Source organism: Paenibacillus sp. NPDC057967 (assembly GCF_042887015.1).
GTDB lineage: Bacteria > Bacillota > Bacilli > Paenibacillales > Paenibacillaceae > Pristimantibacillus.
Window position 1 is genome coordinate 573,243 of sequence record NZ_JBHVQB010000004.1, and the last position, 51,196, is coordinate 624,438.

Here is a 51,196-nt window from a genome sequence, read left to right on the forward strand (position 1 = left end):
GCTGCACCTAACACAATAAAAAAAATCATGGAGCTCAATGATAAAAAGGAGAAGGCTCTCCCCGTGACAAGCAGATGCTTCATTTTTGTGTGATCACCCATTTGATTCAGCCACTCTGGTTTGCGATTCATCATTTTGTGTACCTCCTATTATCCGCTGACGCGATAGTTATGCCGCTCTAATCTACTATCAATCTATGAGACAAGCAGGATTCATAGAACCAATAGATTTCTATGCTGCTAGTTCATAGAATCTTCACAGGAGATTCCGCCTTATAATTCCAGCATAAAAAAACGAAGCGGATGCTTCATTCGCATCCGCTTCGCTCCGACAACCCTAATATCACACCTGGACGAACAACGTTAATGGGTGTATGCAGCTACATTATCCGTATCCACAGCATCATGCAGCGATGCGTTAAGTCCGCTTGCAATAATGTTGGCGATATCCTCGATGAATTGATCCACTTCCTTCGGCGTGACCAGCAGATCGTGACCGATCGGGCTCAGCACCTCCCGAACAAGCTGAAGCCGCTCGTGCTCGTCCATCTGGTTCATGAGACCAAAAATTTGATTCGTATCGCCCTTCTGATTCTCCAGATGCGACTTCATCATTTCGAACGTATTGTTTACAATCGTTGAAGCATAGACGACAGTCGGCACCCCGATTGCGATGACAGGCACGCCTAATATGTCACGGGTGAGCCCTTTACGCTTGTTCCCGATGCCCGAGCCGGGATGAATGCCGGTGTCGGCAATCTGGATGGTCGTATTGACGCGTTCAATGGCTTTCGAGGCCAGCGCGTCAATCGCAATGATCAGATCAGGCTTTGATCGGTCGACAATGCCCTGCACAATCTCGCTTGACTCTATGCCAGTAATGCCTAGCACGCCCGGCGCAACTGCGCTGACAGAGCGATAGCCTGGCGCAACCTGATCCGGCATTAATTCGAAGAAATGCCTGGTGACCATCACATTCTCGACAACCAGCGGCCCAAGGGCGTCAGGCGTTACATTCCAATTGCCCAGACCAACAATTAGTACACGGGAGTCTTTGGAGATATTCAGCCGCTGCAGGAACGTCTCGAAGTGCTTGGCAAATTGCGTTGCCACCCGATCTTGCAGCTTGGTATCGCCCTCTCGCAATCCTGGTACCTCAAGGGTAATGTATTGCCCGATCATCTTGCCGATCGCTTGCGAGCCCTGCTCATTCTGCACATGCAGCGTCGTAATCGTGATGCCGTCATCCTCCGTCGTATCGGAATGAATGCCCGGGATCGGTCCGGAACCCGGAAGCTCTGCCATCTCCTTGGCTTCCAGCGCCAAATCAGTTCTTACATTGAATTTCTGCAAATCAAGATCTTTCTCCACAGCCACGATTCTCCCTTCATATGTACAATCTCCCGTTATTGTTCGCAGCTGGCGTAATTTCATACTTGTATTGCATAGTGCAACTCCTTGTTCCGCCCCATGTTCGGCATATTGGTTACTATTGCTTTTTGGGCAGTCGCATGATAATATATTTTAAGTTGTGTTGTAGTTCTGCACAGAACCATGTAGGAGGTGAAATCCATGCCAAACATTAAATCCGCGATTAAACGCGTAAAAACAAGCGAGAAACGTCGCGCTTTGAACGCATCCCAAAAATCCGCACTTCGTTCGGCCGTTAAAACTGCTGACCAAGCGATCGCTGGCACTGATGTAGATGCTGCTAAAGCGGCTCTGATCACAGCTTCGAAAAAATTGGACAAAGCAGTAACGAAAGGCCTGATCCATAAAAATGCGGCTTCCCGCAAAAAATCCCGTCTTGCTAAACGCCTGAACGCATTGTCCGCTCAAGCGTAAGCTCATTCAACAAGACAACAATAGGCTTCGCCTTCTCTTAGAGGGCGAAGCCTTTTTGCATGTCCATTCTGTTAGTTGACTGTCCTCTCGATTGGTTACGTCACTCCCCTTACAGATTCGGAGGGGCTCGAACCTAAGCCCCTTTATCCGCGCTTAAGGACAGCAGGTACATCTCCAGACCGAACGTCTTGTCAATGGTCCCTGTCTTCATGCCGTAATCCAGATCAGCCAAGGATGACAGCAAGCGTCCGAGCGTAGCTGTTTTGAATTTGCGGCTCTTCTCGGCTGCAAGCTTGACCGCATAAGGATGCAGGCCCAATTGACCGGCCATCTGCTGCGGAGAATAATGATGCTGCTCAAGCTCCTTAATCTGCAGCATGATGCGCAGCTGCCTGGCGATTAAGGCCGCGATCTTGATCGGCTCCTCCCGGCGAATAAGCAGCTGGCGGTACAGCTCAAGCGCTTTGCCGATCCGCAGCTCTGCAATGGCATCTACCAGTGCGAACACATCCTCTTCCACCGTAGCCGCAGTAAGCATAGCGGCTGTCTCTCTTTCGATAACGCCGCCCTCACCGGCATGCAGACAGAGCTTGTCCACTTCTTGGGCAAGCTGTCCCATATTGACGCCGACCCGGGATAGAAGCAGCTCCGCCGCTCCTTCCGTCAATTGGCGATGCTGCTCCGACGCCCTGCGTATCATCCAGCGCATCAGCTCCGGCGTATCCAGCTCGGGGAAGGCGATCAGCGCTTTGCGGTCCTTTAGCGCCTTGACCAGCTTGCGTCTTTCATCAAGCTTATCCGCATATACGGCAAAAACGATAACGCTAGTCTCAAGCGGGAACTCGATATAACGCAGCAACGACTCCGGACGATGCTCCAGCTTCGCATTTTCCTTGCCTCCGGCTGCCATAACCGACGCATCTCGCACAAGCACCAGCTTTCGCTCCAGGAAGAACGGCGGAGACTCCGCCTCAATAACGGCTTCCTCCAGTGGCGTCTCTGACGTATCGTACTTCATGACGCCCATTTCTCTCTCGTCGTTTTGGAACATCGCATTGGTCAGAGCTCCAATGAATTGCTCCATCCGGTATCGGTCCTTGCCGTATAGCACATAAACCGGCTTGAACTTGCCGGACTTGATTTCTTTGACGGCTTCCTTTACATCCATGCGTTTGCTCCCCCACTTCAATGATGTAATGAACGGCAACAAAGGGATGAGCCATCGATTGGCCATCCCTTTGTCTTTATATTAACACCCGCCGGCAGCTCCATGGCACTGCCTAAGCGAATGGTCTAACGACGTCACGGTAACGTCGCAGACTGAATTCTTGCTCTATCATACGGCAGATCACGGCCGGATGTGCGCGAATCCACCAATTAATGCGTTGCTTTTTTTTCCTTCCATTTCGAAGCCTCAATGACGTATTTCTCAGCAGCTCCCCGATCCAATTGCACCTCATACGTAAGCTGGCTGCTGTCATCGGACCATACGATCCCGGTATGCTGTCCGTTCTTGCGGGATGTCTGCATTACCGTCTTGTTGTCATCTGCCGACACTATTGAAATGGCATGCTGATCCAGCAGTGCTACATAGCGACCGTCCGGCGAAGGGAACGCGTTGGCAGCGACAATGCCCAGACCAGGATGATCTTCCTTCTGAACGTCGGATTCGCCGGGAGCTTCTATTGGAGTACCAGATTGGTCGACAACTTCCGTCTTGTCCGCCACGATGCCTTTTCCGGTAACAGTGACATCCGTTCCCCGGACGCTCACGTCGCCGCCAGCTTCAGGATTGTGATCCCCCTCGGCAGCCAGCCCTTGTGCCGATTCTTTTTCATTGGCTCTGAATTCAATTTCAGACTGTCCTGATATCGTATCTGTCTGCCTGAACAAATTCGCAGTTGCTCCCTCCGAATCCGCAGGCATATCCGCCGAATAGGACAATTTGCCTCCAGCATTGTCGTTGATCGCAGCAGGATCGTTCAAGATAAAAAATCCGGCCACTACACCTGCTGCGACGACACTCCCAATAGCGCTCCAAGTGGTCCAGCGTCTCTTGCGCGGCATGCGGCGCGGCTCAGCAGCGACTCTCGCTGGTGTGACGGATGCCGGTTCTGCGAGAGACGGAGCGCTGGCGACAAGACAATCAAGCTTCTCCAGCTCGGGCAGAATCGCATCCACGAGGCTGTAGCTTGGGGTTACCTTGGGCAAGGCAGTGAGATCTGCAGATAACTGCTTCATCCGCTCGAACATGGCTGCACAGTCCGGACATTGTCTTGTATGGTTCATCAAGACCTCCAGTTCGGCGTCGCTGAGATCGTCATCTAGCTGTCTTTGCATGAGTTCCATCACCTCTTGACAATTCATCCCCGGACACCACCTTTCTGATAATCATGGAGTAAAGATTGCAGCTGTTGCCTAGCCCTGAACAAGTAAGACTTTACCGTATTAAGCGGCAGGTCAAGCGAATCCGCAATTTCGTTATACGAGAAATCCTGCAAGTAGCGAAGCACGACAACCGTACGGTGATGCTCCGGGAGCTTGTCGATGGCACTTCGAATATCCTGAAGGGCATACGCGGACAGCACCTCGTCCTCCACGTTCTGCTTCTCCCGGAATACCATCTCATGCTCATCGATAGATACCGTAGGCTTGCTTCTTCTAAACTTGTCAATGCATATGTTGGTTACAATGCGCTGTATCCATGTCTTGAACTGCGCCTTCTCTTCATAAGAGCCGATCTTCGTATAGATGCGGATTAATGCCTCTTGCGATGCATCCATCGCGTCTTGCTCGTTATTTAATATATAATAGGCTGTCCGATAAACATGGGTTTCAATCTCACGCAACAGAGTAATTAAAGCGTCTCGATCTCCCGATTGGGCGGCTTTAATAAGGCCGGGCTCAACCACGAAGGATCCTCCTCTCTTGCAACCTTACTGACGGACGGGTTGCGTTAAATGTTGCAGGTCGTTAAAACGATTTTTTTATTTTTTTAATAAAAATCATGGATTTATATCATTTTGTCTTTTTTTGTGGAAATGTGCAATCAGAGCCCCTTCTCTTAATAAAATAGAGAACTCCACATTAAAGAATACCAAATTAATAGATATCCGTATAGCTATTCATTTTTGGAACGCCGATATCCCCTTGCTGCTTACCCGGAATCTCGCTTCCCCGCCGGTATCTGTCCTCCATAATACAACTCCCGCCGCTTCCAGACGTCCCAGCACATCTGGATGAGGATGGCCGTATGTATTGGTGGCGCCCACTGAAGCCACCGCACCGGACGGACGCCAGTATGACAGCCATTCGTTGCCCGTGGAATGTCGGCTGCCATGATGGGCAACCTTCATCATATCGATTGGCTCTTCGGGTACAAGAATCCGTTCTCTCGTCATTCGGACGATCGCACTCTCCGTCCGGGTAGAGATGTCGCCTGTAAACAGGAACCGGCTGTCATAAAGCTGTATGGCAACAACGAGGCTAAGTTCATTCTGATCTTTTATTACGGGAATGTCAGACATGCGTTCCGCTGGCCATAATACGTCCAGACGAGTCTCTTTGTCCAGCGACCAACTCTCGCCCGCTATCGGAGCGTACAGCGGAATATCGGCTCGAAGCGCCGCTTCCATTAACCGGCTTGAATCTTCCGATGATCTCAGAGTGCCGTTCCACCATATTCGGGTGACGGGAATCTCCTTAATGACCGCTATCAACCCTTTTATATGATCCGTGTCCATATGCGAGAGAATCAACAAATCAATGCGATGAACCCCTCGGTCTCTTAGTAAAGGAACAAGTACCTTGCTTCCGACCTCAAACGGATCGCTGCGATTCCTCCACTCATCACCAGGCTTGCGGAACGAAAGCGCTCCGCCTCCGTCGACGAGAATATGCTTGCCGCTTGCGGTACGAATAAGCGCGGCATCTCCCTGTCCAACGTCCAGAAAGCTGACTGTCGCCGTCCGGTCGAACGCATCGGGCATATAAGCATAGACAAGGAGCAGCATCGCAACAAACGCATGAATGATCAGCGGCTTATACACGCTGAGACGGTTGTGTGTTTTCATAATTGTAGAGTCACTAAGATGAGATTTTACACCTCCGAAATGCTTAGTTTCCTCCACCTGTATAGGGGCCGTCTCCTCACTGTGTTCCGGATCCGCTGCCGAAAGTCGCCCTTGCTCCACGCTCGCATCCCCTCTGCCCAGCCTTCGAAAAGCCACTCCCATCAGCAATAACCAGACTACCACCCACCATAAAGGCGGTGTTCCCCATACCTGCCTGAATAGGGCTTGATCGGCCAGCCATTCAATAATGGCAAATGATCCATCGTTGGCAATGACGGATACATTCGCGATTAACTTGGCGCCCCAGGGCCATAGCATCGACAATACTAGCGCAGCCGCCCCTGCCGGCATCACGACCATGCTAATGAATGGAACAAGCACAAAGTTCGCCAGCAGAGACAGCAGATTGAACTGGTTAAAGTAATAGATGGTAACCGGGAAGGATACCAATTGGGCGACCACCGTGACCGCAATCAGATCCAATACCCAGCCTCCCCGCCGCCATCTCGGCAGGGCGCGCCTGAATGGCGGCACTCCGATAATGAGGCCCAAGGTAACGATAAAGGACAGCTGGAAGCTGACATCATTGAGAAAATACGGATTGAAGAGCAGCAGGACGACTGCTGCCGCCGCGATCAAATGCAAGCCGTCCTTCAGCTTGCCCATCCGGGCAGCAACAAGGCCAAGCATAGCCATTAGTCCCGCTCTCAGCACCGAAGGCGACGCTCCCGTCAGCAGCACATAGAAGGGGACGGCCGTCATCAAGATGAGCAAGATGCGCTCGCGCGGCTGACGCAGCATCTTGAGTATGCTAGTCAAGGCGTACATGAACACGCCGACATGCAGGCCCGATATTGCCAATATATGCGTCAAGCCGAGCCGCGCGAATTGATTGAATTGCTCGGGGTCGAGGTCCTCGCGGATGCCGAGGACGAGCCCCTTCATGTAACCGGCTTGCTCTGCCGGATACAGGAAGTCCAGCCGCGCGCCCAGCCAAGCGCGCGCGGCGTCGACGCGGCCATATATGGCGGCCGCGGAGAGGGCTTCGGCCGCTGGAGCCTCTACGGCGAGGGCGGCTGCGCCTTTGCTCTTCAGCAGCCAGTGGATGCCCTGGCTGCTGAGATAGCGGCGATAGTCGAAGCCGCCGCTATTGGTTGCCGTCGCCGGCTGCGACAGCTCGCCGTCGATGCGCACTTGATCGCCGCGCTGCCAAGCCGCGGCGATCGCTTGCTCCGGCTGCGCTGCGAGCTGGAGCTGAACCATAAGCCGCTCGCCGCGCATAACGAGCGGCTCTTCATCTGCCACTTGGATGGCCGCAGCCTCCAAGCGGAATTGCGCACGGTCTCCATCCACCTCAACCGCAGAAATGATTGTGCCGCTTACGCGGACGCTGTAGGCTGCTCTTGGTCCATCCGACTCAGCAACCGCCAGCAGCTCCTGCAGCTCCGTCACATTGCGTGAATCCGCCCACAGCCGCTCGCCAGCAGCCACACAAAATCCGAGTAGACAAATGATCGCCAGCCCTTTGCTCGCCTGCCTGCCAAGTACAGCGGCAACCGCCAGCAGGAACGCCGCCCCTCCCGCATACAGCGTGCCGCGCCAGCCGAGTCCGGCAGCTGCGCAGCTGCCAAGCACAAAAGTTAAAGAAAACCATACAAGCGGCCTTCTATTCATAGCCATCCCTTCACGAACCCCCCTGCGCCGAAAATAAAAAAAAGAACCTCCAGCCGCATGACTTCATGCGATTGGAGGTTCCTCCTCACGATACATCTTCCTATGAAGGCTTGCAGCTAAGCTGCATCCGTCGTACCGCTTATTGCGTTACTTCCATTCCTGCTTGGGCTGGCGGCGTATAATTCTCCACCTGCCGGAACGCGATGCCCTGCTGAGCCATTAACGCATACACCTTTTCACTATCCTTCGGATAACCGCGATGATAGACGATTTCTTCTACACCGCTGTTCGCCAGCATATTGGCACATGTCCAGCACGGCTGGTCGGTGACATAGACGACAGAGCCTTCGCGATCCGCCCTGTCCGTGAAGAGCAGCAAATTCTGCTCTGCATGAATGGTACGAATGCAGCGCTGCTTGCGCACGACCTGCTCGGCTCCGTTCACCACGTTCACCTCGACCTCTTCCGAGATCATACAGCCTGCTTCCAAACAATCATGCGCGCCCATCGGGGCTCCGTTGTACGCCGTTCCGAGCAGCTTCTTTCCTTGCACAAGCACCGCTCCGACATGCCTGCGCGGACAACGCGAACGCGTCGATACCATATAAGCGATATCCATGAAATAAGTGTCCCAATCCTTGCGGATGGCATCATTTGTTGCTGAGGTCATCGTTTCCTCCCCGTCTCTGGCTGTTATCGTATTCTCAGATGATACGGACATGCCCGCTTCGTTCTTTTCTAGTGATTCTATTGTAATCCTAAGTCAGCACCGATGCCAGTCCCAAGCGGTATTACCCTTGTTGGCTTGCCGCAATCGCCTGCTCCAGATCTCCCAAGATATCGCGAATGCCTTCCGTGCCGACCGACAGACGAACCATGCCTGGAGCCACACCGGCTGCCACTTGCTCATCAGCCGACAGCTGCTGATGAGTCGTGCTTGCAGGATGGATAATGAGAGACTTGGAATCGCCCACGTTCGCCAAGTGCGAGAACAGCTTAACAGCGTTGATCAGCTTTTTGCCCGCTTCCACGCCGCCTTTAATGCTGAAGGTCAGGATTGCGCCGCTTCCATCCGGCAAATATTTTTGGGCCAGCTCATACGACGCATGGCTCTTCAGGCCAGGGTAATTGACCCATTCCACCGCTTCATGCGCTTCCAAAAACTCGGCAACCGCAAGCGCGTTCGAGCTATGGCGCTCCATGCGCAAGTGCAGGGTCTCCAAACCTTGCAGCAGCAAGAAGGAGTTGAATGGCGACAATGCCGCCCCCATGTCACGCAGTAACTGAACGCGTGCTTTGATAATATAAGCGATAGGTCCTACCGCATCCGTGTAGACTACGCCATGATAGCTTGGGTCAGGCTCCGTAAGTCCAGGGAATCTGCCGCTCGCCTTCCAGTCAAATTTGCCGCCATCAACGATGACACCGCCAATGGAAGTGCCGTGACCGCCGATGAATTTGGTTGCCGAATGAACGACGATATCTGCGCCGTGCTCAATCGGACGGCACAGGTAAGGGCTTGGGAATGTGTTGTCGACGATGAAAGGCACGCCATTCTCATGAGCAATAGCGGCTACAGCTTCCAGATCGATAACATCGCCCTTCGGATTGCCGATGGTTTCTGCGAATACAGCTTTGGTCTTGTCCGTGATAGCGTTGCGGAAGTTCTCCGGATTCGACGGATCAACGAATTTCACCGTAATGCCCAGCTTCGGCAGCGTGGTAGAGAACAGGTTGTAGGTACCGCCGTACAGGCTGGTTGCTGATACAATCTCATCACCGGAACCCGCAATATTCAGAATGGCGTAGGTAATAGCCGCTTGGCCGGAAGCTACCGCAAGTGCTGCAGGCGCTCCTTCCAGCTCCGCTACGCGTTTCTCGAGCACATCGGATGTAGGGTTCATGATGCGGGTATAGATATTGCCGAATTCCTGCAGCGAGAACAGGTTAGCCGCATGATCCGTATCTTTGAATCCGTACGAAGTCGTCTGGTAGATCGGTACGGCGCGTGATAGCGTCGTAGGGTCGATGGTTTGGCCTCCGTGGACGGATAGCGTTTCTAGCGAGAATTTTCTTTCCTCTGTCATCTTTAAAATCCTCCTCGATTGTTTTCGAAATCTAGTAAAATATGACTGTATCGTTTCCATTCTCTCACATTCATGGACGGGCGACAACGCTTTCTTTGATCCCGGCCAAAAGCTTCTCCCCAATCCCCTTTACGCGGATCAGATCATCTACGCTTGCAAACGTTCCGTTCCGTTCCCGATCCTCTGTAATCGCCTGCGCCTTGGACGGTCCAATCCCCTTCAGTTCCACCAGTTCTCCCGCCGACGCGCGGTTCAAATCCAGCCTGCCAATCTCATCCCTGCTCGTCATGACAGGTACTGGCCCTTGGGACGGCGCCATCTCGGATACCTGATGATCCGGCTCCTTCGCCCCGACTTCCAGACTGACCGCTCCTACTCCTTCTCCTTCTCCTTCTCCTTCTCCTTCTCCTTCTGGCTGCTTCTGCGACTGCTCTATATGTACGGATGAATCCGCTGAATCTCCTGGATTGCCGTTCCCGTTCAAGGTATCGAGGGTGACCTGAACCGCTTCATTAAGTGACACCCACTCTCCTTCAGACTTTGGCGCGCCGTCCATCAAGCCTGCCGCGATAAGCAGCAAAGCCCCCGCCACGCAGGCAGCCGCCACAAGCCTGTTCATCCGTCTTGCTTCCCGTCCCATCATTCTAATCGACATCGCAATTTCTCCTTTCGGCAATTAATATGGTAATTGATGACATAAGGAACAAGTCTTGCGGAATAGAATACAAGAACATACATTACGCGTAATCGGTATAGGAGGGCTTAGTATGAATGTAGGATTTATCGGAACGGGCTCGATGGGAACGTTGCTAATTGAAGCGTTTGTCGCTTCCGGGGCCCTGGCGCCCGCAGAGATCGCCATCAGCAATCGCACGTATGCCAAAGCGCAGGCGATAGCGGACCGGTATCCCGGCATCAGAGCCGAATATACGAACGCGGAGACGGCTCGCGGCAGCGACATTGTCTTCCTGTGCGTCAAGCCGCATGAATTCATCCATGTCGTCCAAGACATCAAGCCGCTCATCCGGCCCGAACAGATCATCGTGTCCATTACCAGCCCGGTTCTCGTCTCCCATCTAGAGGGAGAGCTGGACTGTAAAGTAGCTAAGATCATCCCAAGCATTACCAATTTGGTGTGGAGCGGAGCCTCTCTATGCATCTACGGCGAAACCATGGGCGAAAAGGATAAAAAGCGTCTGGAGTCGTTGTTCTCCCATATTAGTGAACCGCTGCGCATCGAAGAGGATTACACGCGCATTGTCTCCGACCTGTCCAGCTGCGGTCCGGCATTCATGGCCTTTTTGCTGCAGCAATTTATCGATGCCGCCGTAGAGGAGACGGGCATTCCACGCAGCGTTGCCCTGCAGGTTGCGGGCAATATGCTGCTCGGCACCGGGCTGCTGCTGACCGAAGGGCGCATGACCCCGGAAGAAATTCAGGAACGCGTCGCAGTCCCCGGCGGCATCACAGCGAAGGCGCTCCATCTGCTGCGGAGGGAGACGGATGGCATCTTCAACAGCCTTATTCGGACGACGCATGCCAAATTCAATGAAGATCTCGTAAAGGTTTCTACCGCATTTTACGGCGAAGAGGTGAACGGACAATAGCTGTTCTTCAGCTAAAGCCCGCTCACCTCTTTGGGTTGCGAGTTTGATTCGATTAGTTGGCTACAATATTAACTAGCTTGCCTTTGACTGCGACTACCTTGCGAACCGTCTTGCCTGCGATCAGCTCCTGCACTTTCTCCAGACCCTTCGCAAGCGACTCCATGTCTGCTTCGTTCGTATCCGCGGCAATCGATATACGTTCTACGATTTTGCCGTTCACTTGTACAACGATCTCCACTTCCTGATCGACCGTCCATGCTTCCTCATAGGTTGGCCAAGCCGCATAGCTGATCGTTCCTTCCTGACCAAGCTTCTCCCACAGCTCTTCCGCGATATGCGGTGCGATTGGAGACAGCATCTGCACGAACTGCGCCATCGCTTCGCGAGGCAGCACGTCTGTCTTATACGCTTCGTTCACAAAGATCATCAGTTGGCTGATTACGGTATTGAAGCGCAGGTTCTCGTAATCATCCGTAATTTTTTTAATGGAACGATGCCATGTGCGCTTGAATACATCGGTCGTCTCGCCGTCGCCAATCTTGGAGCTGATTGTTCCGTCTTCATTCACGAACAGGCGCCATACACGAGCCAGGAAGCGGTAGGTGCCTTCCACGCCATTCGTATTCCAAGGCTTCGTTGCTTCGAGCGGCCCCATGAACATCTCGTACATCCGCAGGGTATCCGCGCCGAACTCGTTTACGATATCGTCCGGATTGATGACATTGCCGCGCGACTTGGACATCTTCTCATTGTTCATGCCGAGAATCATGCCTTGGTTCACCAGCTTCTGGAACGGCTCCTTCGTATGAACGACGCCCAGATCGTACAGCACCTTATGCCAGAAGCGCGCGTACAGAAGATGCAGCACGGCATGCTCTGCGCCGCCGATGTACAAGTCTACCGGCAGCCATTCCTTCTGCTTCTCCGGCGAGCAAATCTCCTTGTCATTCTTCGGATCGATGAAGCGCAGATAATACCAGCAGCTTCCTGCCCATTGAGGCATCGTATTCGTCTCCCGGCGAGCCTTCATGCCTGTCTCCGGATCAACGGTGTTGACCCATTCGGTCACGTTCGCCAGCGGTGACTCTCCCGTGCCGGAAGGCTTGATTGCATCCACATCTGGCAGCAGCAGCGGCAATTGATCTTCCGGTACCGGCTTCATTGTGCCGTCTTCCAGATGGAGGATCGGAATCGGCTCTCCCCAGTAGCGCTGGCGGCTGAACAGCCAGTCGCGCAAGCGATAGGTTACCTTCGCCTTGCCCTTGCCCGTCTCTTCGAGACGTCCGATGATCGCTTTGATCGCTTCTTCGTTATTCAGTCCGTTCAGGAAATCAGAGTTCACATGCGCACCGTCACCTGCATAGGCTTCCTCGGTTATGTCTCCGCCTGCCACTACCTCGATAATCGGCAGATCGAATTGCTTCGCGAACTCCCAGTCTCTCGCATCGTGGCCCGGAACCGCCATAATGGCGCCCGTACCATAACCCGCAAGCACATAATCGGCAATCCAGATTGGCGTCTTAGCGCCGTTGACCGGATTAATCGCATACGCACCCGTGAAGACGCCCGTCTTGTTCTTCGCCAGATCCGTACGCTCCAGATCGCTCTTGCGGGCTGCCGCTTCCTGATAAGCCTCTACCGCCGCTTTCTGCAGGGCTGTTGTAATCGCGGCAACCAGCTCATGCTCTGGCGCCAGCACGCAATAAGTTGCGCCGAACAGCGTGTCCGGGCGTGTCGTAAAGACAACCAGCGAGCCCTCATGCCCGTCAATGTCGAACGTTACTTCCGCGCCCGTCGACTTGCCGATCCAGTTGCGCTGCATATCCTTAATGCTCTCGGACCAATCCAGCTCTTCCAGATCGTCCAGCAAACGATCTGCGTATTCAGTAATTTTCAGAATCCATTGACGCATCGGCTTGCGGACCACGGGATGACCGCCACGCTCGCTCTTACCATCAATCACTTCTTCATTCGCAAGTACAGTGCCAAGCGCTGGACACCAGTTGACAGGCACTTCTGCTACATAGGCCAGACCGCGCTTGTACAGCTGGATAAAAATCCATTGCGTCCATTTATAATAATCCGGGTCCGTCGTGCTGAATTCGCGATCCCAATCGTAGGAGAAGCCCAGCGATTTGATCTGACGGCGGAAATTGTCAATATTTTTGAACGTAATATCTCTAGGATGCTGGCCAGTGTCCAGAGCATGCTGCTCAGCCGGCAGGCCGAATGCGTCCCACCCCATCGGATGAAGCACATTGTACCCCTTCATTCGCTTATAGCGCGATACGATATCGGTAGCTGTATAACCTTCCGGATGGCCTACATGAAGACCTGCTCCCGAAGGATACGGGAACATATCCAGAGCATAGAACTTCGGCTTCCCTGGTTCTTCCTTTGTTTGGAACGACTTGTTCGCGTCCCAGAATTGCTGCCATTTCGGCTCAATCACAAGCGGATTGTAGCCGTGTCGTTGCTGTTCCTGAGTCATTCGTACTTCCTCCTAATCGTCTTAAAACATAAAAACCTCCCGCCCCCAGCGGATTAACGCTAGGGACGAGAGGATATTCTCCCGTGGTACCACCCTAGTTAGCATCAGGCATGCCCTGCCCTAGCTCACTTGACGTCCCTAACGCGGACGATTCGGAACGACTTGCCTTCAGCTTCCTGAAGGTTGCCCGTTCGGCTCCGAGGCGAGCTTCCCTGCGCACATGGTCCGGCTTCCACCAACCGCCGGCTCTCTAAGCCAATGCAACGCCTGTACTGTTCCTCTTCAACGCCATGATATAAGTCAAACAATTACTACCGATTATATAAGTCCCCGCTCTTGCATGTCAAGCTACATCGGTCTTGCAGCTCAAAATTCGATATCAAGCGGTCTCTCTGGCCAAGCTCCTTCTGTTTGAGACAAACGTCAAGCATGCCATGGCCATAAGCGCACCGTGCATAAGTATTCCTAAGATGGCCGTATAACCGCTCGCAATAAAGCCCAGCATCCACAATCCGAACGGTGGTATCTGAATAAGGAAAATCGCCGCAAGTGCCACAATAAGCAAGCCGTCATTGAGTCCTTCCTTCATCCAGCGGCGAGCAGCCATCAATCCCAGCAGTAAGACCCCGATGACGATGGAGCACATACTCCAGAACCGGACAGTCTCTCGTTCCGAACCCGCTTCTGATCCCAGAAAGTCAGCGGCAAGCCAAGACGTTCCAATGTAAGCCAAACCTGCTGCAATCGATACTGCTCCGGCTAATATGATAATGGTACGTGTCATACTCATAGCTCCTTTACACCGAATGCTTGCATCAAGATACCTGTCAGTATATTCATTCGTCTTCTTCATCCGCCACTGCCTTCATGATCCAATAGGCTACTACACGGAATGCTTCCCGGCGTTCATCTGCGAACTTCATGACTAGCGACTGCTTTCCATGAATCTCCATCTACTTCTATCTTTCTAACGCGTCCAACCTCCTGCAGGTTGCATACCATGTCTCATTTTTTCAATCTGAACTGCTGTCCATCCACCCCTTCTTAGTCCATATAAAAAAGGTCCCCCAAAGGGAACCTCAACATGCAATCTCATTTCGATCTCATCTCGACTGTCTTCATCAGACCTTGCGATCAGCCCCTGCCGATAATCCAGCAAGCCGTATACAACCGAGATACCGATAATAAGCAAGAGCGGCACATTCCAGCTCCCAGTCCAATCATGGATAAGGCTGAATAATAGGGGACCGCTTGCAGCCAGCAGATATCCAACTGCTTGCGCCATACCGGACACAGCTCCGCGGCTTGTTCCGTAGTGCTTGCGCACAGCGCAAATAACATTAACCCAAGACCAAAACCTCCGCCATACTGAGGAACACCCAGGATTGATTGCCCAAAAGCAAAATAAGATACCCCATGATAAACAGACTGGAGGTGAGCATGACGAGCCCCCGTTGGCTCGCTCTTTTGCCTGCCAGTATTGAGGATCGACAGACGGATTTGGTCAATAATCGGTCCAACCGTGCTGATGCGCTTGCGCTCACCTGACTGACTATTGCAGTTAAGCATGCTTTATTTCTTTACACGGTACCAATAGTCATATCGCGTCATGAATCCCAGCTTGTCATATAGTCGATTCGCTGCCGTATTATTTTTCACCACAAGCAGATAGGACATCCTGACGCCCTGTCCCCTCGCCCATCCCAGCAAACCACGAGTCAGCCGCTCGCCATAACCGCGCCCGCGCTCGGTGGCGTCCGTTACGATATCGTATAATCCGGCGTATCCGTCCTCCAGCACGACTAATCCCGCTGCAACCGGAACCTCTCCACGTTTGTACAGACCAAAAGCCCTTCGCAAGGGATGTCCGGCCAGCATGCGCCGTGTCGTTTCCTTTTGGCTGTCGCTGAGACCCTGGAAACGAGCAATGGCATCCAGCCATTCATCCGTCAATTCCGGCCAGCAGTGAAATCCATCCCCCTGTCTGGGTACAGGTAGATCAATGATTGAAGCCGTTTTGACCTGCGTTTGATCAATCCGTTCATACCCAAGCTCCTCCAGTCTCGCGTCCAAATGCGCTGGCTCTGCAAAGGGCGTTATTTTAAAAACAGTCGGCTGACCTTGAGCTCGGTACAGCTCTTCGCAACGGTTGATTTGCTCATCCAGATTGCCGCTGTATCCATAGATGGGCTGAACGGAGTTGGATCGCTTGGTGTAGCCGTCGGCAAAGCGAAGCAGCCAGCCATCGTACAGAACCGTCTTCAGGGCCGGCCAGCCGTTCAGGCTCATTTCCTCTATCCGTTTGTCACTCCGTTCTCTATCTTCCAATATCTCCTTCTCCCCTCTTGCTCGCTTCGCAGGGGGGGATGCGGAATCGCTCCAACTGGTCGTACCGTTTCTCTTTCGTCAGGATCTCGGCCTGCTTATACCCTAACAGATCAAAGTGAGGGTATTCCGCCCGCTTATGTATATACCTTGGGTTCAAACCGTTCTCCCTGCACCAATCGGCCAGCTTGTCCAGATCCCAGCAGCCTACTTTCGTAACGGTTCGTACGTCAGGAAAGCGGTCGTCCAGCCAATAATGAGTCAAAAAGGCGATCTCCCCCCGCGATACGCTCGCCTTCCATGCTTTCATCTCGTCGCGGGTAATGCCGAATGCCATAAAGCCGCTCCTCCTTGCCTGCCGCTAAGCCCATGATCTTTAAACCCATTGAATTACGACAAAATCACCTTAACGCGGCCGACTGCTCCGTCCTGAAGCCTTACTTTAATGCCGTGCGGATGCTGCGGAGAATTGGTCAAGATGTCTTTCACAACGCCTCTGGTCAGCTTTCCGGTCCGCTGATCTTGTTTCAGCACAATATGTACTTCCAGTCCCGGCTTGATCATAGAGCGGTTGGTTCCTGATGTCTGCATGTTCTCATTCCTCTTCGTTGATGATGGCTATAAGCATAGCATATGCATTTGGAAGATGCACATGTTCCCCGCAACTGTTATACTTAGCATCATATGACATGAAATGAGGAACTTATCGCATGGCTAACGCATTCCAAGCACTCGGCGTATCCCGGGAGCTGAACGACTTATTGAAACAGGCTGGCATCAGCGAGCCGACCCCTGTACAGCGGCAGACTATACCGCTGCTTATGAACGGCAAAGATGTGATCGCGCAAGCTCAGACAGGCACAGGCAAGACACTGGCCTTCGCCTTGCCCATTCTGGAGCGGATCAACGTAAATAAAGAGCAGGTTCAAGCGCTAATTCTAACTCCGACACGGGAATTGGCTATTCAAATTACGGCCGAGATGAAGAAGCTGGCCCCGGCCATCGGCGCCAATGTCCTGGCTGCTTACGGCGGACAAGATGTTGATGCCCAAATTCGCAAGCTCCAGCGCGCTCCCCATATTGTGGTCGCGACACCTGGTCGTCTGATTGACCATATGACTCGCGGTACTGTCAGTCTGGGCAAGCTGTCGATGCTGGTGCTGGACGAAGCGGATCAGATGCTGCATATGGGATTCCTTCCCGAGGTAGAGAGCATCATTACGCAGACACCGAGAGCCCGCCAGACAATGCTGTTCTCCGCTACGATGCCGGACGCGATTCGCAGACTCGCTTCCGAATATATGAATGCGCCCGAGGATGTACAGATTCGCAGCGCCAACATTACGCTTGACAGCATCAAGCAGCTTGTCGTGGATACAACCGACCGCGGGAAGCAACGTGCGCTAATCCATCTGCTGGAGCAGCATCGCCCTTATTTGGCCGTTATCTTCTGCAGAACCAAGATTCGCGCCAAGAAGCTGAACGAAGCGTTGCAAGATGTAGGCATCGTATCGGACGAGCTTCACGGCGATTTGACGCAAGCGAAGCGCGAGCAAGTCATGAAGCGATTCCGTGATGCGCGTCTGCAAGTGCTTGTTGCGACGGACGTCGCTGCGCGCGGCCTTGACGTCGAAGGCGTGACGCATGTCTACAATTACGACATGCCGCTTGACGGCGAAAGCTATATTCACCGAATCGGCAGAACCGGCCGCGCCGGACACAATGGGATGGCTGTCACACTCGCTACGCCTTATGACGTTTCCAAATTAGCGGCGATTGAGAAGAGTATCAATGCCCGCCTTGAACATCGCGCGATTGACCAAGAAGGCGAATTGTCGTCTGTTCGCCGAACGGAGCGAAGCAGTGACAAGAACAGCCGAAACAGAGAAGGCAGAAGCAAAGACTCCGGCCGACCGTCAAGCCGAAGCGGCGGACGGGGAAGCGACCGGGACAGACGCGGAAGCGAACAGAACGGACAACGTGAAGGCCGTCGCGGCTCCGTGAAACCGAATCCGCGAGGCGGCAAACCGGCAGCGGCTCAAGCCGACGGCAACCCGTGGACGACAGCAGACGATTCGGGAAGCACGCGCAGCAAACAGCGTGAGGGGGGGAATCGCCGGGAAGGCGGACGTTCCTCTGAACGCGGGTCCAAGCGTTCTGCGCCAACTAGCGGGAAGAGCCCAAGAGGCCAGCAAGCCGGCGGGCGCTCCGGCGGACGCAGCTTCGGACAACAAGGCGGGCAAGGCAAGCCAAATAGCAGTGGTCGTTCTAGCAGTCGCTCCGGCGGCCGCGGCAAACGATAATTCAAAAACCCAGTCCGATGATCATCGGACTGGGTTTCTTGTAATGAGGTTAACCTGCTGAATTCAGCAGGTCGTTCGCGCTCAGCAAATGCGAGACAAGCTCTTCCGGCGTCTCGAACACATAATCGGGCTGGGCTTGCTCAAGCAGCTTGCGCTCGCCCTCTCCCCACAGTGCAGCGCAGCTTGCCATACCAGCAGTTGAAGCCGCCAGAATATCGCTAACCTGATCGCCTATGTAGAGGCAAGTTTCCACGGGAACACCCATCTTCTCTGCGGCCAGCAGCAAAGGGGCTGGCTTCGGCTTATGCTCACCGGTATCCTCTTGACCTACTATGCAGTCAAAAAACGAAAGCAGACCGTTCGCCTCCAGCTCTCTCAGGACATAGGCCTTCCTTTTGGATGAAACGATCCCCATCGGATACCCTGCATCCGACAGCGACTCCAGCATATCCCGCACGCCCCTGTATAACGTGATAGTCGTGCAATTGGCATCGTAATAGCGAACCGCATGTTCGAAGATCTGAGTGCCATACTCCGGGAACAGAATGCCGATTACTTTTGCGACTGGCTTGCCTTTCAGCTGACTCAGCTCTTCCTCAGTCGCTTCCCGCTCCAGGACAGAGCGGAAACCGAACCGTTGCGCTTCCGTCGCAAGCTTCTCGCTATCTTGCAGCGTACCGTCCAAATCGAACAAAATGCACGAAACAGCCCCCATCAAAGGCCCCCTGACTTGGTCTCAACCGTTAATTGACTTGCGGCAATTCAATATCGGCTTCATGGGCTTCGCGAACTTCCAGCTTCGCGCCAAGCGAACGGAAAGAATCCACAATATTCTCATAGCCGCGTTCAAAATGATAGACCCCGGTTATCCGAGTGGTGCCTTCAGCAGCCAATCCTGCGAGCAGCAAGCAGATGCCTGCCCGAATATCGGATGCATGAACCAGGTTACCTCGCAGCGGCATGCCACCCTTGATAAATGCAGAACCGGCGCGAAGCTCGATATCGGCCCCCATCCGTTTCAACTGTTGCACATGTGCGAACCGTTTGGGATAAATTTTGTCTGTCACGATGCTTTTGCCTGGCGCCTGTGCCATAAGCGCAGTCAGCGGCTGTTGCAAATCCGTTGGAAACCCGGGGTACATCCCCGTCCGCACACGAGTCGCCCGCAGTGGACCTTCTCCGTACGCAGTGATCGAATCGCTATTCGTCTCAATCTGGACGCCGATTTCCCTCAGCTTGGCAATCGTCGAGCCCAGATGCTCCGGTATAACATCTTCAACTGTTATCATGCCGCCTGTTACGCCGGCGGCGATGAGGAAAGAACCCGCAATCAGCCGGTCAGGCACCGCCGTGTACGTACAACCGTGCAAATACCGAACGCCTTCAATACGGATCGTGTCCGTACCCGCTCCCGATATACGCGCTCCCATCGCGATGAGCAGCTGAGCGGTATCAACCACCTCTGGGTCCTTCGCCGCATTGCGCAGCACCGTGGAGCCTTTGGCCCGCACCGCTACCAGCATAGCGTTAATCGTAGCTCCAGACGTAATGGTGTCAAAGTAGATATCGGCTCCATTTAATGCACGGGCGCTGGCTTCATAATGCTTTTCATAGAAGGAGAGCTCGGCGCCAAGAGCCTTTAATGCCTTGATGTGCTGATCAATTGGACGATCTCCGAAGTCATCGCCGCCTGGATAGCCGACGGATACGCTTCCGCAACGGCTAATCAAGGCGCCGATGAAATAATAGGCCGTTCTGAATGTCGCCGACTTAACCGGGTCAATCTTGGCATGACGAATGCCCGCGGGATTAATCACTACCGTACCCGCTCCCGTCACTTGCATGGAGATGCCGATCTCAGCTGTAATTTCCCGAATCACCCGGTAATCCGCAATGTCCGGGATATTGTGCAGAATAACTGTCTCGTCCGTTAAGCAGGCTGCTGCCAGCAGAGCCAGCGAGCTGTTTTTGGAGCCTGGTATTTTGACCGAACCGCGCAGTCCGGGAGAGCGTTCCACTTGAATAACGTTCATGAATTTCGTACCTCCGCAATAAGTAGATATAGTCTGAACTGATATGTCGCAATCCCAACTGGCGATTAAAGCTGAACGCCTTCACATGCGATATGATGTATGATAAATAGTAGCTCTTTTATATTTAAAAATAATAAATGGCCCATGGTATCCTTTCAATATTATTCATTTTGTTTCATGATTGTCAATCTATCCTCCCGCTTTTCTTTATGAACTTTTTTTCATACTTGTCCCTGCTGCTTTATGACCCCTGGCTGCCTGTCCCTAGCAGCCCTTCCAAAATACAAAATCTGCTAGACAGCCGTCCAAGCCAAACGATCCGGATTGCATACCATACAGTATACCGATTGTGGGGGAAGCCCCTACCAAGCGCCTGCAGGCCCGCCTATCGGTAACTACAGTCTAGGAGGAATTGGCATGTCCGGTGTGTATGGAGGCTACACGACGACAGGTGTAATCCTGGTTCTGTTTATTCTGCTCGTCATCATTACGAGAGTATTCCTGTAATAAACGAACCTAGCATCTGTTAAGACGAAGGAGCGGATTGTGCCGCAACCAAAAGCTTGCTGCATATCGCACTCTCCATATGTCATAGCATGAAAAAAAGGACGACTCCGCCAGGGCCGAGTCGTCCTTTTTTGCTGTCAAGCTTGTGCGGTTATCCTTGTTGCCAGGCGTATTGCCTTATCGCTGCTGCGACCCCGCCTTCATTATTGGAACCGGCGATCTGATCAGCCGCTTGTTTCACCGATTCCGGAGAATTGCTCATTGCAATGCCGAGTCCGGCATATTCAAGCATCGATATATCATTATAATAATTGCCGATAGCTAATATTTTCTCTCGATCGATGCCTTTCACTTCAGCCAATTGCTTCAATGCAACCCCTTTGCTGGAGCTCGGGCTCTGCACATCGATAAAAAAGTCGCCGCTGCGGATGAATTGCAAACTTGACTTTCTCTTTTCCCAATACGTCTGGGTAAGATCCATTTGCTCTTTCGATCCGAACAGCGTTATCTTCACCATACCATCCGGGAATCGCTCAGCAAAGCTGCCCATAATGGGCTCCACTTGATGATGCTCATACATTTTCATGACTTCTTCGGTTACAGCCTCCACATACATGTCGAATGTTGTGCTCAAGTCAAAATGAATGCGATTCACCCTGCAATAGTCAAGGATCTCCATTAGTTCTCCGCTGTCAATATCATATTGAAACAAAACCTCACGGTCCTCCGATCGAATGGTCGCCGCGCCATTATGGGTGATCAGAATGCCGCTAAGCTCCAGTTCCGCCAGTACCGGGAAAGTTCCCATCGGCCCCCGCCCTGTGCACAGCACGATATCTGCTCCGGCTTGCGCCGCCTCCTGAACCGCTTCCTTGACTTCTTCCAGCAAGTTATGATCATCCGTAAGCAGCGTTCCATCCACATCAAGCGCGATCAAATCATAACCCAGTTTCATCTCATAACCGCTCCCATTCTCTTTTTTGTTCTCTATTTAACGCCTATGACAGTCCATCATTTCTTGCCGCTGCCGCGATGAGCCTTCAACTGTTCAACTTCATCCCCCGACAGCTCCCGGTAATGTCCCTCAGGCAAATATTCATCCAGCATTAAAGTGCCCATGGACACCCGTTTTAAGGTCAGCACCTTTTTGCCCACTGCTTCGAACATTCGTTTGACCTGATGGAACTTGCCCTCCCGGATTGTGAGTCGGATAAGCGAATGGACAGGAGAAGATTGATCTCCCGATGAATCAGCAGTTGATCCCTCCGGACGAGGGGACAGCGAGCGATTCAGCACCTGCAGCTCCGCCGGCAGTGTCACATATCCATCATCCAGCGTAACGCCCTCTTGGAATGCCTTCACATCATCTTCGTTCACATTCCCGAGAACAAGCGCTTCATAAGTCTTGTCCACATGCTTGCGTGGCGAGAGCAGCTCATGTGCAAGCCCTCCGTCATTGGTCAGCAGCAGCAATCCTACTGTGTCCTTATCCAGCCGTCCGACAGGGAACGGATTCAGCAGTCGGTCTTCAGGGGCCAGCAGATCAATGACAGTCCGCTCTCTTCCATCCTCCGTTGCCGAGATGACTCCCTGAGGCTTGTTCAGCATCAAATAGATAACATCCCGGTAGACAACGGTCTCCCCGTCATAGGTGACGGTATGCTCGTCTGGTGTAACAATAAGCCCGCTGTCCTTTACGACCTTCCCGTCAACCGCCACTTTCCCCTGTTTGACCGCCCTCTTGATCTCGCTTCTCGTACCGAAGCCCATATGCGCAAGCAGTTTGTCTATCCGTAATTTCTCTGCCATTCTACAGTTGCCTCCATCCGGCCGACAGCTCGTTCTTCAGCATGCCGCCCATATATTTCACACAGCCGAGCGGATATCCATCCACACAGATCCCATTTGCGCAGCACCGCGTCGTAATACCCCTCTCCTTCCAGCAGATGAGGGCATCATCTTACCGTGCCTTCAATTCTGTCCGCTGCCTCGGCTCCTAGCTCCAGAGCCGCTCGACGCCTCATAGGAAGACATAAAATTGTCATATTCATTCTGAAGCAAATTTTGCATTTTTGCTAGAAACTTTGGCGGTATATTGCCCATTCTGCGCCTTTCCTCCCGCTCAGTCCATTAGGACATCCTGCATGTACAAACCTACTCCGCTTTGGTATATAATAAAAAGTAAGTGAGTCATGAACGACCAGCTATATCATGACCATTACAACGAAAGCGGAGGTTAAAATGATGAAGAAGAAAAAGAAAAAAGTAAGTATGATTTATGTTTACATCGGTATTGTCATCATTCTATTCGGGTCTATCTTTGTCTTAGGCAATCTGGAGAAAGACAATAAGCTTTACGGCATGCCCGCTTCCGAATTAAATCCCGCAACACGCTCGCTTCTGGACAATCCTAACTATCAGAATATCATATTGCCTGCAGAAATGGATAATAAGATTGACAGCAAGGAAGACTTCTTCGTATATGCCTTTTCCTCGACTTGCAAATACTGTCTGAACACGACTCCTCAGATCATGCCTATCGTAAACGATATGGGAATTGAAATGCCGATGTTCAACCTGCTGGAGTTCAACGAATACGGAACGAAGTTGAATGTCGAATCTACGCCAACATTGCTTTATTACAAAGACGGCGTAGAAGTGGACCGGCTGGAAGGCGGTCTTCGCGAGGAAGGCACGACCGTCGGACATACGCTTGATGATTTCAAAGCGTTCTTCACCAAACACGCGGGAGCTGATGCGCAGTGATGAGAAGGAGCGGAGTACAATCTTCCGAGCCTAACGAAGCAGACAACTCAGACCATAACCGAACTGCTAGATCCGTCATGTATGCTTTGCTATTAGGATTTGCCCTGATTACGCTGCTGGCCGCTTGCGGCACCAGCGACGACAAAGGCAAGGCGCATCTTCATGGATCGGAGATGTGGGAGACAACTTCATCCGTCACGACACTGCCCGGTTTTCTGAAAACACATACCAAGCTGACCAAGGACCTCTACTCCGAAGTTCACAGCCACATGCATATGCTGAGCGGCATCCCTTGTTATTGCGGCTGCATGCAAGGAACCGAGTTCGATGAGCCTCATGATTCGCTACTGCGCTGTTATTGGGCGGAGCATCCCGCAGATGACGGCAGCGTAACCTGGACGGATCATAGCACAGGCTGCGGCATCTGCAAGAAAGAGATGGAGGAAGTCATCGCCTTAAGCAAGCAAGGCAAGACGGATGAGGAAATTCTGAAATATATTAACGACAACTATCAACCAAAGAAATCCTCCAGCTAGTGTTGCCAGCCTTCGGCACAGTCATTACTTACGATACCCAAGCGAACAAGAAACCTCCGGCACTGCCGCCCGATGCGGCAGTGCCGGAGGTTTCTTCATGCTGCATGTTTATTCACTGGAGCTGTTCTTCTTCGCCTTTGCGATGGACTGATTGATGTCCCCGGCAAGGCCGGACAACCCGGCGTAATCCTCATGCTCGAACAGCTCATTAAATTTCATTTGGAACTGAGCCGCCTCACGGATGCGATGATAGAAGTACAGGTCTTGAATGCCGTTCAGCACGCGCGAGACGACATTGGACTGCTCCTCGAATTCCGTCTGCGCATCGAGTATCTCCTTGCGGATGCTTGTCATCTCGGTATCCAGCTGGAAGGCGGCTTCTGCCGCTTTCTTAAGCCGGATGCGAACTTCGTCTGGCAAGCTTTCCTTGAATTTATAATGAAGGGAATGCTCGATCGTCGCCCAGAAATTCATCGCGAGTGTCCGTATCTGGATTTCCGCCAGTACGTCCATCGAACCTAGCGCAGTTTGCACCGGGTACTTCACGATCATATGGTAGCTTCGATATCCGCTATCCTTAAAGTTTGTAATATAATCCTTCTCGTATACAAGCTGAAGGTCCTTGCGGTTGCGGATCAATTCCGCCACGCGCCGAATATCATCGACGAACTGGCACATAATTCGAATGCCCGCTATATCTTCAATCCCCGTATCCAGCTGATCCGAGGCGACACCCAGCCGCCTTGCTTTCTCCAAGATGCTCGATACGCGCTTCACCCGTCCCGTCACGAATTCGATCGGGGCGTAAGCTTCCCTTAGCTTCAGCTCCATGCGCATCGTCTTGAATTTAACTTTCAGTTCCTCTACTGCTTGTTCGTAAGGCTGTAAAAATAGACTCCAGTCTCGTCCGTCCATCCGGCCGCCTCCTGTTTCTAACGATGATCTGCGCCCACTGCTTCGGCAATATGACGGTAGCCGTCCTTGCGCAAACATTCTTTCAGTCCGCTTGTCAGCTCGCGCAACACACCCGGACCCTTATAGATTAACGCTGTATAAATCTCTACCAACGAAGCTCCTGCGCGAATTTTATCGTATGCGTCCTGCGCAGTAAAAATGCCGCCGGAACCAATAATGGGCAGCTTCCCATCTGTCTGGCGATAGACGGACCGGATGACTTCCGTGGAGCGCTCCTTTAGCGGCAAGCCACTAAGGCCGCCCGATTCCTTCGCGTTGGCATGAGCCAGCCCTTCACGGGACAACGTCGTATTCGTAGCGATTATGCCTGATACATGGCTCTCCATGATCGTCGCTACGGTATGTTCCAGTTGGTCCTCCGACATATCCGGCGCGATCTTGACGAGTACGCTCTTCGGCTTCTGTCTGCGCGCTCCCGCCTGCGCCGACACCTCGTCCATAACGGCAGCGAGCAGCTTCTTCAGCTCGTCCCCGTGCTGCAAATCTCGCAAGCCCTGCGTATTCGGCGAGCTGATGTTCACCACAAAGAAGTCGCCATAATCATAGAGTGCACGAATACAAGCTTGATAGTCCTCATGCGCAAGCTCGTTCGGCGTCACCTTGTTTTTACCGATATTAACGGCGATTGGAACGCGGTGGATTTTGCGTTTCGCCAGCGATGCCGCCATTGCCGCCGCGCCTTCATTGTTAAAGCCCATCCGATTAATCAAAGCTTCATCCGGCGGAAGCCGGAACAGCCGCGGCAGCTCATTGCCGGATTGTCCTTTGGGCGTCACTGTGCCTACCTCAGCAAAGCCGAAGCCGATGCTGGAGAATCCGTCCGGCGCCTTGCCGTTCTTGTCCAGTCCGGCTGCAAGTCCGATCGGATGAGGGAATTGAAGCCCGAACAGCTCGCATCTCAGCTCAGCAGACTCCGATACGCCATACATGGCGTTCATAATGCCGGTCATGCCGGGAATCTTGCTCCCTGCCGCCATGCCGTCAATAACTAGATGATGGGCCTTCTCCGGGTCCATTTTGAAAAAAATGGGTTTAAGAATCGATGAATAAAGCAAAGCTTTCACTCCGTTCCGCTATGTATGCTCTAACGAACAGTTTATCCCTTTTAGAGCAAAAAGAAAAGAGCCCGCGCAAGGAGGCGCAAGCTTCAATTGGCCAAGTTGTATTGCGGCTTTGGACGAAAACGATTACAATATATGCATATGATAAGACACAGAAATCAGATATAGAAAGGTTGATTTGAAAATGGGCGCACCCAAAAGAAAGCCAGCCACATTGAAAGCAAAACCGAAGGAGGAAGTGAACAAGAAGGCGTTGGTCTGGATCGCCTGCATCGTAGGAGTCGTAGTCGTTGCCATCGCCGCACTTCTTATTCTCACTTCGTAAGCTTTGTTTACGTCAACCATTGATACACTTTGGCGGGATTGGTCTCGTTCTGCTGCGGCTCCAGCTTGAATCTTTCTGCTGGCGGTTTCGCATCTGACGGGAGCGTCCCGTTTTTAATTTTCACCGCTGTTCCAAGAGGCACCATGTCGAACAGCTCCTCAACGTCGGCCGTCTTCATTCGTATGCAACCAAGCGACTCGTCCTTGCCAATGCTGTCCGGTTCATCCGTTCCATGGATGGCGTACAGCGTCCCCGACAAGGTCATGCCTCTGCTTCCGAACATGCCGTCATCCGTACCATTGGGATCTCTTACTTTCTCACTGATGTAGAAATTCCCCTCCGGCGTCCTCTCGCCTCCAAGCCCAACCTCGTAACTACGAACGACCATCTTGTCCTGTACGACGGCAAGCCGGTAGTTGGAGACGTCGATCACAATTTCCAGCGGCTTGCTCCAATCTTGCTGGTAGATGCCGTTAGTGCCGATAGCGTTGCCTGGCTGAGACTCCTTATTGCCGGAGCCTTGCCCGTCACTGCCCTGCTCCGCCTTTCCATTAGATGCCTGCTTATCCTTTAGTTTCGCCAGAACATAAGGGAACCATTCCTTCATGCCTTCGCCTTCTCCAGACAATACATTATGCGGATAAGGCCGGATCAGGTCGTCAAGCTTCTGCGGCCACTTCCCGTACAGGCGGTAATACTGATGAATGCCGCTAGCCAGCGTCCAGTGCATTTCTTGCTCCTCGCGCCATTTCGCGAACAGCTTTTTGACACCGCTAGTATCTCCCGGCTCGCATACGCATGAATCGCGGTCCAGCATGGATAATGCAGCGCGATTGCCGCTTGCTTCCTTGGTTGAGGACAAGAGGAAACGGGAATGACCGTTCCATTGTCTCCAGCCCTCCTTCTCTTCCAGACGCACCGCCAGCGACTGCTTTGGAGCCACTCCGCCAGCAGCCACAATAGCGTTCATGGCATAACCGATCGGTTTGCCCTCCTTCTGAGGCACGAATACGACGCCTAGACCTGGCGCGTTCTTATCTGCCGGAGCGGGCGCAGTATCCTGATGCTCTTTATGCCAGAAAGGATTAAGCGGCAGTAGCAAGGCAATCAATAACAGCGGAATGGCTGCCAATACGATTTTCCAAACCAGCCTCTTTTTCTTCTGCTGCTTGTTCCATTCCTTCAGCTCCTCCAGCTGCTGCTCCGCCAGCGGATGCGTCTCCTGCTCGAAAGCTTCATATATATCGCCTGCTTGAATGAAGCAATAGTTCGCTTTGCTTTCCTTGCCCGCTTGCAAATAATGTTTCCCGAGCAAGTACCATCCCATCTTGTTGTCGGGATGCTGTTTTACGAATTGCTTCAGATAGATAATGTCCTCCAGCTTTTCCATCTATAATCCCTCCGCCTGCTCTTCTCTATCAAGTATATCGGCAGGGGATGCGAAATCATCGATATCAATCTTCCGGCAAGGTGGAAAACGCATCAAAAAAGCCCCCTCGATCCGTCCACGCGGTCTTGAGGGAGCTTGTTGTTAACTTATGATGGCTATATCATTAGCCCGGAGCGTTGAACGGCTCGTCGGCGATTTTGATGGAATCCGTCGGACAACCGTCGCATGCATCTTGCAGGTCGTCGTACATATCTTCAGGAATTTCAGTGTTTCCTGTGTTCCCGTCATTCTGGAAGATGACTTCCGCAATCCCCTCGTCATCGTAATCATAAATATCCGGTGCAGTCGCTCCGCATGCTCCGCACGCGATGCAAGTATCTTTCTCTACCCATGTAAATTTAGCCATGGTCTACATTCCCTCCTTATAATATACGGAATAAATCCGTTCGCTTTCTGTGTGTATGATGCCTTAAAGCGTGGTTCCTCACTCATCAATATATAACAAAGTATCGTCTTTTTGCAAGGACGTGCCCCGAATTCGCTTGTTTCGGATCAGGGTCGACGGATCGTCACCCAGCATGCCCGCAGTCAATACTGCGTCCTCGCCGAATCTGTCGCGAAGAGCGTCCATCGCCTTGGTCAAAGCCTCCTTCCGGGGCTGTTCCTCATAGCTGAACAAATCCAGTTGAACGGCCGTTTCATCTGCCGGAGCCAGGTTTTGCAGCGTGACACCCAGCAGGCGGATCGGGTCTCCAAGCTTCCAATGCCGCTGGAACAGCTTGCGGGCTTCCTTGTTAATCTCCTCCGTCGATTGCGTAGGAGCGCTTATCGTATGGGACCTTGTAATGGTGGACATGTCGGGACGGCGAATGGTAATTTGAACGGTAGAGGCTACTAGCTTCTGGCGTCTAAGCCTTCGGGCCGTCTGATCCGAAAGATTAAGCAGCACGCGAAAAACATCATCCTGCTCCGTCAGATCGCTCGGCAGAGTTGTCGTATGCCCGATGGACTTGCTTTGCTCTCGATTGGGGTTAACAATGGAATGATCGATCCCGTGAGCGGCCGACTTCATCCAGGCGCCCATAACGCCAAATTGCTTGATCAGCAGCGCTTCCTCCGTATTCGCCAGCTGACCGATCGTCCGAATATTCATCTTCGACAGCTTGTCGGCAGTCTTGCCTCCTATGCCGAACAGGGTGCCGCATGGCTTATCCCACAGCATATTCGGGACATCGCGCAAGCGCAGAACGGTCAGTCCCATCGGCTTCTTCATATCCGATGCCATCTTGGCAAGCAGCTTATTAGGCGCAAGCCCGATGGAGCAAGGCAATTGCCATTCCGAGCTGATCCGGCGTTGAAGAGATTCCGCGATTTCCATTGGCGTTCCAAGCAGCTTGGAGCCCGTAATATCCATATAACACTCATCAATCGACACTGGCTCTACGAGCGGCGTGAACTGCCGCGCAATACTCATGAACCCGTGAGAATACTTACGGTATAAATTGAAGTCCGGCTTGATCAGCAGAAGCTCCGGGCATATGCGCATTGCCTGCTTGACAGCCATTCCCGTCTTGATGCCCTTCTTCCTGGCGGCATAGGAGCAGGTTACGATAATTCCTTTGCGCTGCTCCACGCTGCCGGAAACAGCAGTAGGCTTATCCTTATAATATTCCGGCTCTTCCGCTTCATGCACAGAACAATAAAACGCGTTCATATCCAAATGGATAATGACCCGCCCATTGACCGGATAATGATCCTTCACATCGCTCATGGCCCTCAACCTCACCTATAAGTGCGTGTTCAAAAAGTCCGGTTTTCAGCACCGAGAAGATGGGATGAAGCCAGGAAATGAGGAGCGGAGCGTAGTGGAAGCCACGTGAGCACCGTAAGTTCCGGCTGCATGCCATATTCGATGTCGAGTAGATCCCCTTCGTGATCAAAAGTGGACTATTTGAACCACCTCTAAAAAAAGAAAAATGCGTATATCCGTTCCCCTTTCCTCCAGCATATAATTGATATAGAGGTAAGTCAATGCGAAGAACTCCGTGAAAAAAATAACTTTCCCCCTCTACTTTAAATAGATAAAGTGTTATAATAATAAATTATGATTTGTATTGGCTATCAGTGAAGGAGGCGTCATCAGAAATGTCCGCTAACATCTCGATCTTTGACACGACGCTGCGTGACGGAACGCAAGGAGAAGGCATCAGCCTGTCCGCAGACGACAAATTGAAAATTGCCCTAAAGCTAGACGCGCTGGGCGTTCAGTATATTGAAGGCGGGAATCCGGGAAGCAACAGCAAGGATATCGAGTTTTTTCAACGCGTAAAGTCGCTGAACCTGAATGCGCGCATTACCGCTTTCGGCAGCACACGCCGCAAGCATTCGGCTGCAGAGCAGGATGCCAGCTTGCTGCGTATTGTGGAGTCAGGCGTGCCTGCTGCGACGCTGGTCGGCAAGGCATGGGATTTTCACGTGCATACGGCCCTGCAGACGACGCTTGAAGAGAATCTTGCGATGATCTACGATTCCTTCGCGTTCCTGAAGCGGAACGGCATGGAAGCCATGTATGATGCGGAGCATTTCTTCGACGGCTACAAGCATAATCCGGAATATGCACTGGCGGCTCTGCGCAAAGCGCAGGATGCAGGAGCGGACTGGCTCGTGTTGTGCGATACTAATGGCGGTACACTGCCGAGCGAGATTCATGAGATCGTCTCGCGTGTCAGATCGGAGCTTACAGCCTCGATCGGCATCCATACCCATAATGATTGCGAGCTTGCGGTTGCGAATACACTCTCCGCCGTACAAGCGGGCGCACGTCAGGTACAGGGTACCATCAACGGTTATGGCGAGCGCTGCGGAAATGCCAACCTTTGCTCCATCATTCCGAATTTGCAGATCAAGATGGGCTATAACTGCCTTCCGGAAGAGAAGCTGCGCACACTGACAAATACGGCGCGCTATGTAAGTGAGATCGCCAATGTCCATATGCCTGTCGGCCAGGCTTATGTCGGCAATGCGGCGTTCGCACACAAGGGCGGCATCCATGTATCGGCGATTATGAAGGACTCCAAAACCTACGAGCATATCCAGCCTGAGCTGGTTGGCAACAAGCAGCGCATTCTTGTATCGGAGCTCGCCGGTCAGAGTAACATCATCTCCAAAGCCCACGAGCTTGGCCTTGATGTGAATACAAACAATGACAAGACAAAGCAAATCATCGACCAGATCAAAGAACTGGAGCATCAAGGTTACCAATTCGAAGGCGCAGACGCGTCGCTTGAGCTTCTGCTACGCGAAGCCTTCACGGATATGAAGGAAATCTTTACGGTCGAATCGTTCAAAATGCATATGGAAAAGTCTAATGGCGTCATGATCTCCGAGGCGATCGTCAAGATCAACGTGGACGGCCAGCAAGTCTACACGGCAGCCGAAGGCAACGGTCCTGTCAACGCGCTCGACAATGCGCTGCGCAAGGCGCTTGTACAGTTTTACCCGAAAATCGAGCAGATCCATCTGTCCGACTATAAGGTGCGCGTCATTGATGAGAAGGACGCAACGGCGGCCAAGGTACGGGTGTTGGTGGAATCGACAGGACTGGACAATACATGGAGTACGGTGGGCGTCTCCAGCAATGTCATTGAAGCCAGCTGGGAAGCACTGCTCGGCAGTATCCGCTATGCGCTCCTAAGCATGGACAAAGTCGGTCACGGATTGCCAGGTACCCACGAACGGTTAGGCCTGGTCAATCATTAAGCAAGCAAAAAAGCTGTCTCCCGGATGCCTTGCGGCAACCGTAGAGACAGCTTTTTTATATCCATTTCTGAATAAGGCGCTCCCATTCCTCGTACGTAATGACGCCATTGATCCGCTCACGGATGACGCCGTCTGCATCAATCAGGAAGCTTGTCGGGAACGTCGTTACTTTATATTGCTTCGTCACATCACCGGGACGATCCATCAGAATCGGGAACGTAAAGTCATGGTCGTCCACAAACTTACGAGCTGCGCGCTCCTTGTCATACTTGGTGGCGTTCACCCCATACAGAATCATCCGATCCCCGTAATTCTCATGAAGCTTCTGCAAGTCAGGAGCCTCCAATTCGCAAGGTCCGCACCATGACGCCCAGAAGTTAACAAAGATGAGCTTGTCGTTTTTGCCGCCGATCTCAATGGCCTTTTCATCCAGATCAGGCAGCTCGAACGCTTCGGCCACGAAGCCCGCTTTAGGCTTGAAATCGGGAGATGACGAGGCTTCCGATGCATCATCCTGATTATATTGATAAACGGCCAAGCCCGCGAAAAATATAGCGATAATCATTAATGCTGCAACTTTTCTCATGTGGCATCCCTTCGCTTCCAATTCATTCATTGTACACAATTGCCTCCATCGTATCATGCGTCGTATGGAAGCTCAATACAGGGGGCAAATTAGCCATAAAACCGTCACCATTCCTGATTCAACCGGAGGTTAACTATGGCTAGGTCCAAATGGCTGCAATACGCGGCTTTCGTCAGCGTACCGCTTGTGCTCGTGCTTGGCAATTCCATGCTTGTCCCTATCCTGCCGGATATGGCCAAAGCAATGAATATCAGCGAGCTGCAATCCAGCCTCGTTATTACACTATTTTCGGTATCTGCAGGGCTGTTCATACCTATCATCGGTTATTTGTCCGATCGAATGAAGCGCAAGACGGTCATCCTTCCCGCGCTAGCCGTCTACGGTGCTGCCGGCATACTCGCCGGATTTGGAGCGGTGTGGCATTCCTACCCGACACTTGTCGTCGCAAGGATCATCCAGGGCATGGCCGCGGCAGGCACTGCTCCGATCGCTATGGCGCTTGTTGGCGACCTGTATAAGGATGGCGAGGAAAGCGAAGCGCTTGGACTGATCGAAGCTTCGAACGGCTTCGGCAAAGTAATCAGTCCCATTCTCGGCTCACTTCTTGGCCTCTGGTCATGGTATGCTCCATTCTTCGCATTCCCGATCTTCTGCGCCGCTGCCTTTGCCGCTGTGCTATGGCTCATTCAGGAGCCCGATCATAAAGGAAAAAACGTTCCGCTTGGGGAGTATTTGCAAGGGATGGCCAAGATTTTCCGAAGCAATGGCAAATGGCTCATTACGGCTTATTTGGCAGGATCGCTCGGCCTCTTTATCCTGTTCGGCATGCTGTTCTATCTGTCCGACATGATGGAGAAGCCGCCTTTATCCATTGACGGGGTAGCCAAAGGCGGCGTGCTGGCCATTCCATTGCTGGGGCTGGTCATCACTGCATACACAACAGGTCGAGTGATCAAAAAAAATAAAGAGCTGATGCGCAAACTAATGCTGATCGGATTATCCGTCGTCACGGTTTCATTAATAGCCGCTTCCATATGGCATGCCGCATTCATCGCGCTGATCAGCTTCATTACGCTTAGCAGTGTCGGTACGGGGCTGCTGCTTCCTTGTCTTAATACGCTCATTACAGGAGCTGTAGACCAGTCTCATCGCGGCATGGTGACCTCCTTGTACAATAGCTTGCGCTTCCTAGGCGTTGCCGCCGGTCCGCCTCTATTAAGCTGGGCTGCCGACCGATCTGTGACTTGGCTGTTCATCTCCCTTACCATACTAAGCGCTATCGTCCTGTTCGGCGTTGCCCGATTTGTTCGACCCGGCCAACCACAAGCAAAGACCTCTTCTTCACGGTAAGCTCCTCCATCGGTATAATACAATAGAAGAAATCCATGTGACGAATCATTGTAGAACCGAGGTGTTAAGATGTCAAAGCTAACGTATCCTGATGCCAAAATCACGGTCGATGCTTATGAACAGCTGTTGGCGGTATGCGCACGCCCCTATCCCCATGAAGCATGCGGTGTGCTCGCACGCAGCGAAACTTCCGAATCGATCGACATTGTCTTGCCGATTCAGAACGTTCATAAGCAGCCTGAGGTTTCCTTCGCCTTCCATCCCGCCGAGTGGACCCATACGTTTTTTGGCATACAAAAAAACCGACAGCAGCTTGTCGGTTTCTTTCATTCCCATCCTCATTCATTAGCGCTGCCGTCCATTCACGACTATGCCGGCTTTACATCTCATGCAGGCATAACGTATTGGATCGTCTCCTTGCAGGAGACGGGCAGTCCCGTAACCCAGCCTTACCGGATGCGGGGCGGCAGGTTCATGCCGATTCCGTTAGTGCTTGCTTAAATAAGCGTACATATCGCCTAGCGTTACAATATTCCGCTCGACAATGCGCCGCAGATAGACATGCCATAGCTGGGCGGTCATGAGTGAATCCTCCAGAGCATGATGCCTTTCCGTAATGGGAATGCCATGCTTCATCAGCAGGTCGTCCAGGCTGTAGTTTTCCAGGCCGGGCTCCAGCCACTTGGCGATCATCATCGTATCCAGCACGCGATGATTCAAATTCACTTTGGACGTCCGCCACAGTGCCGCATTCAGAAACTGCTTGTCATGCCCGGATGCATGCGCGACAAGCAGCCTCCGTCCGACAAAAGCCATAAAGTTATGCAGCACCTCCATTAGATCAGGCGCCTCTTGTACCATTTCGTTCGTAATGCCCGTCAGCTCTACGATCGCTTTCGGAATTAGCCGCTTTGGGTTGACCAGACTATAGAAGGTTTCTCCCTCTGCCATTTCTCCTCCGCGCACGACAACAGCGCCGAAAGAAATAATTTCGTCGCCGTTGTTCGGATTAAAGCCCGTCGTCTCCAGATCAAATACAACAATCTCAAGCTCTCTTAGCGGAATGTCGAGCATGGATTGCTTGCGCTGCTCCCGATTCACATTACGAATAAAGGCCATTTGCTGCGCATTCGGCGAGCCGAGCATCGATGCGATGGCAGGCTTAACGCCTCCCATCTTATATAAGCTCCACATTCGGCCAACGCCTCTTTGTTCTTTCATCTAAATGCACCGCCTTACTCTTACATAAGCCTGCCCATTGTCCCTTTGTACACCGCTTTTTGCAATCTCTTGCCTTGCCTTAGACTGCTCTTAAGCTCATCTGTCATCTCCCTGGACAATTCGCCCCTTGGCAGCTTGCCGTTATTGGCGTATAACCCGTTCTCCATTTGTTCGGTTGTCATGAGACGAAGCCTGAGAATGAATCGGAAGGCTTGTTCATAGCTCTGGCCGTCTTCACTAGACAGTTCCCCCTCCTCCACCAGCCTCCGAATACGCTCCAGCGTGGATGTCTCTCTAAGATTCGCTTGAATCGCAAGCAGCCGGATGGAATTTACCATAGGGATATAAGCGCCGTACTTGATATCCAGGCTCCCCGCATCCTCGCCGTAACGCTCCTTCAGCAATTGACCGAAGATCCCCACGAGCACCTTGTGCCGCATCGTGTTTTCGGTCATTCTCCGAATAATGACGGGATGATTAAGCGTATCGGTATAGAACATGTCTTTCAGCGCATCCACCAAAGCGGGATCTCCGTACACGCAGCGGCCATCTGCAATAATGAGCAAATACCGTACCACTTCCCATTCCGGCTCCTTGAACCAGCCGTTCAGCTTCTCTCCCCACTCACTAAGCGAATGGCACCATTCCGGATTATCGCTCAGCACCCTCCCTTCGCAAGGAGGATAGCCGACAGCTATTAAGTTTTTGACAATTAGCGAGCATAGTTCCCCAAAATACTGCTTGATCGCTTCTCTATTCGTATTGGAATCCTGATATACGACACCGCTGTCCTGATCGCTGGACAATGTCTGTTCCTTCCGTCCACCGCTGCCGAACAATAGATATGCGTAAGGCACGGGGGGAGACCCTTTCCCCATCCGTGCCATGTCCGCTTCCGAGATTGCAATCGCTCTGTGTATGATGGCATCATGCAACTCGTTCAACTGTTCATTCAATTGTTCTACCGGCCGCGATGGGAGAAGAGCTTCCATCTGCTCGTGCAATTGATCGCGCAAGCAGCGAAGACCGTCAATTCGATCTGCGGAAGCTATCTTCTTGGCGTACTGCGATCGCATCGGATCACTCATGCGCCGCCCTCCCCTTCGGTCAGTCCGCTAGTCCTGTTAGCTTAGCCTTGCATACCTTGACCCGGTTTTTTCAGTTGCTCAGGATAACCATAAGCGCCATGCTCGCTCAGGTCAAGACCGATAATTTCTTGCTCCTCAGTTACACGGAAGCCCATGATCTTTTTCATAACACCCAGCACGATGAAGGAAGTGACGAGTACGAAAGCGCCCGCAAATACGACGGATTCCAACTGTACCCACAGCTGCTTCCAGCTGCCCGTGTCGATCAGGCCGCCTGTGCCGACGCCTACCTTATCAGCTAGCTCTTGCGTTGCAAAGATACCGTTCGCAAGCGTACCCCAGATACCAGCCATACCGTGAACCGACAGTGCATAGATTGGATCGTCGACTTTTAGTTTTTCAAACATTTTCACGCTGTAGAAGACGAGAACACCGGATACCAGACCAATTACGACTGCAGCCCAAGGATCAACGAACGCACAGGATGCCGTGATGGCAACCAGACCGCCAAGCGTACCGTTCAGCATCGCCGTAATGTCAGCTTTGCCTGTCACAGCCCAGGAAATCAGAAGCGCTGCGACGCCGCCTGCGCCTGCGCCGAGCATGGTAGTGAATGCTACGTAAGTAAAGAACCCGTCACCGATAGCAACTGTAGAGCCCGCATTGAAGCCAAACCAGCCTACCCACAGAAGGAGTACGGAAAGAGCCGTAAACACTTGATTATGACCCAAAATCTCATTCGCCGAACCGTCTTTGTTGAACTTGCCGATACGAGGCTTCAGAAGTACCGTAGCCACAAAAGCTGCTACTGCACCAGACAAGTGAACGACCGTGGAGCCGGCAAAGTCTTGGGCGCCGTGATCAGCCAGCCAGCCGCCGCCCCAGATCCAGTGTGCGACTACAGGGTAAATTATAGCGATGTAGAAGAGCGTAAATACGATGTATGAGGATAGTTTGGCGCGTTCTGCGAAGCCGCCCCATGCGATGGATAGGGAGATAGCTGCAAACGCTAGCTGGAACAGGAAGAATACGGCGCTAGGGAAACCTTCCGTAGCCGGATCACCGGAAGTGCCAGGATTGACGAAGAAATCGCCCCAACCGATAAATTTACTAATAGCGCTCTCGGCATTCGCTCCGCCGAAGGCTATCCCGTAGCCAACCGCCCAATAGATCAGGGCCGCAAGGCCTACCGTAAATATGGTTTTGCCGGCAACATGGCCAGCATTCTTCATACGAGTGGAGCCGGCTTCCAGAAGAATGAATCCGCCTTGCATCAATAATACGAGAATAAATGCAAGCATGACCCACAGGGAGTTCAATCCCATGTCAAGCATTGCACCGGACGGATCCGCTGCGAATGCGACAACCGGGAATACGATTGTCATTAATCCTAACGCGAGAAAAGTCTTCTTTACCAATACGACCACTCCTTTAATGTTATGTTACCTAACACATTACGAAAGACTTATTGTCATTATAGTCAGAACAGCTTATTTTGACAATATGCATTTTCGATTTTTGCAAAAAAAATCTAACGTTCGGCAGAAAACCTGACACGAACGTTAGCCTTTTCTCGTAAAACATCTATATAATAGAGGAAACACTTCTCTATCCTTCGCGTTTACGCCCCTTTTTCGGCTAATTGGACAAGGATAAACCCCTTCCCTTTCTAACTGCATGTTGTTCACATGTCAGACGTTTGACTGTATGGTTGCTAAAGGATTATCATTAACTATAATGAAGAACGATCAAAGGCGGTGATAGAATGGATGCTATCCAATTGTATCGGATCGGAGAATTGTCCAGACTTGCCAAGGTCAGCGCAAGAACAATCGATTATTATACCTCGATGGGACTTTTAGAACCTGCAAAACGATCCGACAAAAACTACAGATTATATTCTCACGAAACTTTGCAGCGTCTCGAACGTATTGAGGATATGAAAAAGGACAAATATACGTTAGATGAGATTAAAGCCAGTCTGGATAGCTGGGGCAGAGTTACGCCAGAGGAGCAAATCTCCCTTAAGCTGACGGAGATCCAACAGCATTTGACGAAGCTGGAGCGCGAAGTGAAGGAGCTCGAGCCCGTCATCAAGCAGCTTAAGCCCCGTCAGGCGCATCGTTTTTACTCGACACTCACGCCGCAGACAGCTGCGTGTATCGAAGCTCTGATGCTACTCATGAACAAGAGCTCGCTCATGTAACGGTGTCCTACACCATAAGTTGGAGGAATGAAATGATGATCATCCTGATAATTGCAGCCTTCGCTTTGACGATCTGGGCACAATTCCGCGTCAAGGGAACCTTCAAAAAGTGGGCGCAAGTACCGGCGAACAGCGGCCTTACCGGCTATCAAGCCGCCAGAAGGATGCTGGACAACAACGGTCTGCACGATGTGCCGATCGAACCGGTTCAAGGCGCGTTGACCGACCATTACGATCCGATCCACCGCGTTGTGCGATTGTCGGAACCCGTATATTACGAGAACTCCATCTCGGCTATCTCGGTCGCCTGCCACGAGGTCGGACACGCTATTCAGCATTCCGTGTCTTATCCGTTCCTGGTTGCCCGTCACAAAATTTTCCCTGTCGTGAACTTCGCTTCCGGCGTAGCGCCATTTTTGCTTCTTGCCGGATTCTTGTTTGGCCAATTCAATCTGATCGGCCTCGGAATTATCTTCTTCTCCGTAGCCGTCGCTTTCCAGCTCATTACGCTGCCAGTTGAATTCAACGCAAGCAACAGAGCGCGTGATCTGATGGTTGCCGAAGGCTTCATTACGAACGACGAAGAACGCGGCGTAGCCAAAGTATTGAATTCCGCTGCGCTGACTTATGTAGCGGCTGCCCTCCTCTCTTTGCTGGAGCTAATCCGTTACGTCCTGATTTTTACCCAAAACCGCGATTAACCTTCGCCAAATAGAAAGAGCCCTCTGACGGCCTGTATGCCATCAGAGGGCTCTTCTGCTTACACCCCTTAATTTCCCCCTGTCGATTGCTAATCACGCTTGAAATACCGCAGCAGAAATCCGTGGAACAGCTTTGCTACCAGCGGCAGCTTCTCATTGCTCCGATGGACCAAGCCGATCGTCCTCGTAACGGCAGGCTTCGAGATGCGAACCTTGGCCGGCTGCAGAAGGCCGGATTGATGCAGCGCCAGCTCAGGCAGCAGACTCACTCCCATACCGGCTGCAACCAGTCCCCTGATCGTATCCGTCTCCTCGCCCTCGAAACCGATCTTAGGCTCGAATCCGGCCTCCAGACACGCCTCCCAGACGATAGGCCTAAGTGAATAGCCCTCGCCGAATATTACGAACGTCTCGTCCTTCAGCTGAGCCAGCTCGATCTCTTCTTCGTCCGACAACGAATGACCGGGCGGCAGAATCGCATACAGTTCTTCTGTCAGCAGCACCTCGCCGCATACCTGTTCATTCTCCTTCGGATACGGGGAGATAAACGCAAGATCGATTTCCCCCTTAACGAGATCACGAATAAGCGAAGGGTACATCCCTTGCTTGAACCGAAACTTCACATTCGGGTGGAGCTTGCGGAACGCTGCAACCACTTGCGGAATTAGCGTATTGCCAAGACTATGCGGGAATCCGAGCCTGATCTCACCCTTCTCCGGATCCAGAAACTCATGAACCTCGATAACGGCCCGCTCCAGATCGGACAATATCACTTCGGCTCTCTTCAGAAACAGCGCACCCGCCGGCGTCAATTGCAGATTTCTCCCCTTCTGAACAAACAGCTTGACGCCAAGCTCCTCCTCCAGCTGGTGGATCTGGCGGCTGACTGCCGACTGGGCCACATGAAGCTCTTCAGCAGCTTGCGTAACATGTTCCTTCCGTGCGACCTTAACAAAATAATAAAGCTGTCGAAGTTCCATATGCTTTCGATTCTCTCCCGTAATCAACCTTTATGTTGATCTTAATTATTCGCCATTTATTGGACAAGCGTCTTTCATTGCGATTATAATGATCACGTATCGCATAATCCATTCCAAGGAGGAAGTATAACATGACACAACCACAAGAACGCACAGGCGTTGCCACGTTCAAGGGCAACCCGCTTACATTGATTGGACCTGAACTGAAAGTAGGAGACAAAGCTCCGGACTTCTCCCTTAACAAATCCCTGGTGGAAACTGTTAGCCTGAGCGACTATGCAGGCAAAGTCAAATTGATTTCCGTTGTTCCTTCCATTGACACAGGCGTATGCGACGCTCAAACCCGCCGTTTCAACGAAGCTGCAGCCGCTCTGGGCGACAATGTCGTCGTTCTGACGGTGAGCGTAGACCTTCCGTTCGCACAAGCGCGCTGGTGCGGCGCAGCAGGCGTAGACAAAGTCGTCATGCTGTCCGACTACAAGAACAAGAACTTCGGTGAAGCATACGGCGTCTTTATTAAAGAGTTTGCCTTGGACATGCGCTCCATCTTCGTCATCGACGGCGACAACACGATCCGTTACGTCGAATACTTGCCTGAGATGACTGAGCATCCCAACTACGAGCAAGCGATCGAGGCTGCCAAAGCTCTGGTGTAACATAGAATCGCCAGCCGATGCATTCCATCGGCTGACTGCAAACAAAGCGAGTGAAGGACAACCCTTCCTCGCTTTGTTTATGTATTAGCTATTTACCTTAAAAGCTCCAAGCTTCTTGTCCAAAACACGATAGATTTCCAATATGACGCGATAGTTGGAGCCGAGATCCCCCAAGGAGCCACGGGAAGCGGAATAGACATCAACCGCAGATGTTAGCGGATTCACGCTGATGACTGAAACGGTAATGTCCATCGTACGACCGAACACTGTACGTTTCTCCATCACAATCTCTCCGACGGATTGCACTTCATGTAATACCTTGTAGCCTTGCATCTTCTTCAGAGTAGATAACACTTCTTCCCACGCCTTGTCCTTCGAAAGCTTGTAGAAGTGCGATTTCAGCAATGGATCCTTCGCTTTGTCGCCTGTCTGTTCATGACTGCGCAGCAGCCCGATTAAGGTCCGCTTCAACAACAAGAATCTCCCCCTCTAGCGTCTATATACATTACTTCTAATCATACCATGTTTTCACACACGAAAAAAGAGCTTTCATCGGATTTAACCGACTAATCGCTCTTCATTGTCATAAAAAACCCGCATATGCCGTCCGACCCGCATGTTTCTGAACCCGCTCTCGCAGGTGGGTGTCCGCAGCAATGCTTTTGAGATCCCCTTTTGAGGGCGTGTCAGCTGCAAAGCAATGTAGGTCTCCCGTGAAACAGCCATTGGTTCAAAACAACGAAGAGCCGTTACGAACATCGCAGGATGTATAGCTATTATAGACCTAACTTCATTAAAAGTAAACGCCGATGCCCAATTAATTATTTGGTATTATTGGGATTGTCCTTGAGCAGTTCTTCACGGTTCAGCTCTGCCGCCTCTTCCGCCGCTTCTTCCTCGGACTGCTTCAACTTCTCCGCTTGCTCCTGCAGCTTAATATAGATCAGATTAAAGTTCCAGAATGCGATAAACGCGACTATACTGCCCATAAAGAACGGAATCAGGAAAGTCAGGTGGAACAAGCTGATGTAAATAACGAGGCCGCACATCATAACCGTCGATAAGGAGCGAATCGGCTTGCCAATCGTAATCAGTATCGCATTTTTAACCAATTGAAACGTTTTCATGTGGTAATGCACGAGCATTGAGAAATAATTGAATAAGGAAGCAAAGAGCAAGGCCAGGAATGCCAGGAAAATATAGGACGCAATGGCCATCTGGTCTCTGTAGAAGAAATAGTTGACGACCATCAATACGATCAGAATCGTGTAAATGAACCCGCCTATCATGCTCTGTTTGTAGTTCTCTTTGTAGCCTCGGAAATACGTTTTGAATAACGCGACATCAGCCTCTCCCGTCACCCACTTGCGTGCGACTGTGAACATAGCAGCCGTTGCCGGGAACAATGTGAATGGCGCCACGATACAGGTTAATATGATTGGCAGCATCAGATAAGGCAGCACGCCATTTTCCGTAAGCATTTCTTCCGTAATCCCTTGCGGATATACAAAAACAAACGAAAAAACTAAAAACACAAACGGCAGCGAACAAATAATCCACAATAGATTAATGACCGCCAACCTCATGATCCATTCGGAGATTCGGTAGAATCCCCCCATAAGTCCTCTTGGTTCCATCAGTTCTGCCTCCACAGTAAGTGAGTGTCTTGCCGTTGCTGACCAGGGTCATTGGACCGCCCAAATTTGAAGGTGCTAGGCCCCCGTCTAATCCACTTGGACGTATTTGCATAGGATATTAGTGTTAACCCATTCAGATGATTAAAAGGAGGTTGCTACAATGGGCAACGTTGGTCCTGGTTATGCAGGTGGCTATGGCGGTTTTAATTCCGTAGGTGCCATTCTCGTCTTATTTATCCTTTTGGTTATCATCTCCAAAACAATCCTATGCTACTAAGCACTAAGCCGAGATAAAAAGAACGGGGAAGTCCGGGATGCCCGCAAGGCATCACGGACTTCCCCCGCTTTTTGTCGCGTATTAGTTGTCCTCGGACGAGCTCTTCGGACGACGGTAGTCACTGCGGCCTTCGCTGCTGCGCTTGCTGTAGCTGCTGCTGCCACCGTTGTATCCGCCGCTGCTGCGATTCTCGCCGCCACGGTATCCGCCGCCGCTGCCGCTGCTGCGTCTGTCATCGCGTCCGCGGTATCCGCCGCCACCGCTACCGCTGCTGCGGTTGCCGCCATAAGAGCTTCCGCCGCTGCGGTTGAATGGACGACCGTTGGAACGGATATCCGGTCTGCGTTTTTTCGCGCGAAGCGGCTCTTCTGGAGTCAGTTCGATCTCGATGTTCTTCTTCTCGCCTGTAAGCAACTTAATCGTTGCTGCAAGCAGATGAACGGAATCGTATTGTTCCAGCAATTGAATCGCAATCGCTTTGTACTCGTTGAACTCTTCGTTCTGTACCACTTCAAGCACGCGCTCTGCTGTCACGCGCTGCTTGCCTTCGATCGCTTCCGCCAAGCTAGGCAGAGGCTTGCGGTTCATGCGTTGGCGCGTAATGCGCTCGATGAAATGCAGGTGATCGATCTCGCGAGGCGTTACGAACGACCAAGCTGTACCCTCTTTGCCTGCGCGTCCTGTACGTCCGATACGGTGAACGTAGCTCTCCGGATCTTGCGGCAAGTCAAAGTTGATTACGTGCGTTACGCCCGATACGTCGAGGCCGCGGGCCGCAACGTCTGTCGCAACAAGCACATCAATGCTTCCGTCGCGGAACTTGCGCATGACATTGTCACGCTGATTCTGCGACAGGTCGCCATGAAGGCCGTCAGCCGAATAGCCGCGCTTCTGAAGCGCTTCGCTCAGCTCGTCTACGCGACGCTTCGTACGTCCGAAGATGATCGCAAGCTCTGGAGATTCCATATCCAGCAAGCGGCTGAGTGCTTCGAACTTCTGGCGCTCATGCACTTCAATGTACGATTGCTCAATTGAAGGTGCTGTTATTTGTTTCGGGATTACCGATACATGCTCAGGGTCCTTCAGGAATTGCTGAGCAAGCTTCTGAATGTTGACCGGCATTGTAGCCGAGAACAGCATCGTTTGACGCTCATCAGGAACCAACTTCAGAATGGACTGGATGTCCTCCATAAAGCCCATGTCCAGCATCTCATCCGCTTCGTCGAGAACGACTGTCTGAACGTCTTCCAGACGAATCGTCTTGCGGTTGATGTGGTCAAGCAAACGACCTGGCGTACCAATAATAATTTGCGGGCGTTTCTTCAGCGCGCGAATCTGACGGCCGATCTCTTGGCCACCATAGATTGGCAGCGAGCGCAAGCCTTTGTATCGAGTAAGCTTCCCGATCTCCTCTGCCACCTGAATAGCGAGTTCACGGGTCGGCGTCATAATCAATGCGACAATGCGATCCTCGCTTGTCGGAATTTTGTTAATTAGCGGGATTCCGAACGCCGCTGTTTTTCCCGTACCGGTCTGGGCTTGGCCAATTAAATCTCTGCCTGTCATAGCCACTGGGATGGATTGAGACTGAATCGGTGTCGATTCCTCAAATCCAAGTTCCGTAATTGCTTGCAACACTTTAGGTTCCAAGCCAAATTCAGCAAATGTTTTCAAACTCTTCTCATACTCCTTCTATCTACAGCCTTCTTAAGAATATCCAAACCATTATAGCACAACTTAGAAGATGAATACCAGCCAACGTTGGAAAGCCATACTAATGCAACTACAATTACGGTTTGGAGCGATTGGATTGAATCATTACAAACAGCGCTACTTGCTGGCCTTGCCCATGATGACCCTCGGCTCTCTGCTCGTAGCGACAGGCTTCAATTTGTTTCTCATTCCCCACCAGTTATTAAGCGGCGGTCTATCTGGCATATCCATGATGATCGGCTACATAACGGGCGGAAATATCGGCTGGCTGTATCTGGTGCTGAATTTGCCCGTCTTGATCTGGGGATGGTTCGCGCTGGGCAGACGCTTCGTCTTGTGGAGCATGTATTCCGTCGCCTTGGCTACCTTGTTCCTGCAGCTTATCCCGGTGACTCAAGTTGCCGACGATATTCTGCTTGGCGCTGTATTCGGCGGGATAATTGTCGGCTTCGGAAGCGGGCTGGCTCTCCGGTACGGCGGTTCCTCAGGCGGCTTCGACATTGTTGCTTCGATTGTCACCCGAAGGCGCGATCTGCCCATCGGCATGATCATTTTTTTGCTCAACGGACTGGTCATTGTCATCCTCATCTTGTTTTTGGGGGATTGGGACCTTGCCCTGTACTCGTTGTTCGCCATCTTTACCGCCGGCAAAGTGATCGATCTCATTCACGTCAAGCACTTGAAGGTAACCGCCTTTATCGTCACTACCAGGACCGAAGAAATATTGGCCAAGCTGCTCCCCCACCCGCGCGGCATTACGATCATGCGAACACGCGGAGCTTATTCGTCCAGCGACAAGGATATGCTGATGACCGTTCGAACCAAATTCGAGCTTGCCGAGCTGTGCAAAACCATAACTACGATCGATCCGCACGCATTCATCAACATTGTGGAGACCGCAGGTGTGGTCGGCGACTTTAGAAGGCATGAGTCCAGATGATCTACGCAAGTATGGATTTTCCAGCGATAACTATGTTTTTGAAAATGTTCCTGTTATAATGGTAATATCCCGCAGCTTATCGCGGGCATTCGATTAACAGCATCTTTTTTCGCTGGTCGAAGGCCCCTCAGTTTCATGCCATAGGTTTTCCCCTTGTCGCTTTCTAGTTCATCACAATTAGGATGAAAGGGTGAGGCTAAGATGGATATGGAAACGGTCAAATTGTCACGGATTGTAGAAAGACTTGCCCCGGAGCTCAGTCCTTTTCTTACTTCCCGCGAGCTGGACCTCACAATCGTGCTTAGGGATGGTCTGGAAGTGCTGGAACCCGCTGACGCTATGGAAATTGTGCAGCACAGCATATGCAATGGGCAGAAGCAGACTTTGTTACAATGACAGTTTAGTTCGGGAAGTACGTTTTGAACCCGCAAGCCAGCCGACTCCTGTCTCGGCTGGCTTTTTGTTCGCTTCCGCAACAAAAAAAGTTTACAATCCGTCCGTAAGTGGTAAAAAAGGGGGATGACCGGGACAACTTCTGTGGCTTATACTTTGGTATGAACCGCCTCATTCAGATCAGACCGCAAGGAGAGAGCATAATGGACATAATCGTAACGGCCTTCATGTTATTGTATAGTTTGCTGACAGGATCAGGTGATGACAGCGCCAATGTTCAGAAGCTTGCCGTAGCTTATCTTAATGCCGCGGCAGGAGAAACGATCGTGCAACCGGATTCTTCCGGCTTGCCGGGCGGGAAGCCAAGCAATCCGAATGGCGCCATCGTCAAGAAGGACCCGCAGCCGGATACACCGCCGATCAAAGGCATCTACGTAACCTCGCATAGCGCCGGCGGCTCGCGAATGGAGTCCCTATTGAAGCTGGTCGACGAGACCGATCTGAACAGTATGGTTATTGATATCAAAGACGACAACGGCTATATTACGTACCCGACAACAACGCCAGAGCTTCTCGAAGTCGGCACTGCCAAAAAATTTATCGGCAATATCGAAGAATTGATGACCACACTGAAGACGCATGATATCTATCCGATTGCTAGAATCGTTGTCTTTAAAGATACCGTCCTGTCCGTCAAGCGCCCGGATTTATCCTTCCTGCAGCCTGACGGCACGATCTGGAAGAACGGCCGGGGCGAGAGCTTCGTCAATCCTTATCGTCAGGAAGTATGGGATTACAATATTGCGCTCGCCAAGGAAGCCGCCAAGCTTGGCTTCAAGGAAATCCAATTTGACTACGTCAGATTCCCGGAAGGTTTCGAGAATAGAGCGGATACGCTCTCGTTCAACAAAACGGAACTATCTCGCGTTGATGCCGTGGCCGGTTTCGTGAAATACGCGCGCGAGCAGCTAGAGCCTCTTGGGGTACGCATCTCCATCGATATATTCGGATATGCGGCTTCCGTACCGTCCGCAGAGGGTATCGGCCAGGATTTCGTGAAAATCTCGAACGACGTCCATGTTATCTCGCCAATGATCTATCCGAGCCATTACAGCACCGGATGGTTCAAGCAGAAGGCGCCCGATCTCAGTCCTTACGAAACGATAAAAGGCGCGATGGACGATACGCACGAGAAATTGAAGGAAACCGGTGAGCTGAAGCCGATTATCCGGCCTTGGATACAGGACTTCACGGCAAGCTGGCTGGGCAAAGGCAACTATAAGAAATACGGCAAAGCCGAAGTCGAGGCCCAGATCAAGGCGCTCCACGACTCCGGAGTCACCGAATACTTGCTTTGGAATGCGGGCAACAAATATTCGCCAGGAGTCGATTACAAGTAGACGGATAGGCACAACAATAAGGCGCTCCCGATTGATGATCAATCGGGAGCGCCTTTTGTTATGACTATAGCGAGTATAGCCATACTGGTCTGCTTCTATTACTGCGAGAGGCGAAGCGCCAGATCGTACATATTCATATCGAAAGGTTTCTTCGTGTTTACAACTTCCTCGATGTCTGTCATAACAAGTTCGCCCTTCACAACTCCGCAAGATTTGCCGGAGTTGCCTTCAATCAGCTGTCTCACGGCGAAGTCGCCTAATCTGCTTGCCAAGATTCGGTCAGCAGCCGTCGGCGTGCCTCCGCGCTGAATATGGCCAAGCACCGTTACTCTTGCTTCGATGCCGCTAATTTCGGTAATTTTTTGCGATACTTCCTCGCCCTTAGCCGCACCTTCCGCTACAACGATGATGCTGTGGCGCTTGCCGTTCGCGAAGTTAGTTTTCATACGCTCTGCCACTTCGTTCAGGTCAAATGGCACTTCCGGCACAAGAATCGTCTCAGCACCGCTGGCAAGTCCCGCGTAGAGAGCGATATCGCCGCAATGGCGGCCCATTACTTCTACGATCGAAGACCGCTCATGAGAAGACATCGTATCGCGGATTTTGTTGATCGCATCCACAACGATACTCACTGCAGTATCAAAGCCGATCGTAACATCTGTGAACGGGATATCATTGTCGATCGTTCCTGGCAAAGCCATCGTCTTGATGCCCAGCTTGCTGAGTTTGTTTGCGCCATGGTAGGAACCATCGCCGCCAATCACAACCAGACCTTCAATCCCGCGCGCACGCAAAATATCTGCGCCGCGCTGCTGGCCTTCCGATGTCATAAACTCCTTGCAGCGAGCAGTCTGAAGGATCGTACCGCCTCGCTGAATAATATCACCTACGCTGCGCAAATCCATCGGGCGCAAATCATCGTTCAGCAAGCCCTGATAGCCGCGCTGTACGCCGTATACCTCCAACCCGTGAAACAATGCGCTGCGAACGACAGCGCGAACGGCAGCGTTCATTCCTTGCGAGTCTCCCCCGCTCGTCAATACTGCGATCGATTTAACTGCAGTCATGATTAACTCCTCCACATTTACGTAGTATTAAGCTTGTTGCTTGCGAATCCACATGCTATTGATGAGGAAAAACAGCCGGGTAAGCGGACTGTTCTTCATAAGCTGCTTGGATACGTCCTTCACTTCCGTCTGGTTACGGACCTTCGGATCGGACAGGTAAAGCGCCAGCAGCCCTTCAATAATCAGTTGATGGAAGCGGGACCCGGGGAGCGACTTAACATCCTCCCTTGCCCTGCCTACAATAAGGCCGATTCGCTCGACCATGAGGCTTTTATCCTCGTAATAGTTGCAAAAGTTCAGATCGCCGCCTATGTGGTCTTCTTCTTGATCGATCAAATAATCAAGCATGATATGTAGACCGCATACATGCGGAAAATAAATATGCCGAATGCTCTCGGCGTCTTTCTCGGACAAGCGCTCCTCGCTTGCGGCGAGAAACAGCATAAACATGCCGAGCGTTGAACCGGTAGCCGCAGCAAATTCATTCCACTTAAGATGAGGATACTTATGCTGGTGGAGCTCCCACCAAGCAAGCAATTGAGGCTCGCGCAAATCCTTGCGGATATGCTTGTACACCTGCAAATCGCCGTACAATCCTACCAATTCCTCCACATGAACGCGCACATTCCCGTAGGAAGGCAGCTTCGACACTTGATTCTGACAGGTGCGAACCAAATGATGCAGATAACCTCCGTCATCTCGCTCTTCACGAAGCGCATAATAGTCCTTCAGCTCCGCATCCGGGTTGACGGCATCCAGCATCGATTGATGCAGCAGCCGAAAATCATCTGCGTCCAGAGATGTGCTGCGGTCGCACAGGTTGTCCAAATAATCGCTAATGGTCTGCAGCGCCACAATAAGCGGAATGAGCACATCGCGATATTCCAGATTCGCCGCCGCATACACGCCGCCGCCTTGGCAGTGGAATTTCTTGTCATGCATGCTGCTCAGCGCCTGCGTCCGCAGCTCTTCATTCGGTATGGCTTCGGCGAGCGCCTTCAGCTTGTCAAGTTCGGCTCCAACGCCGGGCAATACGTATTTATACACACGATGCATCAGCTTAATGGGACCTTTGGGCGCTCTTCCGCCCGATAAAGTCGTAAGTCTCACTTCGCACCCCCTTGCGAGAAAGTCAGTCATGAATGCCGGCGCGATTCCAATTCCTGATTCATCCGATACCATATCTGCAAATCGTTGATACGGCTTGCCTGTTCCGCAATCTCGTAGTTGAGCACGCATGAACGCTTGAAATCTTCTTCTTCGTTAAGCTCCGACTGCTTGCCGTTGATCGTACGCTCCAGTTCCATGATCAGATCCGGAATTCGTCCGCGGATCAACTCCCACCTCTCAATCAAATGGGATTGCTCATCTTCGCTGTACTGACCCCATTCCTTCTCTAGCGAAGGCAGGTGTATGCGAAGCCGGTCGTTCCACACAAAATTGTATCCCGCCATTGTAAACCTCCACTCATAAATGTACCATTTTACAGGGTAATAATCCAGCCACAAATGGAAGGGTAACCATGCTATACTGAATGGTAAACGTTTTATAATCAGGGACGGAGTGAAACTGCTGCCATGAACACATCAGACACCGCTGCCAGCGGAATTTCCCCTACAGCCAAAAAAGAAACGCTTGCGCTGCGTGCATTCAGCTTCTCTACCTATTCGACCCAAGCGCTCATCATGTCCTTTATTCCATTATACTTTCTATCACAAGGATTCTCAGAGAGCCAGATTGGCATCATCTATTCATCCGGCCTGTTCGTATCGATTTTCGCCAATATTATTACCGGTCTTGCCAGCGACAAATTCCAGACGATCCGGAAAATCCTGATCGTGCTGCTATTCGGACAGCTTGCGATGATCTCGCTTCTGTTCCCTCTCGAAAACTTCGCTATGGTCTGCGTCGTCATGGCCGCCTTTTATTTCTTTCAGACACCAATGAACCCGTTAAGCGACAGTCTCATCCTGCTCTCCAGCCAGTATACGGGAACGCCTTACGCTTTGATTCGGATTTTTGGCTCACTGGGCTTCGCCCTTAGCGCTTACGGCTTTGGGCTGCTGTTTAAGGGTATCGGCTCGGAATGGACGATATTAGTAGCTCTATGCACCGTGTCTACCTCAATCGTGTTAAGTCTGTTTATCAAAGACTATCGCGGCAGTACGCGGAAAATCGAGTTTTCCGGCTTCTTCAAGCTGCTGCGTCAGCGCAATGTCATGCTGTTCTTTATGCTTATTTTGCTCGTATCGACTGCGCATCGCATGTACGAGAGCTTCCTGGCCGTCACGATGCGCCAGCTGGGCGCTAGCGACTCCCTCATTGGCCTTGCGCTGCTCATCTCGGCCTGCAGCGAGATTCCGATCTTGTTCCTGCTCGGCAAATACGGGCATAAATTCAAGGAGCTCCCGCTCCTGATCTTCGCATCGGTTATGTACGGAGTGCGCATGTGGCTCCTCAGCGAGATCGAGGATCCGCGCTGGATCGTCGCTACGCAGGCGATGCACAGCGTATCATTCGGCGTCTACTTCTCTACGGCGCTGCGCTATATCTCGCAGCTCATTCCGAACGAATTCCGCGCTTCCGGCCAGGCCGTCTACACGGTCATCTGGACCGGCGTCGCCGGCCTCATCAGCGGCGTGCTGGGCGGCCTTGTCTATGAGCAGTTTGGCCGCGTCGCGTTCTACCATATCGCGACAGGCGTCGCGACCGCCGCCGCAGTCGGCTTCCTGCTCTACTTCCTTAGCAAATACGGGAAGGAGTGAGGTTGGCGGGGGGCTTGGTTTGTAGTAGTCGTGTGCCCGTATGAATCCCTTAAAGTGAGGACACTGAGTAGTAGTAACTCTTAGCACTGGCTTGCTTAGGAATAAGTCGGTTTGACCGACTTACTGCTCACTCGGGCGCGCTGCCTCCCTTTTAAGTCGATATGAACGACCTAATCCCTCAGAAACCCGCTTTGCCTTGCTTTTAGTCGGTTTGACCGACTTATTGCTCACTCGGGCGCGTTCCTCCCTTTTAAGTCGATATGAACGACCTAATCCCTCGGAAATCCGCTTTGCCTTGCTTTTAGTCGGTTTGACCGACTTATTCCTGCCTTTTCGAGCGCTGTCACCCTTTTTAGTCGATATGACTATATAGCCCCCTAATCCAGTTGGACACTTTCTCCACTTCAGATACACTAAGAATAGGTGGAGGAGTTATCCATGAAAAGACGGTTTCGGTGTC

Annotated in this window: 54 protein-coding genes, 1 other RNA gene and 1 other annotated feature (1 of these 56 running past the window's edge); of the genes, 18 read left to right on the forward strand and 37 right to left on the reverse strand. The window is 51.9% G+C overall.

Translation table 11 applies throughout. The features are described from left to right. Together spoIIP and gpr are read right to left on the reverse strand one after the other, a co-directional pair. On the reverse strand, positions 1-134 hold the 5' portion of the coding sequence (gene spoIIP, locus ACFVSO_RS13235) for a stage II sporulation protein P (protein ID WP_387474153.1). Its footprint begins 1,087 nt before the window's first position; 134 of the gene's 1,221 nt are visible here — the first part of the coding sequence; it begins with the start codon at positions 132-134; its stop codon lies beyond the left edge, outside the window. Positions 135-362: 228 nt separating this feature from the next. Continuing rightward, entirely contained in the window at positions 363-1,304 is a 942-nt protein-coding gene (gene gpr / locus ACFVSO_RS13240; RefSeq protein WP_387474284.1) for a GPR endopeptidase, read from the reverse strand. 267 nt (positions 1,305-1,571) lie between these two features. Between gpr and rpsT the strand changes: the two genes are divergently transcribed. Further along, positions 1,572-1,844, forward strand: coding sequence for a 30S ribosomal protein S20 (rpsT, locus tag ACFVSO_RS13245; RefSeq protein WP_387474155.1), 273 nt, complete (start codon positions 1,572-1,574; stop codon positions 1,842-1,844). A gap of 133 nt (positions 1,845-1,977) precedes the next feature. Here rpsT and holA read toward each other — a convergent pair whose 3' ends face one another. From holA to ACFVSO_RS13280, 7 genes are all read right to left on the reverse strand, one after another. Further along, a complete protein-coding gene (gene holA / locus ACFVSO_RS13250; protein ID WP_387474157.1) occupies positions 1,978-3,012 on the reverse strand; it encodes a DNA polymerase III subunit delta in 1,035 nt (344 codons plus the stop codon). Positions 3,013-3,221: 209 nt separating this feature from the next. Next, on the reverse strand, positions 3,222-4,211 hold the full coding sequence (locus ACFVSO_RS13255) for an anti-sigma factor family protein (protein ID WP_387474159.1): 990 nt from the start codon (positions 4,209-4,211) through the stop codon (positions 3,222-3,224). Further along, the gene (locus ACFVSO_RS13260; protein ID WP_116045041.1) at positions 4,208-4,756 is read right to left on the reverse strand and encodes an RNA polymerase sigma factor; all 549 of its coding nucleotides are present in this window, start codon (positions 4,754-4,756) and stop codon (positions 4,208-4,210) included. Before ACFVSO_RS13260 ends, ACFVSO_RS13255 begins: the two co-directional genes overlap by 4 nt. A gap of 213 nt (positions 4,757-4,969) precedes the next feature. Continuing rightward, a complete protein-coding gene (locus ACFVSO_RS13265; RefSeq protein WP_387474162.1) occupies positions 4,970-7,597 on the reverse strand; it encodes a ComEC/Rec2 family competence protein in 2,628 nt (875 codons plus the stop codon). 133 nt (positions 7,598-7,730) lie between these two features. Continuing rightward, complete coding sequence (locus ACFVSO_RS13270; protein WP_387474164.1) at positions 7,731-8,261, reverse strand: deoxycytidylate deaminase; 531 nt, start codon at positions 8,259-8,261, stop codon at positions 7,731-7,733. Between the two features lie 121 nt (positions 8,262-8,382). Next, positions 8,383-9,678 (reverse strand): homocysteine synthase, encoded by a 1,296-nt coding sequence (locus ACFVSO_RS13275; RefSeq protein WP_387474166.1) that lies wholly within the window; start codon positions 9,676-9,678, stop codon positions 8,383-8,385. A gap of 70 nt (positions 9,679-9,748) precedes the next feature. Further along, positions 9,749-10,333, reverse strand: coding sequence for a ComEA family DNA-binding protein (locus ACFVSO_RS13280; protein ID WP_387474168.1), 585 nt, complete (start codon positions 10,331-10,333; stop codon positions 9,749-9,751). A gap of 112 nt (positions 10,334-10,445) precedes the next feature. Between ACFVSO_RS13280 and comER the strand changes: the two genes are divergently transcribed. Continuing rightward, positions 10,446-11,285: a late competence protein ComER gene (gene comER, locus ACFVSO_RS13285; RefSeq protein ID WP_387474170.1), complete on the forward strand. Its 840-nt coding sequence runs from the start codon at positions 10,446-10,448 to the stop codon at positions 11,283-11,285. 52 nt (positions 11,286-11,337) lie between these two features. Here the strand turns inward: comER and leuS are convergent, their stop codons facing one another. The 6 genes from leuS to ACFVSO_RS13315 form a co-directional block, all read right to left on the reverse strand. Continuing rightward, positions 11,338-13,776: a leucine--tRNA ligase gene (gene leuS, locus ACFVSO_RS13290; protein ID WP_387474172.1), complete on the reverse strand. Its 2,439-nt coding sequence runs from the start codon at positions 13,774-13,776 to the stop codon at positions 11,338-11,340. A 58-nt stretch (positions 13,777-13,834) separates the two neighbouring features. Continuing rightward, positions 13,835-14,071 (reverse strand) — a binding site (T-box leader). 84 nt (positions 14,072-14,155) lie between these two features. Next, positions 14,156-14,560: a hypothetical protein gene (locus ACFVSO_RS13295; protein ID WP_387474174.1), complete on the reverse strand. Its 405-nt coding sequence runs from the start codon at positions 14,558-14,560 to the stop codon at positions 14,156-14,158. Between the two features lie 350 nt (positions 14,561-14,910). After that, complete coding sequence (locus tag ACFVSO_RS13300; protein ID WP_387474176.1) at positions 14,911-15,345, reverse strand: hypothetical protein; 435 nt, start codon at positions 15,343-15,345, stop codon at positions 14,911-14,913. A gap of 3 nt (positions 15,346-15,348) precedes the next feature. Further along, entirely contained in the window at positions 15,349-16,104 is a 756-nt protein-coding gene (locus tag ACFVSO_RS13305; RefSeq protein WP_387474178.1) for a GNAT family N-acetyltransferase, read from the reverse strand. Beyond that, on the reverse strand, positions 16,094-16,438 hold the full coding sequence (locus ACFVSO_RS13310; RefSeq protein ID WP_387474180.1) for a hypothetical protein: 345 nt from the start codon (positions 16,436-16,438) through the stop codon (positions 16,094-16,096). The genes ACFVSO_RS13305 and ACFVSO_RS13310 overlap by 11 nt, the downstream gene beginning before the upstream one ends. Before the next feature lie 53 nt (positions 16,439-16,491). Beyond that, complete coding sequence (locus ACFVSO_RS13315) at positions 16,492-16,692, reverse strand: YwbE family protein (protein WP_387474182.1); 201 nt, start codon at positions 16,690-16,692, stop codon at positions 16,492-16,494. Positions 16,693-16,811: 119 nt separating this feature from the next. Between ACFVSO_RS13315 and ACFVSO_RS13320 the strand changes: the two genes are divergently transcribed. Further along, complete coding sequence (locus tag ACFVSO_RS13320) at positions 16,812-18,404, forward strand: DEAD/DEAH box helicase (protein ID WP_387474184.1); 1,593 nt, start codon at positions 16,812-16,814, stop codon at positions 18,402-18,404. Positions 18,405-18,453: 49 nt separating this feature from the next. Here the strand turns inward: ACFVSO_RS13320 and ACFVSO_RS13325 are convergent, their stop codons facing one another. After that, positions 18,454-19,119, reverse strand: a complete 666-nt coding sequence (locus tag ACFVSO_RS13325; protein ID WP_387474186.1) for an HAD family hydrolase — start codon at positions 19,117-19,119, stop codon at positions 18,454-18,456. A 28-nt stretch (positions 19,120-19,147) separates the two neighbouring features. Then, positions 19,148-20,437: a UDP-N-acetylglucosamine 1-carboxyvinyltransferase gene (gene murA, locus ACFVSO_RS13330; protein WP_387474188.1), complete on the reverse strand. Its 1,290-nt coding sequence runs from the start codon at positions 20,435-20,437 to the stop codon at positions 19,148-19,150. A 417-nt stretch (positions 20,438-20,854) separates the two neighbouring features. Here murA and ACFVSO_RS13335 point away from each other — a divergent pair, with 417 nt between their 5' ends. Further along, positions 20,855-20,944: a sporulation protein YjcZ gene (locus ACFVSO_RS13335; protein WP_116045057.1), complete on the forward strand. Its 90-nt coding sequence runs from the start codon at positions 20,855-20,857 to the stop codon at positions 20,942-20,944. 151 nt (positions 20,945-21,095) lie between these two features. Here the strand turns inward: ACFVSO_RS13335 and ACFVSO_RS13340 are convergent, their stop codons facing one another. The 3 genes from ACFVSO_RS13340 to ACFVSO_RS13350 are packed head-to-tail and all read right to left on the reverse strand — an operon-like array spanning position 21,096 to position 22,838. Then, a complete protein-coding gene (locus ACFVSO_RS13340; RefSeq protein WP_387474191.1) occupies positions 21,096-21,899 on the reverse strand; it encodes a Cof-type HAD-IIB family hydrolase in 804 nt (267 codons plus the stop codon). A gap of 56 nt (positions 21,900-21,955) precedes the next feature. After that, positions 21,956-22,753, reverse strand: a complete 798-nt coding sequence (locus ACFVSO_RS13345) for a pseudouridine synthase (RefSeq protein WP_387474193.1) — start codon at positions 22,751-22,753, stop codon at positions 21,956-21,958. Position 22,754: 1 nt separating this feature from the next. Further along, a complete protein-coding gene (locus tag ACFVSO_RS13350) occupies positions 22,755-22,838 on the reverse strand; it encodes a methyltransferase RsmF C-terminal domain-like protein (protein ID WP_387474286.1) in 84 nt (27 codons plus the stop codon). 347 nt (positions 22,839-23,185) lie between these two features. Between ACFVSO_RS13350 and ACFVSO_RS13355 the strand changes: the two genes are divergently transcribed. Both ACFVSO_RS13355 and ACFVSO_RS13360 read left to right on the forward strand, forming a co-directional pair. After that, a complete protein-coding gene (locus ACFVSO_RS13355; protein WP_387474195.1) occupies positions 23,186-23,710 on the forward strand; it encodes a thioredoxin family protein in 525 nt (174 codons plus the stop codon). Beyond that, positions 23,710-24,246 (forward strand): PCYCGC motif-containing (lipo)protein, encoded by a 537-nt coding sequence (locus tag ACFVSO_RS13360; RefSeq protein ID WP_387474288.1) that lies wholly within the window; start codon positions 23,710-23,712, stop codon positions 24,244-24,246. Before ACFVSO_RS13355 ends, ACFVSO_RS13360 begins: the two co-directional genes overlap by 1 nt. A 108-nt stretch (positions 24,247-24,354) precedes the next feature. On the opposite strand, the gene yjbM is transcribed toward ACFVSO_RS13360, so the two are convergent. Beyond that, positions 24,355-25,161, reverse strand: coding sequence for a GTP diphosphokinase (yjbM, locus tag ACFVSO_RS13365; RefSeq protein WP_387474197.1), 807 nt, complete (start codon positions 25,159-25,161; stop codon positions 24,355-24,357). A 17-nt stretch (positions 25,162-25,178) separates the two neighbouring features. Further along, positions 25,179-26,276 carry a quinone-dependent dihydroorotate dehydrogenase gene (locus ACFVSO_RS13370; protein WP_387474199.1) on the reverse strand — a complete coding sequence of 366 codons (1,098 nt, stop codon included), beginning with the start codon at positions 26,274-26,276 and terminating at the stop codon, positions 25,179-25,181. A gap of 190 nt (positions 26,277-26,466) precedes the next feature. On the opposite strand from ACFVSO_RS13370, the gene ACFVSO_RS13375 reads away from it, so the two are divergent. Beyond that, positions 26,467-26,607, forward strand: coding sequence for a hypothetical protein (locus ACFVSO_RS13375; RefSeq protein WP_387474201.1), 141 nt, complete (start codon positions 26,467-26,469; stop codon positions 26,605-26,607). 7 nt (positions 26,608-26,614) lie between these two features. Here ACFVSO_RS13375 and ACFVSO_RS13380 read toward each other — a convergent pair whose 3' ends face one another. From ACFVSO_RS13380 to ACFVSO_RS13390, 3 genes are all read right to left on the reverse strand, one after another. After that, positions 26,615-27,997 (reverse strand): L,D-transpeptidase family protein, encoded by a 1,383-nt coding sequence (locus tag ACFVSO_RS13380; RefSeq protein WP_387474203.1) that lies wholly within the window; start codon positions 27,995-27,997, stop codon positions 26,615-26,617. Between the two features lie 163 nt (positions 27,998-28,160). After that, the gene (locus ACFVSO_RS13385; protein WP_119799274.1) at positions 28,161-28,403 is read right to left on the reverse strand and encodes a ferredoxin; all 243 of its coding nucleotides are present in this window, start codon (positions 28,401-28,403) and stop codon (positions 28,161-28,163) included. A gap of 78 nt (positions 28,404-28,481) precedes the next feature. After that, on the reverse strand, positions 28,482-29,768 hold the full coding sequence (locus ACFVSO_RS13390) for a DNA polymerase IV (protein WP_387474206.1): 1,287 nt from the start codon (positions 29,766-29,768) through the stop codon (positions 28,482-28,484). Positions 29,769-30,142: 374 nt separating this feature from the next. Between ACFVSO_RS13390 and cimA the strand changes: the two genes are divergently transcribed. Continuing rightward, entirely contained in the window at positions 30,143-31,756 is a 1,614-nt protein-coding gene (gene cimA, locus ACFVSO_RS13395; protein ID WP_387474208.1) for a citramalate synthase, read from the forward strand. Positions 31,757-31,811: 55 nt separating this feature from the next. Here the strand turns inward: cimA and ACFVSO_RS13400 are convergent, their stop codons facing one another. Further along, positions 31,812-32,372 (reverse strand): TlpA family protein disulfide reductase, encoded by a 561-nt coding sequence (locus tag ACFVSO_RS13400; RefSeq protein WP_387474210.1) that lies wholly within the window; start codon positions 32,370-32,372, stop codon positions 31,812-31,814. A gap of 105 nt (positions 32,373-32,477) precedes the next feature. Between ACFVSO_RS13400 and ACFVSO_RS13405 the strand changes: the two genes are divergently transcribed. Together ACFVSO_RS13405 and ACFVSO_RS13410 are read left to right on the forward strand one after the other, a co-directional pair. Further along, positions 32,478-33,692, forward strand: a complete 1,215-nt coding sequence (locus ACFVSO_RS13405; RefSeq protein WP_387474212.1) for an MFS transporter — start codon at positions 32,478-32,480, stop codon at positions 33,690-33,692. Between the two features lie 69 nt (positions 33,693-33,761). Continuing rightward, complete coding sequence (locus tag ACFVSO_RS13410) at positions 33,762-34,193, forward strand: M67 family metallopeptidase (RefSeq protein ID WP_387474214.1); 432 nt, start codon at positions 33,762-33,764, stop codon at positions 34,191-34,193. On the opposite strand, the gene ACFVSO_RS13415 is transcribed toward ACFVSO_RS13410, so the two are convergent. Genes ACFVSO_RS13415 through ACFVSO_RS13425 form a run of 3 tightly spaced genes read right to left on the reverse strand, consistent with a single transcriptional unit; the run spans position 34,179 to position 37,419 of the window. Next, a complete protein-coding gene (locus ACFVSO_RS13415) occupies positions 34,179-34,913 on the reverse strand; it encodes a 3'-5' exonuclease (RefSeq protein WP_387474216.1) in 735 nt (244 codons plus the stop codon). The two genes, ACFVSO_RS13410 and ACFVSO_RS13415, sit on opposite strands and share 15 nt — an antisense overlap. A 20-nt stretch (positions 34,914-34,933) precedes the next feature. Continuing rightward, the gene (locus tag ACFVSO_RS13420) at positions 34,934-36,001 is read right to left on the reverse strand and encodes a DUF294 nucleotidyltransferase-like domain-containing protein (protein ID WP_387474218.1); all 1,068 of its coding nucleotides are present in this window, start codon (positions 35,999-36,001) and stop codon (positions 34,934-34,936) included. Positions 36,002-36,042: 41 nt separating this feature from the next. Beyond that, positions 36,043-37,419: an ammonium transporter gene (locus ACFVSO_RS13425; protein ID WP_387474220.1), complete on the reverse strand. Its 1,377-nt coding sequence runs from the start codon at positions 37,417-37,419 to the stop codon at positions 36,043-36,045. A 347-nt stretch (positions 37,420-37,766) separates the two neighbouring features. Here ACFVSO_RS13425 and ACFVSO_RS13430 point away from each other — a divergent pair, with 347 nt between their 5' ends. Further along, complete coding sequence (locus ACFVSO_RS13430) at positions 37,767-38,207, forward strand: MerR family transcriptional regulator (protein ID WP_387474222.1); 441 nt, start codon at positions 37,767-37,769, stop codon at positions 38,205-38,207. A gap of 32 nt (positions 38,208-38,239) precedes the next feature. Further along, on the forward strand, positions 38,240-38,908 hold the full coding sequence (locus ACFVSO_RS13435) for a zinc metallopeptidase (protein ID WP_387474224.1): 669 nt from the start codon (positions 38,240-38,242) through the stop codon (positions 38,906-38,908). 89 nt (positions 38,909-38,997) lie between these two features. On the opposite strand, the gene gltC is transcribed toward ACFVSO_RS13435, so the two are convergent. Next, a complete protein-coding gene (gltC, locus tag ACFVSO_RS13440; protein ID WP_387474226.1) occupies positions 38,998-39,888 on the reverse strand; it encodes a glutamate biosynthesis transcriptional regulator GltC in 891 nt (296 codons plus the stop codon). Positions 39,889-40,019: 131 nt separating this feature from the next. On the opposite strand from gltC, the gene tpx reads away from it, so the two are divergent. Beyond that, on the forward strand, positions 40,020-40,544 hold the full coding sequence (gene tpx, locus ACFVSO_RS13445) for a thiol peroxidase (protein ID WP_387474228.1): 525 nt from the start codon (positions 40,020-40,022) through the stop codon (positions 40,542-40,544). Positions 40,545-40,628: 84 nt separating this feature from the next. Here the strand turns inward: tpx and ACFVSO_RS13450 are convergent, their stop codons facing one another. The 3 genes from ACFVSO_RS13450 to ACFVSO_RS13460 form a co-directional block, all read right to left on the reverse strand. Beyond that, the gene (locus ACFVSO_RS13450; RefSeq protein WP_387474290.1) at positions 40,629-41,018 is read right to left on the reverse strand and encodes a DUF1499 domain-containing protein; all 390 of its coding nucleotides are present in this window, start codon (positions 41,016-41,018) and stop codon (positions 40,629-40,631) included. Between the two features lie 113 nt (positions 41,019-41,131). Next, a non-coding RNA gene (ssrS, locus tag ACFVSO_RS13455) (6S RNA) lies at positions 41,132-41,314 on the reverse strand. 51 nt (positions 41,315-41,365) lie between these two features. Further along, the gene (locus ACFVSO_RS13460; protein WP_387474230.1) at positions 41,366-42,181 is read right to left on the reverse strand and encodes a YesL family protein; all 816 of its coding nucleotides are present in this window, start codon (positions 42,179-42,181) and stop codon (positions 41,366-41,368) included. A 160-nt stretch (positions 42,182-42,341) separates the two neighbouring features. On the opposite strand from ACFVSO_RS13460, the gene ACFVSO_RS13465 reads away from it, so the two are divergent. Further along, positions 42,342-42,458, forward strand: coding sequence for a YjcZ family sporulation protein (locus tag ACFVSO_RS13465; protein WP_387474232.1), 117 nt, complete (start codon positions 42,342-42,344; stop codon positions 42,456-42,458). A gap of 81 nt (positions 42,459-42,539) precedes the next feature. Here the strand turns inward: ACFVSO_RS13465 and cshA are convergent, their stop codons facing one another. Beyond that, positions 42,540-44,132: a degradosome RNA helicase CshA gene (gene cshA / locus ACFVSO_RS13470; protein WP_387474233.1), complete on the reverse strand. Its 1,593-nt coding sequence runs from the start codon at positions 44,130-44,132 to the stop codon at positions 42,540-42,542. 175 nt (positions 44,133-44,307) lie between these two features. On the opposite strand from cshA, the gene ACFVSO_RS13475 reads away from it, so the two are divergent. The 3 genes from ACFVSO_RS13475 to ACFVSO_RS13485 all read left to right on the forward strand — a co-directional run bounded on the left by ACFVSO_RS13475 (position 44,308) and on the right by ACFVSO_RS13485 (position 46,904). Next, positions 44,308-45,111 (forward strand): YitT family protein, encoded by an 804-nt coding sequence (locus ACFVSO_RS13475; RefSeq protein ID WP_387474292.1) that lies wholly within the window; start codon positions 44,308-44,310, stop codon positions 45,109-45,111. Positions 45,112-45,312: 201 nt separating this feature from the next. Continuing rightward, positions 45,313-45,507: a hypothetical protein gene (locus tag ACFVSO_RS13480; protein ID WP_387474235.1), complete on the forward strand. Its 195-nt coding sequence runs from the start codon at positions 45,313-45,315 to the stop codon at positions 45,505-45,507. A gap of 200 nt (positions 45,508-45,707) precedes the next feature. Beyond that, entirely contained in the window at positions 45,708-46,904 is a 1,197-nt protein-coding gene (locus tag ACFVSO_RS13485; RefSeq protein WP_387474237.1) for a putative glycoside hydrolase, read from the forward strand. A 98-nt stretch (positions 46,905-47,002) separates the two neighbouring features. On the opposite strand, the gene pfkA is transcribed toward ACFVSO_RS13485, so the two are convergent. The 3 genes from pfkA to ACFVSO_RS13500 form a co-directional block, all read right to left on the reverse strand. Then, complete coding sequence (pfkA, locus tag ACFVSO_RS13490; RefSeq protein WP_387474239.1) at positions 47,003-47,971, reverse strand: 6-phosphofructokinase; 969 nt, start codon at positions 47,969-47,971, stop codon at positions 47,003-47,005. A gap of 27 nt (positions 47,972-47,998) precedes the next feature. Further along, positions 47,999-49,027 carry a tetraprenyl-beta-curcumene synthase family protein gene (locus ACFVSO_RS13495; protein ID WP_387474294.1) on the reverse strand — a complete coding sequence of 343 codons (1,029 nt, stop codon included), beginning with the start codon at positions 49,025-49,027 and terminating at the stop codon, positions 47,999-48,001. A gap of 80 nt (positions 49,028-49,107) precedes the next feature. Then, a complete protein-coding gene (locus tag ACFVSO_RS13500; RefSeq protein ID WP_387474241.1) occupies positions 49,108-49,425 on the reverse strand; it encodes a hypothetical protein in 318 nt (105 codons plus the stop codon). 123 nt (positions 49,426-49,548) lie between these two features. Here ACFVSO_RS13500 and ACFVSO_RS13505 point away from each other — a divergent pair, with 123 nt between their 5' ends. Next, entirely contained in the window at positions 49,549-50,736 is a 1,188-nt protein-coding gene (locus tag ACFVSO_RS13505; RefSeq protein ID WP_387474243.1) for an MFS transporter, read from the forward strand. Positions 50,737-51,196 lie beyond the last annotated feature (460 nt).

Excerpts from the sequence above, each read along its gene's own strand:
- ACFVSO_RS13435 (WP_387474224.1), top strand. The coding sequence starts at position 38,240 with ATGATGATCATCCTGATAATTGCAGCCTTCGCTTTGACGATCTGGGCA.
- tpx (WP_387474228.1), top strand. The coding sequence starts at position 40,020 with ATGACACAACCACAAGAACGCACAGGCGTTGCCACGTTCAAGGGCAAC.
- ACFVSO_RS13320 (WP_387474184.1), top strand. The coding sequence starts at position 16,812 with ATGGCTAACGCATTCCAAGCACTCGGCGTATCCCGGGAGCTGAACGAC.
- ACFVSO_RS13360 (WP_387474288.1), top strand. The coding sequence starts at position 23,710 with ATGAGAAGGAGCGGAGTACAATCTTCCGAGCCTAACGAAGCAGACAAC.
- leuS (WP_387474172.1), bottom strand. The coding sequence starts at position 13,776 with ATGACTCAGGAACAGCAACGACACGGCTACAATCCGCTTGTGATTGAG.
- ACFVSO_RS13430 (WP_387474222.1), top strand. The coding sequence starts at position 37,767 with ATGGATGCTATCCAATTGTATCGGATCGGAGAATTGTCCAGACTTGCC.
- ACFVSO_RS13380 (WP_387474203.1), bottom strand. The coding sequence starts at position 27,997 with ATGGAAAAGCTGGAGGACATTATCTATCTGAAGCAATTCGTAAAACAG.
- murA (WP_387474188.1), bottom strand. The coding sequence starts at position 20,437 with ATGAACGTTATTCAAGTGGAACGCTCTCCCGGACTGCGCGGTTCGGTC.
- ACFVSO_RS13415 (WP_387474216.1), bottom strand. The coding sequence starts at position 34,913 with ATGAAAGAACAAAGAGGCGTTGGCCGAATGTGGAGCTTATATAAGATG.
- ACFVSO_RS13345 (WP_387474193.1), bottom strand. The coding sequence starts at position 22,753 with ATGGCAGAGAAATTACGGATAGACAAACTGCTTGCGCATATGGGCTTC.
- ACFVSO_RS13270 (WP_387474164.1), bottom strand. The coding sequence starts at position 8,261 with ATGACCTCAGCAACAAATGATGCCATCCGCAAGGATTGGGACACTTAT.
- ACFVSO_RS13505 (WP_387474243.1), top strand. The coding sequence starts at position 49,549 with ATGAACACATCAGACACCGCTGCCAGCGGAATTTCCCCTACAGCCAAA.
- cimA (WP_387474208.1), top strand. The coding sequence starts at position 30,143 with ATGTCCGCTAACATCTCGATCTTTGACACGACGCTGCGTGACGGAACG.
- ACFVSO_RS13485 (WP_387474237.1), top strand. The coding sequence starts at position 45,708 with ATGGACATAATCGTAACGGCCTTCATGTTATTGTATAGTTTGCTGACA.
- ACFVSO_RS13265 (WP_387474162.1), bottom strand. The coding sequence starts at position 7,597 with ATGGCTATGAATAGAAGGCCGCTTGTATGGTTTTCTTTAACTTTTGTG.
- rpsT (WP_387474155.1), top strand. The coding sequence starts at position 1,572 with ATGCCAAACATTAAATCCGCGATTAAACGCGTAAAAACAAGCGAGAAA.
- comER (WP_387474170.1), top strand. The coding sequence starts at position 10,446 with ATGAATGTAGGATTTATCGGAACGGGCTCGATGGGAACGTTGCTAATT.
- ACFVSO_RS13255 (WP_387474159.1), bottom strand. The coding sequence starts at position 4,211 with ATGAATTGTCAAGAGGTGATGGAACTCATGCAAAGACAGCTAGATGAC.
- gpr (WP_387474284.1), bottom strand. The coding sequence starts at position 1,304 with ATGGCAGAGCTTCCGGGTTCCGGACCGATCCCGGGCATTCATTCCGAT.
- ACFVSO_RS13325 (WP_387474186.1), bottom strand. The coding sequence starts at position 19,119 with ATGGGGGCTGTTTCGTGCATTTTGTTCGATTTGGACGGTACGCTGCAA.
- pfkA (WP_387474239.1), bottom strand. The coding sequence starts at position 47,971 with ATGACTGCAGTTAAATCGATCGCAGTATTGACGAGCGGGGGAGACTCG.
- ACFVSO_RS13340 (WP_387474191.1), bottom strand. The coding sequence starts at position 21,899 with ATGAAACTGGGTTATGATTTGATCGCGCTTGATGTGGATGGAACGCTG.
- ACFVSO_RS13420 (WP_387474218.1), bottom strand. The coding sequence starts at position 36,001 with ATGAGTGATCCGATGCGATCGCAGTACGCCAAGAAGATAGCTTCCGCA.
- ACFVSO_RS13480 (WP_387474235.1), top strand. The coding sequence starts at position 45,313 with ATGGATATGGAAACGGTCAAATTGTCACGGATTGTAGAAAGACTTGCC.
- ACFVSO_RS13475 (WP_387474292.1), top strand. The coding sequence starts at position 44,308 with ATGATGACCCTCGGCTCTCTGCTCGTAGCGACAGGCTTCAATTTGTTT.
- ACFVSO_RS13495 (WP_387474294.1), bottom strand. The coding sequence starts at position 49,027 with ATGCATCGTGTGTATAAATACGTATTGCCCGGCGTTGGAGCCGAACTT.
- ACFVSO_RS13295 (WP_387474174.1), bottom strand. The coding sequence starts at position 14,560 with ATGACACGTACCATTATCATATTAGCCGGAGCAGTATCGATTGCAGCA.
- ACFVSO_RS13310 (WP_387474180.1), bottom strand. The coding sequence starts at position 16,438 with ATGGCATTCGGCATTACCCGCGACGAGATGAAAGCATGGAAGGCGAGC.
- yjbM (WP_387474197.1), bottom strand. The coding sequence starts at position 25,161 with ATGGACGGACGAGACTGGAGTCTATTTTTACAGCCTTACGAACAAGCA.
- ACFVSO_RS13390 (WP_387474206.1), bottom strand. The coding sequence starts at position 29,768 with ATGAGCGATGTGAAGGATCATTATCCGGTCAATGGGCGGGTCATTATC.
- ACFVSO_RS13400 (WP_387474210.1), bottom strand. The coding sequence starts at position 32,372 with ATGAATGAATTGGAAGCGAAGGGATGCCACATGAGAAAAGTTGCAGCA.
- ACFVSO_RS13300 (WP_387474176.1), bottom strand. The coding sequence starts at position 15,345 with ATGCTTAACTGCAATAGTCAGTCAGGTGAGCGCAAGCGCATCAGCACG.
- ACFVSO_RS13410 (WP_387474214.1), top strand. The coding sequence starts at position 33,762 with ATGTCAAAGCTAACGTATCCTGATGCCAAAATCACGGTCGATGCTTAT.
- ACFVSO_RS13465 (WP_387474232.1), top strand. The coding sequence starts at position 42,342 with ATGGGCAACGTTGGTCCTGGTTATGCAGGTGGCTATGGCGGTTTTAAT.
- ACFVSO_RS13375 (WP_387474201.1), top strand. The coding sequence starts at position 26,467 with ATGGGCGCACCCAAAAGAAAGCCAGCCACATTGAAAGCAAAACCGAAG.
- ACFVSO_RS13500 (WP_387474241.1), bottom strand. The coding sequence starts at position 49,425 with ATGGCGGGATACAATTTTGTGTGGAACGACCGGCTTCGCATACACCTG.
- gltC (WP_387474226.1), bottom strand. The coding sequence starts at position 39,888 with ATGGAACTTCGACAGCTTTATTATTTTGTTAAGGTCGCACGGAAGGAA.
- holA (WP_387474157.1), bottom strand. The coding sequence starts at position 3,012 with ATGGATGTAAAGGAAGCCGTCAAAGAAATCAAGTCCGGCAAGTTCAAG.
- ACFVSO_RS13460 (WP_387474230.1), bottom strand. The coding sequence starts at position 42,181 with ATGGAACCAAGAGGACTTATGGGGGGATTCTACCGAATCTCCGAATGG.
- ACFVSO_RS13335 (WP_116045057.1), top strand. The coding sequence starts at position 20,855 with ATGTCCGGTGTGTATGGAGGCTACACGACGACAGGTGTAATCCTGGTT.
- ACFVSO_RS13315 (WP_387474182.1), bottom strand. The coding sequence starts at position 16,692 with ATGCAGACATCAGGAACCAACCGCTCTATGATCAAGCCGGGACTGGAA.
- ACFVSO_RS13405 (WP_387474212.1), top strand. The coding sequence starts at position 32,478 with ATGGCTAGGTCCAAATGGCTGCAATACGCGGCTTTCGTCAGCGTACCG.
- ACFVSO_RS13280 (WP_387474168.1), bottom strand. The coding sequence starts at position 10,333 with ATGTCGATTAGAATGATGGGACGGGAAGCAAGACGGATGAACAGGCTT.
- ACFVSO_RS13275 (WP_387474166.1), bottom strand. The coding sequence starts at position 9,678 with ATGACAGAGGAAAGAAAATTCTCGCTAGAAACGCTATCCGTCCACGGA.
- ACFVSO_RS13385 (WP_119799274.1), bottom strand. The coding sequence starts at position 28,403 with ATGGCTAAATTTACATGGGTAGAGAAAGATACTTGCATCGCGTGCGGA.
- ACFVSO_RS13355 (WP_387474195.1), top strand. The coding sequence starts at position 23,186 with ATGATGAAGAAGAAAAAGAAAAAAGTAAGTATGATTTATGTTTACATC.